General features: G+C 73.7%; 39 protein-coding genes, 1 pseudogene and 1 riboswitch. Of the genes and pseudogenes, 23 read left to right on the top strand and 17 right to left on the bottom strand.

Going from position 1 to position 45,558, the window contains the following annotated elements:
• Nucleotides 1-282: 282 nt before the first annotated feature.
• The 3 genes from ACZ5WK_RS06130 (at nt 283) to ACZ5WK_RS06120 (ending at nt 4,329) form a co-directional block, all read left to right on the top strand.
• Nucleotides 283-1,977 (top strand): ATP-binding cassette domain-containing protein, encoded by a 1,695-nt coding sequence (locus ACZ5WK_RS06130; protein ID WP_465545458.1) that lies wholly within the window; start codon nt 283-285, stop codon nt 1,975-1,977.
• A gap of 176 nt (nt 1,978-2,153) precedes the next feature.
• Entirely contained in the window at nt 2,154-3,989 is a 1,836-nt protein-coding gene (locus tag ACZ5WK_RS06125) for an ATP-binding cassette domain-containing protein (RefSeq protein ID WP_465545456.1), read from the top strand.
• A 160-nt stretch (nt 3,990-4,149) separates the two neighbouring features.
• On the top strand, nt 4,150-4,329 hold the full coding sequence (locus ACZ5WK_RS06120; protein WP_465545454.1) for a hypothetical protein: 180 nt from the start codon (nt 4,150-4,152) through the stop codon (nt 4,327-4,329).
• A 71-nt stretch (nt 4,330-4,400) separates the two neighbouring features.
• Here ACZ5WK_RS06120 and ACZ5WK_RS06115 read toward each other — a convergent pair whose 3' ends face one another.
• Nucleotides 4,401-5,489 (bottom strand): alcohol dehydrogenase catalytic domain-containing protein, encoded by a 1,089-nt coding sequence (locus ACZ5WK_RS06115; protein WP_465545452.1) that lies wholly within the window; start codon nt 5,487-5,489, stop codon nt 4,401-4,403.
• A gap of 170 nt (nt 5,490-5,659) precedes the next feature.
• On the opposite strand from ACZ5WK_RS06115, the gene ACZ5WK_RS06110 reads away from it, so the two are divergent.
• The 5 genes from ACZ5WK_RS06110 (at nt 5,660) to ACZ5WK_RS06090 (ending at nt 11,479) form a co-directional block, all read left to right on the top strand.
• Entirely contained in the window at nt 5,660-7,030 is a 1,371-nt protein-coding gene (locus ACZ5WK_RS06110; RefSeq protein WP_465545450.1) for a M48 family metallopeptidase, read from the top strand.
• Between the two features lie 153 nt (nt 7,031-7,183).
• Entirely contained in the window at nt 7,184-7,837 is a 654-nt protein-coding gene (locus ACZ5WK_RS06105) for a class I SAM-dependent methyltransferase (RefSeq protein WP_465545448.1), read from the top strand.
• Between the two features lie 195 nt (nt 7,838-8,032).
• Nucleotides 8,033-9,328, top strand: coding sequence for a flagellar basal body-associated FliL family protein (locus tag ACZ5WK_RS06100; RefSeq protein WP_465545446.1), 1,296 nt, complete (start codon nt 8,033-8,035; stop codon nt 9,326-9,328).
• A gap of 7 nt (nt 9,329-9,335) precedes the next feature.
• A complete protein-coding gene (locus tag ACZ5WK_RS06095; protein WP_465545444.1) occupies nt 9,336-10,358 on the top strand; it encodes an N-acetylmuramoyl-L-alanine amidase in 1,023 nt (340 codons plus the stop codon).
• A gap of 209 nt (nt 10,359-10,567) precedes the next feature.
• A complete protein-coding gene (locus ACZ5WK_RS06090; RefSeq protein ID WP_465545442.1) occupies nt 10,568-11,479 on the top strand; it encodes a hypothetical protein in 912 nt (303 codons plus the stop codon).
• Nucleotides 11,480-11,671: 192 nt separating this feature from the next.
• Here the strand turns inward: ACZ5WK_RS06090 and ACZ5WK_RS06085 are convergent, their stop codons facing one another.
• The 3 genes from ACZ5WK_RS06085 to ACZ5WK_RS06075 form a co-directional block, all read right to left on the bottom strand.
• Complete coding sequence (locus tag ACZ5WK_RS06085) at nt 11,672-12,754, bottom strand: prenyltransferase (protein WP_465545440.1); 1,083 nt, start codon at nt 12,752-12,754, stop codon at nt 11,672-11,674.
• Nucleotides 12,751-13,500, bottom strand: a complete 750-nt coding sequence (locus ACZ5WK_RS06080; RefSeq protein WP_396319531.1) for a class I SAM-dependent methyltransferase — start codon at nt 13,498-13,500, stop codon at nt 12,751-12,753. Before ACZ5WK_RS06080 ends, ACZ5WK_RS06085 begins: the two co-directional genes overlap by 4 nt.
• A 97-nt stretch (nt 13,501-13,597) precedes the next feature.
• Nucleotides 13,598-14,908, bottom strand: a complete 1,311-nt coding sequence (locus ACZ5WK_RS06075; protein WP_465545438.1) for a glycosyltransferase family 4 protein — start codon at nt 14,906-14,908, stop codon at nt 13,598-13,600.
• Nucleotides 14,909-15,199: 291 nt separating this feature from the next.
• Between ACZ5WK_RS06075 and ACZ5WK_RS06070 the strand changes: the two genes are divergently transcribed.
• The 8 genes from ACZ5WK_RS06070 to ACZ5WK_RS06035 all read left to right on the top strand — a co-directional run bounded on the left by ACZ5WK_RS06070 (nt 15,200) and on the right by ACZ5WK_RS06035 (nt 23,608).
• On the top strand, nt 15,200-15,862 hold the full coding sequence (locus ACZ5WK_RS06070; protein WP_465545436.1) for a TetR family transcriptional regulator: 663 nt from the start codon (nt 15,200-15,202) through the stop codon (nt 15,860-15,862).
• Between the two features lie 161 nt (nt 15,863-16,023).
• Nucleotides 16,024-16,144: riboswitch (cobalamin riboswitch) on the top strand.
• 88 nt (nt 16,145-16,232) lie between these two features.
• Nucleotides 16,233-17,516, top strand: coding sequence for a prenyltransferase/squalene oxidase repeat-containing protein (locus ACZ5WK_RS06065; protein ID WP_465545434.1), 1,284 nt, complete (start codon nt 16,233-16,235; stop codon nt 17,514-17,516).
• A 140-nt stretch (nt 17,517-17,656) separates the two neighbouring features.
• Entirely contained in the window at nt 17,657-18,346 is a 690-nt protein-coding gene (locus ACZ5WK_RS06060) for an SCO2322 family protein (protein WP_465545432.1), read from the top strand.
• A 328-nt stretch (nt 18,347-18,674) separates the two neighbouring features.
• Nucleotides 18,675-19,748 (top strand): CbiQ family ECF transporter T component, encoded by a 1,074-nt coding sequence (locus tag ACZ5WK_RS06055; RefSeq protein WP_465545930.1) that lies wholly within the window; start codon nt 18,675-18,677, stop codon nt 19,746-19,748.
• Nucleotides 19,745-19,876: a hypothetical protein gene (locus ACZ5WK_RS06050; RefSeq protein WP_465545429.1), complete on the top strand. Its 132-nt coding sequence runs from the start codon at nt 19,745-19,747 to the stop codon at nt 19,874-19,876. The genes ACZ5WK_RS06055 and ACZ5WK_RS06050 overlap by 4 nt, the downstream gene beginning before the upstream one ends.
• Entirely contained in the window at nt 19,873-21,588 is a 1,716-nt protein-coding gene (locus ACZ5WK_RS06045) for an ABC transporter ATP-binding protein (RefSeq protein ID WP_465545427.1), read from the top strand. The genes ACZ5WK_RS06050 and ACZ5WK_RS06045 overlap by 4 nt, the downstream gene beginning before the upstream one ends.
• On the top strand, nt 21,585-22,517 hold the full coding sequence (locus tag ACZ5WK_RS06040) for an ECF transporter S component (protein WP_465545425.1): 933 nt from the start codon (nt 21,585-21,587) through the stop codon (nt 22,515-22,517). The genes ACZ5WK_RS06045 and ACZ5WK_RS06040 overlap by 4 nt, the downstream gene beginning before the upstream one ends.
• Before the next feature lie 95 nt (nt 22,518-22,612).
• Nucleotides 22,613-23,608, top strand: coding sequence for an RICIN domain-containing protein (locus tag ACZ5WK_RS06035; protein WP_465545423.1), 996 nt, complete (start codon nt 22,613-22,615; stop codon nt 23,606-23,608).
• Between the two features lie 77 nt (nt 23,609-23,685).
• Here ACZ5WK_RS06035 and ACZ5WK_RS06030 read toward each other — a convergent pair whose 3' ends face one another.
• The 4 genes from ACZ5WK_RS06030 to ACZ5WK_RS06015 all read right to left on the bottom strand — a co-directional run bounded on the left by ACZ5WK_RS06030 (nt 23,686) and on the right by ACZ5WK_RS06015 (nt 28,790).
• A complete protein-coding gene (locus tag ACZ5WK_RS06030) occupies nt 23,686-24,774 on the bottom strand; it encodes a methyltransferase domain-containing protein (protein ID WP_465545421.1) in 1,089 nt (362 codons plus the stop codon).
• Between the two features lie 425 nt (nt 24,775-25,199).
• Nucleotides 25,200-25,334, bottom strand: a complete 135-nt coding sequence (locus tag ACZ5WK_RS06025) for a hypothetical protein (RefSeq protein WP_465545419.1) — start codon at nt 25,332-25,334, stop codon at nt 25,200-25,202.
• Nucleotides 25,335-25,874: 540 nt separating this feature from the next.
• Nucleotides 25,875-27,089, bottom strand: a complete 1,215-nt coding sequence (locus ACZ5WK_RS06020; RefSeq protein ID WP_465545417.1) for a helix-turn-helix domain-containing protein — start codon at nt 27,087-27,089, stop codon at nt 25,875-25,877.
• Between the two features lie 483 nt (nt 27,090-27,572).
• Nucleotides 27,573-28,790 (bottom strand): RNA-guided endonuclease InsQ/TnpB family protein, encoded by a 1,218-nt coding sequence (locus tag ACZ5WK_RS06015; RefSeq protein ID WP_465545415.1) that lies wholly within the window; start codon nt 28,788-28,790, stop codon nt 27,573-27,575.
• A gap of 295 nt (nt 28,791-29,085) precedes the next feature.
• Here ACZ5WK_RS06015 and ACZ5WK_RS06010 point away from each other — a divergent pair.
• Together ACZ5WK_RS06010 and ACZ5WK_RS06005 are read left to right on the top strand one after the other, a co-directional pair.
• Nucleotides 29,086-29,178 (top strand): annotated as a pseudogene (locus tag ACZ5WK_RS06010) (3-oxoacyl-ACP reductase); the annotation flags it as partial.
• A gap of 71 nt (nt 29,179-29,249) precedes the next feature.
• Entirely contained in the window at nt 29,250-29,708 is a 459-nt protein-coding gene (locus tag ACZ5WK_RS06005; RefSeq protein ID WP_465545928.1) for an SDR family oxidoreductase, read from the top strand.
• Between the two features lie 64 nt (nt 29,709-29,772).
• Here the strand turns inward: ACZ5WK_RS06005 and ACZ5WK_RS06000 are convergent, their stop codons facing one another.
• On the bottom strand, nt 29,773-30,105 hold the full coding sequence (locus ACZ5WK_RS06000; RefSeq protein WP_396319543.1) for an antibiotic biosynthesis monooxygenase family protein: 333 nt from the start codon (nt 30,103-30,105) through the stop codon (nt 29,773-29,775).
• Nucleotides 30,106-30,485: 380 nt separating this feature from the next.
• On the opposite strand from ACZ5WK_RS06000, the gene ACZ5WK_RS05995 reads away from it, so the two are divergent.
• Both ACZ5WK_RS05995 and ACZ5WK_RS05990 read left to right on the top strand, forming a co-directional pair.
• A complete protein-coding gene (locus tag ACZ5WK_RS05995; RefSeq protein WP_465545412.1) occupies nt 30,486-31,526 on the top strand; it encodes a hypothetical protein in 1,041 nt (346 codons plus the stop codon).
• 165 nt (nt 31,527-31,691) lie between these two features.
• Nucleotides 31,692-32,195: a hypothetical protein gene (locus tag ACZ5WK_RS05990; RefSeq protein ID WP_465545410.1), complete on the top strand. Its 504-nt coding sequence runs from the start codon at nt 31,692-31,694 to the stop codon at nt 32,193-32,195.
• Between the two features lie 94 nt (nt 32,196-32,289).
• Here the strand turns inward: ACZ5WK_RS05990 and ACZ5WK_RS05985 are convergent, their stop codons facing one another.
• Nucleotides 32,290-32,724 carry a cupin domain-containing protein gene (locus ACZ5WK_RS05985; protein ID WP_465545408.1) on the bottom strand — a complete coding sequence of 145 codons (435 nt, stop codon included), beginning with the start codon at nt 32,722-32,724 and terminating at the stop codon, nt 32,290-32,292.
• 61 nt (nt 32,725-32,785) lie between these two features.
• On the opposite strand from ACZ5WK_RS05985, the gene ACZ5WK_RS05980 reads away from it, so the two are divergent.
• Nucleotides 32,786-33,265: a MarR family winged helix-turn-helix transcriptional regulator gene (locus ACZ5WK_RS05980; RefSeq protein WP_465545406.1), complete on the top strand. Its 480-nt coding sequence runs from the start codon at nt 32,786-32,788 to the stop codon at nt 33,263-33,265.
• Nucleotides 33,266-33,272: 7 nt separating this feature from the next.
• Here ACZ5WK_RS05980 and ACZ5WK_RS05975 read toward each other — a convergent pair whose 3' ends face one another.
• The gene (locus ACZ5WK_RS05975; protein ID WP_465545404.1) at nt 33,273-35,345 is read right to left on the bottom strand and encodes an MDR family MFS transporter; all 2,073 of its coding nucleotides are present in this window, start codon (nt 35,343-35,345) and stop codon (nt 33,273-33,275) included.
• A gap of 418 nt (nt 35,346-35,763) precedes the next feature.
• Between ACZ5WK_RS05975 and ACZ5WK_RS05970 the strand changes: the two genes are divergently transcribed.
• Nucleotides 35,764-36,930, top strand: a complete 1,167-nt coding sequence (locus tag ACZ5WK_RS05970; protein WP_465545402.1) for a peptidoglycan-binding domain-containing protein — start codon at nt 35,764-35,766, stop codon at nt 36,928-36,930.
• Between the two features lie 7 nt (nt 36,931-36,937).
• Here the strand turns inward: ACZ5WK_RS05970 and ACZ5WK_RS05965 are convergent, their stop codons facing one another.
• The 4 genes from ACZ5WK_RS05965 to ACZ5WK_RS05950 form a co-directional block, all read right to left on the bottom strand.
• Nucleotides 36,938-37,525 (bottom strand): TMEM165/GDT1 family protein, encoded by a 588-nt coding sequence (locus ACZ5WK_RS05965; protein WP_465545400.1) that lies wholly within the window; start codon nt 37,523-37,525, stop codon nt 36,938-36,940.
• A gap of 279 nt (nt 37,526-37,804) precedes the next feature.
• Complete coding sequence (locus ACZ5WK_RS05960) at nt 37,805-38,578, bottom strand: ABC transporter permease (RefSeq protein ID WP_465545926.1); 774 nt, start codon at nt 38,576-38,578, stop codon at nt 37,805-37,807.
• Nucleotides 38,579-38,604: 26 nt separating this feature from the next.
• On the bottom strand, nt 38,605-40,224 hold the full coding sequence (locus tag ACZ5WK_RS05955) for a dolichyl-phosphate-mannose--protein mannosyltransferase (protein ID WP_465545398.1): 1,620 nt from the start codon (nt 40,222-40,224) through the stop codon (nt 38,605-38,607).
• A 150-nt stretch (nt 40,225-40,374) separates the two neighbouring features.
• Nucleotides 40,375-41,682 (bottom strand): MFS transporter, encoded by a 1,308-nt coding sequence (locus ACZ5WK_RS05950; RefSeq protein WP_465545396.1) that lies wholly within the window; start codon nt 41,680-41,682, stop codon nt 40,375-40,377.
• 168 nt (nt 41,683-41,850) lie between these two features.
• On the opposite strand from ACZ5WK_RS05950, the gene ACZ5WK_RS05945 reads away from it, so the two are divergent.
• Nucleotides 41,851-42,411, top strand: a complete 561-nt coding sequence (locus tag ACZ5WK_RS05945; protein ID WP_465545394.1) for a MarR family winged helix-turn-helix transcriptional regulator — start codon at nt 41,851-41,853, stop codon at nt 42,409-42,411.
• 124 nt (nt 42,412-42,535) lie between these two features.
• Here the strand turns inward: ACZ5WK_RS05945 and ACZ5WK_RS05940 are convergent, their stop codons facing one another.
• On the bottom strand, nt 42,536-44,344 hold the full coding sequence (locus tag ACZ5WK_RS05940; RefSeq protein ID WP_465545391.1) for a glycosyl hydrolase family 18 protein: 1,809 nt from the start codon (nt 44,342-44,344) through the stop codon (nt 42,536-42,538).
• Nucleotides 44,345-44,672: 328 nt separating this feature from the next.
• Nucleotides 44,673-45,344 carry an FxLYD domain-containing protein gene (locus ACZ5WK_RS05935; protein WP_465545389.1) on the bottom strand — a complete coding sequence of 224 codons (672 nt, stop codon included), beginning with the start codon at nt 45,342-45,344 and terminating at the stop codon, nt 44,673-44,675.
• Between the last annotated feature and the right edge of the window lie 214 nt (nt 45,345-45,558).

Below are 45,558 nucleotides of genomic sequence, written 5' to 3'. Positions count from 1 at the left end.
TCCGGACCTGCCGGATCCGAACGAGAAGGGGGGGGGAGGGGGGTCGGCCACCCGGGGGTGGGGGGACCCGGGGGCGCCGCTCCCGTTTGTCGGGAAGGGGGGGGGCGGCGCCGTCCCGTTCCGTCCTTCGCTTCGTTCCCTTCCTTTCCCGCGCCCCCCTGGGCCTTCTTCCCCCTCGTTTCCCTTGCGCCCGCCTCCTTCCCCCTCGCCTCCCTCGCTCCTTCCTTCTTGACTCGCCCCGCCCTTTTCCGACCCACGGCCCACCCCGACGGGAGCCCGCCCATGCCCCGCCGCCCCACCGGCTGGACCCTCGCGCTGGCCGTCGCCCTGCCCGCCGAGGCCGCCACCACGCTCGCCCTGCCCCCGGCACTCGCCGGCGCCGTCGACGCCGCGATCGACCGGGACGCCGGCGGCTCCGCGTTCGGGCTGCTGGCCCTCGTCCTCGGCACGGCCGCCGCCGCCAACGCGCTCGCCGCCGCGGCCGGTCCCGCCTGCGCGGCCGAGGCCACCGCCGCCCTGCGCGACCGGCTGGTGCGCCACCTGCTCGACCTCGGCCCCGGCGGCCGGCTCCGGCACGGCGGGCCGCCGCCCGGCGACCTGACCGCGCGCCTGGTCGGCTCCGCCGCCGACGCGGGCGGCCGGCTTCCGGCCGTGCTCGGCGCGACCACCGCGCTGCTCACCTCGCTCGGCGCGATCGTCGGCCTCGGGGTGCTCTCGCCCTGGCTGGCGCTCGCCTTCTTCGGCGGCGTGGTGCCCGGGGTGGCGCTGATCCGGCTCTTCCTGCGCGAGGCCGGGCAGGTCTTCCTCCGCTACCAGGAGGTCCAGGCCGACCTCGCCGGCCGGCTCGCCGGCGCGCTCACCGGGCTGCGCAGCATCCACGCGGCCGGTGCGAGGCGGCGCGAGGCGGCGCGCGTGCTGGAGCCGCTCCCCGCTCTCTCGGAGGCCGGGCACGCGCTCTGGTCCGCCCAGCGGCGGACGGCGTGGCAGGCGACGCTGCTGATCGCCGTGGTCGAGGTCGCGGTGCTGGCCACCGCCGGCGCCCTGGTGGCGGCGGGCACGCTGGCGCCCGGCGCGCTCGCGGCGGCAGCCGGCTGGGCGGCGCTCGGGGCGGGGCTCTTCGAGCAGGTCGAGGCGCTGGTCGGGGTGGCGCACGCACGGGCCGGGCAGGCCCGGGTGGACGAACTGCTGGAGCTCGCACCGGCCGTCGGCGGCACGGCCGTCCTGCCGGAGGGCGGCGCGGGTGAACTCGCCTTCCGCGGTGTGGTGGTACGCGACGGCGACCGCGTGCTGCTCGGGCCGCTCGACCTCACCGTGCCCGGCGGGCACACCGTCGCCCTGGTCGGCCGATCCGGCTGCGGCAAGTCCCTGCTGGCCGCTCTGCCCGGCCGGCTGCGCGACCCCGACGAGGGCCGGGTGCTCGTCGACGGCGTCCCCGTCGACGAGTTGACCGCCCCCGAACTGCGCCGCGCCGTCGGCTACGCCTTCGAGCGCCCCGCGCTGACCGGCCGGACCGTCCGCGAGGCGCTGGACGGCGCCGGCCCCGAGGCCGCGGCCGCCGCTCGCGCGGACGGCTTCCTACGCCGTCTGCCCGCCGGCTGGGACACTCCGCTGGACGAGCTCCGGCTCTCCGGCGGCGAGCTGCAACGGCTGGGGCTGGCAAGGCTGCTGGCCCGCCCCGCGCGGGTGGTGGTGCTGGACGACGCCACCTCGGGGCTCGACCTCGCCACCGAGTTCCAGGTCACCGAGGCCCTGGACCGGGCCACTCACGGGCGCACCCGGCTGATGGTCGCCCACCGCGAGGCGGCGGCCGCCCGCGCCGACCTGGTCGCCTGGCTCGACGCCGGCCGGCTCCGCGCCCTCGCCCCGCACACCGATCTCCTCGGCGACCCCGACTATCGCGCCACCCTCTCCGGCACCGCCCTCGAAGCGGCCACCGCCCTCGAAGCGACCACCGCCCTCGAAGCGACCACCGCCTGATGGGCCGGCACAGCGCCGCCGACGGCGTGCCGCGCGCGGGAAGTCAGCCCGGTCGGCTTCCTGCGCGGCCCCCCGAGCCGTTCTCCGACCCCGAGGGTGCCGGCGCGGGCCCCGCCCCCACCGGGCCGGTGCGGGCGGGGCCGGCTCACACCAGAGGTCGGCCCCGCCGACTTCTCGTGCAGCACCGCTCGCCCGGCTGGGTGCTGCTCGGGCGGCAGCTCGCGAGCACGAGGGGGGCGTTGTGGCGACTGCTCGGATGGTCCGGGCTCGAGGCGCTGCCGGCGCTGGTGTCGGGGCTGATGGTGTCGTCCGCCGTGGACCAGGGATTCCTGGCCGGGCGGCCGGCGGTCGGGGTGGCCTGGCTGGCCGGTTTCGGGGCGGTGACCGCCGCCCGCGCGTACGCGGCGCGGGCCGGGTTCCCGCACCTCGCGGCCGTGGTCGAACCGCTGCGGGACGCTCTGGTGGAACGCGTCGTCCGGAGCGCGCTCGCCCGGCCGTACGCCGATCCGGCCGAGGTCGCCCGGCTCACCGAACAGGTCGAATCCGCAAGGCAGTTGACCGCCACCCTGCTGCGGACGCTGCGCGGGGCCGGGGTGACCCTGGCCGCGGCCCTGGTCGGTCTGACCCTGCTCGCGCCCGCCGCCCTGCCGCTCGTCCTCGTCCCCCTGCTCGCCGCCGGCCTGCTGTTCGCCCGGCTGCTGCGCCCGCTGGTGGACCGGCGCCGCGCCGTCGTGCTTGCCGAGGAGCGCCTCGCCGCCGAAGCCGGCCGCGCCCTCCACGGGTTGCGCGACATCCAGGCCACCGGCGCCCGGCAGCGGACGGCCGAGGCACTCGCCGCCGGCGCCGGGGACAGCGCCGCCGCCTCCCGCGCGCTCGGCCGGGCCGCCGCGGCCCGGTCGCTGGTGGTCGCGCTCGGCGGCCGGCTGCCCGTGCTGGCGGTGGTCGCGGCGGCGCCCTGGCTGCTCGGCGGCGGCGGCCTCACGCCCGGCGAACTGCTCGGCGTGGCCACCTATCTGCTCCAGCAACTCGACCCCGCGGTCCGGACCTTGGCCGGTACGGTCGGCGGCTGGCTGCTGAGCCTGGCCGTCGTCCTCGACCGCCTCGCCACCACCTCCGACGAACCGGAGCCGGAACCCGGACCCGAGCCGGAGACCGTACCCGAGCCGGATCGCGACCCTGGTCCGGGCCACGGCCCCGGACCCGGCCCCGGGCCGGAACCCCCCACCCTCCGCCTCACCGCCCTCCGCTACGCCCACGGCCCGGCCGCCGAACCGGTCTTCGCCGGCCTCGACCTGACGACGGCCCCCGGCGAGCACCTGGCCGTGGTCGGCCCGAGCGGAACGGGGAAGTCCACCCTCGCCGCGCTGCTCGCCGGCCTGCTGGTGCCGCTCGACGGCGAGGTCACCGTGGACGGCGTCCGCCCGCACCTCCTCCCCGACGCCGGGCGCGCCCGCCTGGTGGCGCTGCTCCCGCAGGAGGCGTACGTGTTCCCCGGTACGGTCCGCGCCAACCTCTGCTGGCCCGACGCGCCCGCCGAGGCCCACCCCGCCAGGGCCCGCCCCGACGACTCCCGACTCGCGCACGCCACAACCCTCCTGGGCGCCGACGCGCTCGTCGCCCGGCTCGGCGGCCCCGACGCCGTGCTCGCCGATCCGGGCGCGCTCTCGGCCGGCGAACGCCAACTCCTGGCGTTGGTGAGGACGTACCTCTCCCCCGCCCCCGTCGTGGTGCTGGACGAGGCCACCTGCCACCTGGACGCCGCCGCCGAGGACCGGGTCGAGCGGGCCTTCGCGGCCCGGCCCGGGGTGCTCGTCGTGGTGGCACACCGGATCAGTTCGGCGCTCCGGGCCGACCGCGTCCTGCTGCTGGACGGCGGCCGCGGCGTGCTCGCACGGCACGGCGATCTCCAGGTGCTGTCGCCGCTGTACCGCCGGCTGGTGGGCCACTGGTTGGGTTCGGACGGGCCGCGCGGAGCCGTGCCGTTCGCGGACCACCCATCAGGATCTCGATAGGATCTCGCCCGTTCCGGCCGTTATGGTGGCCGGGGCACTGGCCGTGATCACCGGCTCTGGCGCGGCTGCTGCGCCCGATCATGCCGGTCACGCGCCCGACTCGCCCGCGGCGCCCGCCTGGCGCCGAAGCACCTGCACCCTCGCACGGAAGACGATTCTGATGTCCGACACCCTCACCGACACCACCGGACCCGCGGCCAACGGGACCGACGCCGACGGGACCACGGCCGAGGACACCGCGTCGCACGGCCGCCACCGCGGCCGTTCCGCCGCTGACGACCGCCCGGAGGCCGACCCGCACGGGCGGCACCGGCTCGGCACCGGAGCCGACCAGGGCTGAGCCCGCTCCCGCAGTACGTGACAGGGCCCGCCGGGTGCACCGGCGGGCCCTGTCACGTCCGGCGACGGCGGTCAGGCCAGCGTGACGACCGTCCGCAGCGCCTCGCCGCCCCGCATCTGCGCGATGGCCTCGTTGACCTCCGCAAGCCCGACCCGGTGCGTGATCATCCCCTCGAGGTCGATCCGCCCGGCCCGCCAGAGGTCCACCACCAGCGCGATGGTGCGCGGCACGGACGCCCCGCCGTACAGCGACGGCAGCAGCCGCTTCTCGTTGAAGAACAGCTCGCCCATGGTGAACTGCGCGAGGTCGTCCTGCGCCCCGGCGCCGATCACCACCACCGCTCCCCCGCGACGCGCCGCGTCGTACCCGGCCCGGACGGTGGCCGCGCGGCCGACCGCCTCGAAGACGTAGTCGAACCCGCCGCCCGGCATGCCCTTCGCGACGGCCTTCAGCTCCTCGGGGGCGAGCGCGTCGGTGGCACCGAACGCCAGCGCGCGCTCCCGCCGCGAGGTGACCGGGTCGACCACGACGATCCGGCCCGCGCCGCAGACCCGGGCCCCCTGCACGGCCGCGACGCCCACCCCGCCGGCGCCGATCACCGCGACGGAGGCGCCCGGCTCGACCTGCGCGGTGTGGACGGCGGCACCGATGCCGGTGGTCACACCGCAGCCGATCAGGGCGGCCAGCTCGTACGGCAGGTCGGCCGGGACCTTGATCACGGCGTCACGCTCGACCACCACCTCCTCCGCGAACGAGCCGGTGCCGTAGAAGCCGGAGGCCTCGACCGGGACGCCGTCCTCGTCGAACCGGAACCCCGGGGCGCCGAGCCGGCGCAGGCTGGAGACACAGAGGTGTCCGCGCCCGCGCTCGCAGTGGGCGCAGCGGCCGCAGGGCGCCATCCAGCAGAGCACCACCCTGTCGCCGGCCTCGATGCCGGTCACGCTCTCGCCGACCTCCACCACGTCACCGGCGCCCTCGTGGCCGGGGACGAACGGCGCGGGCTGCGGCAGGACGCCGCTCATCGCCGAGAGGTCGGAGTGGCAGAGGCTCGCCGCCCGCAGGCGGACTCTCACCTTGCCGGGGCCGAAGCCGACCGCCACCACGTCGTCGCGGACGTCGAGCGTGTCCTGGCCGGTCTTGTGCAGGATGGCTGCGCGCATGGGGCTGCTCCCGGGTTCCCCTCGGATCGGTGGTCGGGCCGATTCTGGCACGGCGCGCCCGCCCGGAGTAGAACACGTTCCACTCGGCGGCCCCCCGGGCAGCGCCGGCGGCCCCCGGACAGCGGAAGACGGGTGCCGGACACGGACCACCAGTGGCATGATCATCCGCCGTGTCCTCACCCGCCGCTACGGCCGCCCCCACCCCGCCTGCCGACGCTCCCCCCGGCGCCACGCCCCACACCTGCCCCCAGTGCGCCGCGCCGCTGGACGCCGACCCGCGCTTCGCCGTCTGGTGCCCCCGCTGCGAATGGAACCTCGTACCGGAGCACGACGCCGCGACCGCTCCGACCGCCCCTGCCACCGGGCACGAGCGGGCGGTGGCCGCCCGGACCGAGCAGCTCTACCAGGACCTCGCCGCAGGCCGCACCGCCTCCGCCGGACGACGCGACTGGCTCGCCGCGGCGGCCGTCGCTTCACTCGTCCACCTCGTCACCACCGCACTCTTCGGCTGGGCACTCTGGCTGCTCGTCACCGGGAACACCCCGCTCCGGTGCCTGGGTGCGGCCGCCCTCGCGGTCGTCGTCCTCCTGCGCCCGCGGATCGGCCGGGTGCCGCGCGGCGAGACCGTGCTGCCCCGGAGCCAGGCGCCCGCCCTCTACGGCCTGGCGGACCGGGTCGCGGCCGAACTCGGAGCACGGCCGGTCGGGGTGATCCGCCTCGACGGCTCGTTCAACGCCGGCCTCGCCGTGGTCGGGCTGCGCCGGCACTCGGTGCTCACCCTGGGCCTGCCGCTCTGGGAGGCGCTCGACGAACAACAGCGGATCGCCCTGCTCGGCCACGAACTCGCCCACCAGGTCAACGGCGACCACCGGCGCGGCCTCTGGCTCAACGCCGCCATCGGCGCGCTCGCGCACTGGTACGACCTCGCCCGGCCGCGCAGGCACGCGCAGTGGGCGGGATTCCGGCTCCTGTTCCACGTCGCCGACCTCATCAGCAACGCGGTGCTGTACTCCCTCGCCTGGCTGCTGCTGCGGACCCTGCTCCTCCTCGACCGGCTCACCGCCCGGGCCGGCCACCAGGCCGAGTACCACGCGGACACGCTCGCCGCGCAGGCCGCGTCCACCGAGGCCGCCCGCGGGATGCTGGAAGCACTGCTGCTCGACGGGGCCGCCGGCACGCTGGTCTCCCGGCTGCGCGCCGGCCACCAGAGCCGCCCCCGGACGACCCGCCGTGGCGCGGCCGACGCCCGGCCGGCCTCGCAGGCCTCGCAGGCTTCGCCGGCCGACACCCTCTGGGACCAGCTCCGCGACCACCTCGCGGGCGTCCCGCCGCTCGAACGCGAGCGCCTGCTCCGCCGCTCCGCCCGGGACCGGGCCGCCGTGGACTCCACCCACCCCCCGACCCACCTCCGCCTCGCCCTCCTCGCCCAGCGCCCGCCCCTCCCAGCCGCCGTCACCACCTCCCCCGCCGAGTCCGCCGCCATCGCCGCCGAACTCGCCCCCCACCGCCTCCGCATCGCCCGCTCCCTCCTCGCCCCCTGAGCGGACCGGGCGGACCGGACACGGAAAGCCGGCCGGGCCGCCCCGCTTCCGGCTCCGGCGCAGGTCGGGGTGGGCGGGACGGTGGGGCGTACCGTCGAGTAGGGTCCGACGGCGAGTACGGAGTACCGACCACCCCCGGCAAGGAGCTGCAGCATGTCCGACCTCCTGGAGAACACGCGACCCGGGGCCGAGGTGCTGGCGGCCTTCGAGGGTGCGACCGGGTTCATGCCGGTGGACGAGGGGCTGGCGCTGTACGCGGCGGCGGTGACGGCCGCGCGGCGGACGGGGCTGCCGGTGCTGGAGATCGGCACGTACTGCGGGCGCTCGGCGATCCTGCTGGCGGCGGCGGCCAGGGAGGCGGGGACGGTGGCGCTGACCGTCGACCACCACCGTGGGTCCGAGGAGCAGCAGCCCGGCTGGGAGTACCACGACCCGACGCTGGTGGACGCGGAGGTCGGCCGGATGGACACGCTCCCGCGCTTTCGCCGCACGCTGCACGCGGCCGGGCTGGAGGAGCACGTGGTGGCGCTGGTCGGCCGTTCGCCGCAGATCGCCGCGCTCTGGGGCGGGCGGCTCGGCCTGGTCTTCATCGACGGCGGCCACACCGACGAGCACGCCACGGGCGACTACGAGGGCTGGGTGCCGCATCTGGCGCCCGAGGGCCTGCTGGTGGTGCACGACGTCTTCCCCGATCCGGCGGACGGCGGCCAGGCCCCGTACCGGGTGTACCTGCGGGCGCTCGCCGAGGGGTTCGAGGAGATCTCGGTGACCGGTTCGCTGCGGGTGCTGCGCCGGACCGCCGCCTGATCCGTCCGCGCCGAGATCCGCGGACCCGCCCCAGGGCGATCACGGATGCTCTAACGTCGTGCCGGGGCTGTCGGGCGGGGGTTCGAACGGTACGGTGTCCGCGCGGCGCCGACGGATGCCGCGGGCGACGAAACAGCGACAAAACGGCACAGCACCAGGCAGAGCATCCGGGCAGACGGTGGGGGCTAGAGCGCAATGACGGACCAGCAGAACACCGCTCCGGCGGTCTGGGACCCCACCGCGCGCGGCGGCGCCGGCGGCTGGGTCCGCGGCCCGCAGCAGCAGCCTGCCCCCGGCGCCGCCCAGAACCCCGTAGTGCCCCCGCCCGCGGCCGCCCCGCCCGCCGGGGCGCCGCAGCCGCCCGGGCCGGGCGCCGTCGGCGACCAGGGCCCGCCGCTGGGCGCGCGCCCGTACCTGTCGGCCGCCCCCGGCTACGACGCCCCGACCGCGCCCGCCTTCCCGGCGGCAGCCCCGCAGCCGGCGGGCCCGCCTCCGGCCGCACCGCCCTCGGCACCGCCCGCCGGCGGCTTCCCGGGCCACGCGACCCCGCAGCACCAGGGCCCGGCCCGCCCCGACGGCTACGGCTACCCGGCGGCCCCGCCGCAGCCCCCGTACCCGCAGCGGCCGGACTCCCAGCAGCCGTACCCGCCCCAGCAGTACGCCCAGCAGCAGCCGTACGGGCAGCCCGACCAGCGCACCGACTACGCCCCCGGCTACCCCGCCGACTACGCCACCGGCTACGACGACCTGGACGACGAGGACCGCCCCGGCAGCAAGCGTGCGCCGCTGCTGATCACCTTCGCCCTCCTCCTGGTGCTGGCGATCGGCGGCGGCATCCTCTGGGCGGTGAAGGGCACCGGCGACTCGGCCGACAAGGCCGCCCCCGCCTCGTCCGCCACCGGCGCACCCACGGACGCGACGGCCTCCGGCAACCCGCAGCCCACCCCGGTGCCCAGCGGTTCGGCCGACGCGCCGAGTCCGACCGCCTCCGACACCGCGTCCGCAAGCCCTACGGCCGGCGCGGCCGGCCCCAACGCGCAGGCCCAGGCCAAGACGCTGGACGAACTGCTGACCCAGGGCGAGAGCGCAAAGGCGCCGATCGGCAGCGCGGTCGCCAAGGTGTCCAGCTGCCCGTCCAAGGCCGACATCGACAGCGCGGCGCAGGTCTTCGACACCGGCGCCAAGCAGCGCGACCAGCTGCTCACCAAGCTCGCCGCCCTGGCCGTCACCGACCTGCCCGGCGGTGCGGACGCGGTGGCGTCGCTGAAGTCGGCCTGGCAGCTGTCCGCCGACATCGACCGCGCGTACGCGAGCTGGGCGCGCACGGTGTCCACGCAGGGCTGCTCCGGTTCGGCGCCGAACACCGCCGACAAGAAGCACGCGGACGAGCTCAACCCGCAGGCCACCCAGGCGAAGAAGGACTTCGTGACGAAGTGGAAGACCATCGCGGACCTGTACGGCCTGACCGCGCGCACCCAGGACAGGATCTGAACCACCCGTGACCCGCACCACCGACGGCAGTACGCACGACGAACCGCCCCGCCGTTCCCGCCTGTTGCGCACCACCACGGTGGCCGGCGCGCTGGTGCCGCTCTGTCTGGCCGGCTGGCTGGGCTGGCAGGCCGTCGCCGACCACGGCCGGGCCGACGATGCCGCACCGTCGGCCCACACGGCCGGGGCGGCCGCTCCGCCGGCGCCGTCGACCTCTCCGGAGCCGTCCACTTCGGAGCCGTCCACTCCGACGACCGCCAAGAGCTCCCCGGCCACCCCCGCCGGAGGGGAACCGACGAGCTCACCGTCGGTCTCCCCCGGGACCACGCCCACCACCGCGTCCGCTCCCGTGTCCACCGCCCTCGCCGGCCGGACCGTAGTGCTCGACCCCGGCCACAACCCCGGCAACTTCGCCCACACCACCGAGATCAACCGCCTGGTCGACATCGGCAACGCCCGCAAGGAGTGCGACACCACCGGCACCTCCACCAACGCCGGCTACACCGAGGCCGAGTACACCCTGGACGTGTCCCGCCGGGCCCGCGCGATCCTGACCGCCCGCGGCGCCACGGTGGTGCTGGTCCAGGACGGCGACCGGCCCTGGGGCCCGTGCATCGACGAGCGCGCCCGCGCGGGCGCCCAGGCGCACGCCGACGCGGCGGTCTCGGTGCACGGCGACGGCGGTCCGGCCGGCGGCAGCGGGTTCCACGTGATCATGCCCGCCAAGGTGGTCGCGGGGAAGGCGGACAACTCCGCGATCGTCGCGCCCTCGCACCGGCTCGGCCTGCTGCTGCGCGACGGCTTCCACGCGGCGACCGGCGAGCCGTACGCCGACTACACGGCGAGTCAGGGGCTGGACACCCGCTCCGACCTCGGCGGGCTGAACCTCTCGACGGTGCCCAAGGTGTTCATCGAGTGCGGTAACATGCGCAACTCGACCGACGCCAGGCGGATGACGGACCCTCAGTGGCGCCAGCAGGCGGCCCAGGGGATCGCCGACGCGCTGACGACGTTTCTGACCACCCGGTAGGCGTCCGCGGCCGAGAGGGCCGTCTCGACCACCAGGTGGACGGCAGGAGTCGGACCCGCACAGTTTGCAACGACTTCGCCCCATTCCCGAGCCCGCTGTGCACCCGCGAGGCGGTTGGCCCTAGGCTTCTGGTCCGTTCGGAGTTTTCCGGACCGGTCAAGCCGACCGTGCAAACCGCCGTCCACGACACACCAACGAGGGGAACGTTAGTGAATCTGCGCGCTCTCACCAGGGGAGACGCCGCCGTCGCAGGTGCGGCCGTCCTGCTCTTCATCGCCTCCTTCCTGCCGTACTGGACCGTGGACTGCAGTGGCAGGTACTGCGGTGACACGTCGCAGAACGCCTGGGACAGCGTCCTGTTCCCCGTCCTGCCCTCCGTCTTCCTGCTCGGCATCCTCGCCGCCGTGCTGATCCTGGTGCAGCGTTTCCAGGGTGCCGCGGCCGCCGACCGCCAGGTGCTCGGCCTGCGGCTGGACCAGTGGGGCATCGCCTTCGCCGTCGCCGCGCTCTGGACCTCGATCTGGTCCCTGGGCGGCGGCCCGAAGGGCCTGGACCACGGCTTCGGCGCCTGGCTCGCCGTCATCTCCCTGATCGTGCTCGCCGGTGCCGCCGCGGCCGCCCCGCTGGTGCCCGCGCTGAAGGCGCCGCTGGTGACCGACAAGCCGGCCGCCCCGCAGGGCTACCCGGGTGGCTACCCGGCCCCGCACGCCGGTCAGCCCGGCCAGCCCGGCCAGTACGGCTACCCGGCCCCCGGTCAGGACCCGCTCCAGGCGCAGCCGCCGGCCTTCGGTGGTCAGCCCGGCGGTTACGGCTACCCGGCCCCGCAGGCCGGCCAGCCGCAGGACGGTGCCGCCCAGCAGGCCGCTGCCCAGCAGGCTCCGGCCGCCCAGGCGCAGCCCGCCCCGGCGGCCCCGGCCGCCGACTTCGCGCCGTTCTGGTTCGCCGTCCCGGCGCCGCGTCAGCTGGCCCCGAAGGACAACCCGGCCGGTGGCCCGGTCGGCGAGCTGGTCCCGGGCACGTGGTACCTGGCGGTCGAGCAGCGCGGCGCCGCGCTGGTCGCCCAGCTCCAGGACGGCACCCAGGGCGTGCTGGCCGACACCTCGGGCATCCAGCGCGGCTGACGCCCGAGCAGCAACATCGAAGGGGCGGGACCGGAGGAATCCGGTCCCGCCCCTTCAGCGTTGCGGCGCCGAGCCGTCGAGGCCCTGAGCCGCTCAGACGCTGAGCCGCTCAGAAGCTCAGCCGTCGAGGCCTCAGCCGTCGAGGCACTGGGACGCCGAGTCCTCGGCGGCTCCGTGCCTCGCGGGGCCGCCTCAGCAGCAGTCCTGTACCACCAGTCCGGCGGGCAGCTGGTCGCCGCCGAAGACCGCCACCGTGGCCGGGTCGCCGCCGAGCGCGGCGACGGCCAGCAGCAGCGCTCCCGCCGTCCAGGTGGTGCGCTCCTCCGGCCAGATGGCGTCGTCCTCGAAGACGTAGCCGGTCCAGTACGAGCCGTCGGTGTGCCGCAGGTGCTTCTGGATCCAGCGCAGGATGTCCACCGCGCGGTCGGACTCGCCGACCGCCCAGAGCGCGAGGGCCAGTTCGGCGCTCTCGCCGCCGGTCACCCAGGGCCGGTCACTGACGCAGCGCACGCCGAGGCCCGGCACGACGAAGCGGTCCCAGTCCCGTTCGATCCGCTCCAGTGCGGCCGGGCCGCGCAGCGCGGTGCCGAGCACGGGGTAGTACCAGTCCATCGAGTAGCGGTCCTTGTCGAGGAACCGCTCGGGGTGGTGGGCGATGGCGTGCCGCAGCCGGCCGGCCGCCAGCTCCCAGTCGGGCTGCGGCTCCTCCAGGTAGTCGGCGATGGCCAGGCCGCAGCGGAGCGCGTGCAGGATGGAGGACGAGCCGGTGAGCAGCGCCTCGTCGGGCGCCGAGCCGTTCTCGTCGACCCGCCAGGAGATCGGCCCGTCGGGCAGCCGCAGGCCGACGATGAAGTCCAGGGCGCGCCTGACGACGGGCCAGATCCAGTCCAGGAACGCGTCGTCACCGGTGCTGAGGTGGTGGTGCCAGACGCCGACCGCGACGTACGCGCAGAAGTTGGTCTCCTTGGCGGAGTTGGAGACCTGGCCGTCCGTGCCGCCGCCCTGCCCGTAGCTGTAGGCCGCGTACCAGGAGCCGTCGGGGTTCTGGTTGGCGGCCAGCCAGCGGTAGGCGGCCTCGGCGGCGGCGTGCTCGCCGGCGGTGTCCAGGGCCATCGCGGCCTCGGTGTGGTCCCACGGGTCGAGGTGGTGGCCGGTGAACCAGGGTATGGCGCCGTCGCTCTGCTGCTCGGCGAGGATGCTGCGGACGGTGCGGGCGGCCTGCTCGGCGTCGAGCACCCCGTCCAGCAGCAGCACCTCGGGGACGGCGGCGGTCACTCGCCGGCCCTGGCGGTCTCGGCGCGGTTGGGCTTGGAGGCGTAGGCGACGAAGCTCTTGCCGATGACCGGGTTGAGCGCCTTCTCGGCGGCCTTGGTGAGGGTGCTGATCACCGGGGTGCCGATGATGTCCCAGACCAGCAGCTGGTGGTAGGCCTTCACCGGCAGCGCCTTGTCGTTGTCCACGCCGACCGCGCACTTGATCCACCAGTACGGCGAGTGCAGCGCGTGGGCGTGGTGGGTGCCGTACGGCTCCAGGCCGGCGTCCTTGAGCTTGCCGAGGAGTTCGTCGCCGCGGTAGATGCGGATGTGGCCGCCCTCGACCTCGTGGTACTCGTCGGAGAGCGCCCAGCAGATCTTCTCGGGCAGCCAGCGCGGGACGGTGACGGCGAGCAGGCCGCCGGGCTTGAGGACGCGGAACATCTCGTTGAGCACGCCCTTGTCGTCCGGGATGTGCTCCATCACCTCGGAGATGATGATCTTGTCGAAGTACTCGTCCTCGAACGGCAGGGCCAGCGCGTTGCCCTCCATGGCGACGGCCGACGCGCCCTCGGGCGCCTCACCGGCCTGCTCCATGGCCGCGAACCACTTCGTGACCTCGGCGATCTCCTCGGTGTTCTGGTCGAGGGCGATCACGTTGGCCCCGCGCCGGTAGCACTCGAACGCGTGCCGCCCCCCGCCGCAGCCCAGGTCGAGCACCCGGTCGCCGGGGGCGAGCGGGAAGCGCGAGAAATCAACGGTCAGCACTGCGGGGCTCCCATTCCTTTGGTACCAAACGCTTCCGACGCCACGTCAGACCGGGCGGGGGACAGAATGACTTGAAGAGAGGGTGACGTGGCGGCCGTCAGGCCACGTACCGCCAGCCCGGACCGGAGCGGGCGCGCTGCCCGACCCCGGTGGCGATCGCTGCCCGGTAGCCCTCGGCGGTCAGTTCGGCGGCCCGCTGCCAGGTGAACCGCTCGAGCACCCGCTCGCGCCCGGCCTCGCCGAGCGCCTCGCGCAGTTCCGGATCGTCCAGCAGCCGGCCGAGCGCCGCCGCCAGCGCGTCCGCGTTGCCCGGCGGGACGGCCAGGCAGGTCTCGCCGTCCGGCCCGGCCACCTCGGGGATCGCCCCTCCGGTGGTGGCGACCAGCGGCGTGCCGGTGGCCATCGCCTCGGCGGCGGGCAGCGAGAAGCCCTCGTACAGCGACGGCACGCAGGCCACCTCGGCCGAGCGGTAGAGGTCGACCAGCTCCTGGTCCGTCAGGCCGCTGCGGAACTCGATGTACCGTTCCAGGCCGAAGCGGCGCACCGCCTCGGTGACCGGCCCCTGCTCCTTCTGCGGCTTGCCGACCACGACCAGGTGCGCGTCCCGCTCGGTGCGGACCTTGGCCAGCGCCTCCACCAGGTACACCAGTCCCTTGAGCGGGACGTCCGCGCTGGAGGTGGTGACGATCCGGCCGGGCATCCGCCGCACCGTCTCCGACGGCGACCAGAGCCGGGTGTCGGCGCCGATCGGCACCACCGAGACCGCGCCGGGCGCGGCACCCAGGTGCTCGACGATCTCCCGCTTCGAGCTGCCGGAGACGGTGATGATGTGCTCCAGCCGGGCGGCCACCCGGCGCTGCATCCGGGTGAAGGCGTACCAGCGGCGCAGCGACAGCCGCCGGAGTCTGGTGGGGGCCGCGTCCAGCTCCAGCTGCCGGTCCACGGTGATCGGGTGATGGATCGTGGTGACCAGCGGGAACCCGTGCCGCCCGAGGCCGAGCAGGCCGTAACCGAGGGTCTGGTTGTCGTGCACGACGTCGTAGCGGCCCTTGTGCAGGGCGAGGTACCGACGGGCGCGCAGCGAGAAGGTCAGCGGCTCGGGGAAGCCGCCGGTGCGCATCGTGGCGACCTCCAGCACGTCCACCGGGCCGCGGTACTCGGCGAGGTCCGGTGTGCGGAAGGGGTCGTCGGCCCGGTAGAGGTCCAGGCTGGGCAGCTCGACCAGCCGGACCGAGCCGGGGCCCTCGACCTCGTCCAGTACGGGGTACGGCTGGGCGCCGATCACGTCCACGTGGTGGCCCAGCCTGGCCAGTTCACGGGAGAGGTGCCGTACGTAGACGCCCTGGCCGCCGCAGAACGGGTCGCCGCGGTACGACAGGAGGGCAATCCGCAGCGGTCGCGCGGTCATCCTCGGCCCCCATCTCTGCTACTAGGTGTGCTGCCGGTCGGTAAAGTAGATCAGGTTTCAGTGTGAGGTGGAGTTCGCCACTGACCATGTGAACAATGAGAGACCTCGAAGATACCGGCCCGTAGCTTCTCGTCAGGAGCCAGGGCTGGTGATTCACGCCACGCCGGATCACCCGCCCGACCTGCCGGACCAGCTCCGCCGGACCGGCCGGACGTACCTGCTCCGGAACCGTTCCGGACATGCTCCGGCACTTCAGGAGCACCCCGCCACTCTCGCGCACCGGGAGCACCCTTGCCGTCGCCCGCCGCACCACACCCTGCGCCACCCGCCGCGGCGCACCCCGCGCCGCGCTCCGCACCGACCCCCGCACCGCACCCCGACGGCCCGCCGCTGACCGCCCGGCAGGCCGAACGGCGGCGGCGGATCCTGCGCTCCGCGACCGCGCTGGCGGCCCGCGGCGGGTACGACGCGGTGCAGATGCGGGAGGTCGCGGAGGGCGGGCAGGTCGCGCTCGGCACCCTGTACCGGTACTTCCCGTCGAAGGTACATCTGCTGGTCGCGGTCATGCTGGAGCAGTTGCAGAGCCTCCAGGAGCACGTCCGGCGGCACCCTCCGGCCGAGCTCGAACCGGCCCCGCGGGTCGCCGAGACACTCACCCGCGCGTTCCACGCGCTCCAGCGCGAACCACTGCTGGCGGAGGCGATGGTCCGGGCGCTCTCCTTCGCGGACCGCTCGGTCAGCACCGAGGTGGACCTCGTGAGCACCGCCACCGGACAGCTGATCCTGGACGCGATCGGCCAGTCCGGTCCGCCCACCGAGAGCCAGCGTGCCGCCGTCCGGGTGATCGAGCACACCTGGCACTCGGCGCTGGTGTCCTGGCTCTCCGGCCGCTCCTCGATCGCCGAGGTCCGCGCCGACCTGCACACCGCCGCCCGGCTGCTCACCCTGCCGTGACGCCGGTCGGCCGCCGGCCGGCCGCCGCCCCACCGCTGCCGTGCGGCCGTTCGCCGGTGCTCGCCCCCGATCGGTGGCGGTGCCCGCCGCCCAAGTGGAACCTGTTCTCGCCCGGGCGGTTCGGCAGCCCCCGCGCGGCCGCTAAAGTCGAGCCGCAGGACAATTCCATCCCGCTTCTCCTCCGGGGAAAGCCGGTGCGAATCCGGCACTGACCCCGCAACCGTGAGCCCGGCGCTGGACGGCCGGGCGAGTCGGAATGCCCGGGGAGGGGCGAGCGGCCACACCGGGCACACCCGCGCCCGGCACCCGTCGAGGTCTACGGATCGGCCCACCCGGGCCACCACCGCTCACCGAAAGGCTCACCTCCACCATGCTCACCGCCGCCCGCCTGGGCGCCGCCGCCCTGACCGCCGCGCTGCTCACCGGCGCCGCCGCCGTGCCGGCCCTCGCCGACAGCCCCTCACCCAGCGCCGCGGCCGCCCCCGAGGGCCTGTACGGCAAGGGCGACCCGACGTTCGACGGGGTGTGGCGGCAGTCGCTCGCCCTCACCGCACTGGCGGGCGCCAAGGTGACGCCCGCCGACTCCGCCGTCTCCTGGCTCACCGGCCAGCAGTGCGCGGACGGCGGCTGGCAGTCCTTCCGTGCGGACACCACGGCCGCCTGCGCCGCCGCGACCGGGGACAGCAACGCGACCGCCGTCGCCGTCCAGGCGCTGGTCGCACTCGGCGGGCACCAGGACGCCGTCGACAAGGGCGTCCAGTGGCTCAAGGCCAACCAGAACGCGGACGGCAGCTGGGCCTACAACCCCGGCAGCCCCGGCGACGCCGACTCCACCGGCCTCGCCGTCAACGCCCTGCTCGCCGCCAAGGTGGACCCGGCCGGCGTCGCCAAGGCCGGCAAGAGCGCCTTCGACGGGCTCGCGCTCTTCCAGCTCGGCTGCGCCGCCCCCGCCGACCAGCGCGGCGCCTTCGCCTACCAGCCCAAGCCGGACGGTGCGCTCGAACCGAACGCCCTCGCCACCGGCCAGGCCTCGCTGGCCGCCGTCGGCGGGAAGCTGCCGGTCACCAACACCAACCGGACCGACGCCGCGCCCAAGGCGCTCACCTGCGCGGACGGCTCCACCGGCGCGGCCGGCTCGGCGCCGACGGCCGTGCCGCGCGCCGACTCCGGCGAGGCCGCGGGCGCCTACCTCACCGCTCAGCTCGCCGCCGGCGGGCAGCACCTCACCCTCACCACCCCCGGCGCCGCCCCGACCCCCGACTACACCGCCACCGCCTGGGCCGCGCTCGGCCTGATCCAGGGCGGCCACCCGCAGCAGGCCGCCGGCGCGGTGGACTGGCTGGCCAAGGAGGGCACCACCTGGACCAAGGGCGGCACCGACGCCTCCGCCACCGCCACCCTGCTGCTCGTCGCCCAGGCCGCCCAGCGGGACCCGGCCTCGTTCGGCGGCGACCTCGTCGCCCAGCTGACCGCCCTCGGCCCGGCGCCCAAGGCGACCGCCCCGGCCTCGGCCTCCGCCACGGCCTCCGCGCCGGCGAAGGGGAAGAAGGACGGCAGCGTCAGCCAGTGGTGGCCGATCGGCATCGGCCTGCTCATCGGCATCGGCGGCGGCGTGGTCCTGAGCATTCAGCGCAAGCGCGGCCCGAAGCCGTGACCAGCCCGACCACGCCGGCACCGGTGAGCCCGGCAGCAGCCGCCGCTGCACCGGGCCACCCGGCAGCAGCAGCCGCCCCGGCAGCAGCTGCTCCGGCAGGAGCCACCGCGGCACCCGCTGCCCCCGGCCGCTGCCGGCGGGTGGCGCCCGCTCTCGTCCGGTTCGTCGCCGGGGTGGTGGCCGGGGTGCTGATCCTGCTGGTGATCGGGGCCGCGCCGGCGCAGGCCGCCGGGTACCGGTACTGGTCGTTCTGGAAGTGGTCCGACGGCGGGTGGGCCTACCAGCAGCAGGGGCCCTCCGTGTACGTTCCGCCGGACGGTGGCGTGGACGGATGGCGCTTCGCCGTCAGCCCCGACGGCGGCCGGGACGCCGCCCGCCCCGGCACCGCCCCGGACTTCGCCACCGTCTGCGGCGGCACGCCCGCGCAGCAGGGGCGGAAACGCGTTGGCGTCGTCCTGGACTTCGGCACTGCCGCCGACGCCGGCGGCGAGACCCCGCCCGGGCCCCGTACCGCCTGCGCCGTCGTACCCGGCAACGCCAGCTCGGCCGAGGTACTGGCCACCGTCGCCCCGCCGCTGCGGTACGACACCAGCGGGCTGCTCTGCGCCATCGCCGGCTACCCGAAGGCCGGCTGTGCCGACCAGCTCGGCGCAGCCGGCCGGCCCTCCGATCAGCCCTCCGACCGTTCCTCCGCCGACGCCACTGCTGCCGCCGCGCGCAACGACGGCTTGCCCGGCACCGGCGGCCCGAACCTCGGCGTGATCGCCGGTGCCGCGCTCGTCGCCGTCCTGGCCGCGGGCGCCGTCTGGCAAGCGCGTCGCCGCCGCTGAACGGGCGCCCGAATATGTCGACCGGTCCACATAGACCGACCGGCCTATCTATATCGACCGGTCTACTTATGACGACCGGTCTACAGAAAACGACCGCCCGTACGACCAAGCGGGGTAGGAAGTCGGCCGGTCCGACTTCCTACTCCGGGGCCACCCCCGAGTCAGCCCAGGCCCCACCCCGGCCCCACCCCCGCCGCCCAACGCCCGCTGCCCGCCCCGGCACCACGCCGCCCCAACCCGCCCACCCCCGACCTGGACCCCCTCCCCCGTGAGCACACCCCGCGCCGCCGGCCCGCCCCGCGCCCCCCGCGCCACTCGCCGCCCGCCCATCGGCCCCCGCCAGCTGCACCCCGGGGCCTGGTGGCTGTGGGCGCTCGGTCTGGGCGCGGCGGCCACTCGGACCACCAACCCGATCCTCCTGCTGCTCCTCGTCGCCGTGGCCGGTTACGTGGTGGCCGCCCGGCGCGGCGATGCGCCGTGGTCGCGTTCCTACGGCGCGTTCCTCCGGCTGGGGCTGCTGGTGCTGGGCATCCGCCTGGTGTTCGCCGTGCTGCTCGGTTCGCCGGTCCCCGGCACGCATGTGCTCTTCACCCTCCCCGAAGTGCCGCTGCCCGCCTGGGCGCAGGGCGTGCGGATCGGCGGCCGGGTCACCGTCGAGGGCCTGCTCGCCGCGTTCTACGACGGACTCCGGCTGGCCACCCTGTTGGTCTGCGTCGGCGCCGCGAACGCCCTCGCCAGCCCGGCCCGTCTGCTGCGCGCGCTACCGGGTGCGCTCTACGAGGCGGGCGTGGCCGTCGTGGTGGCGATGACCTTCGCGCCGAACCTGGTCGCCGACGTCCAGCGGCTGCGTGCCGCGCGCCGGTTGCGCGGGCGTACCGACCGGGGCATCGCCGCCGTGCTGAGCGTCGGGATTCCCGTTCTGGAGGGCGCGTTGGAGCGTTCGGTGGCGCTCGCCGCCGCCATGGACACCCGCGGCTTCGGCCGTACCGCCGACGTCCCGCCGCGCCTCGCCCGCACCACCGCCGTGCTCACTCTGGCCGGCCTGCTCGGCGTCTGCCTCGCCGCGTACGGACTGCTGACCGCCGGGGGCGCGGGCTGGGCCCTGCCCGTGCTGCTGCTCGGTCTGGCCGCCGCGTTCGCCGGGCTGCTGCTCGGCGGCCGGCGTTCCACCAGGAGTCGCTACCGGCCGGATCCGTGGGCGCTGCCCGAGTGGCTGACCGCCGGATCGGGCGCCGCCGTGGCCGGGTTGACGATCTGGCTCTCCGCCCACGACCCGGCCGCCTTCGCCCCCACCGTCGTCCCGCCGACCGCCCCCACCCTGCCGCTGGCCGCCGTCGTCGCCGTCCTCGTCGGCCTGGTCCCGGCGTTCGCCGCCCCGCAGCCGCCCCGGAGGGCCTCGTGACCGCCTCGCCCCAGGCCTCCGCCCAGGCCCGCACCTCGGCCCGCACCCCGGCCCGCACCCTGGCCGAGGCCGCCGCACAGCCACCCGCCGCACCCGCCACCCCGCAGCCGCCCCGGAGGGCCTCGTGATCACCTTCGAGCAGGTCTCCGTCCAGTACGCCGACGCCGGGTCCCCGGCCCTGAGCGGCGTCGACCTGACGATCCCCGAGGGCGAACTCTGCCTGCTGGTCGGCCCGTCGGGCTCCGGGAAGTCCACCCTGCTGGGCACCGTCAGCGGCCTCGTCCCGCACTTCACCGGCGGTGTGCTGCACGGCCGCGTCACCGTCGGCGGGCGCGACACCCGCGAGCACCGGCCGCGCGAACTCGCCGACCTGGTCGGCACGGTGGGCCAGGACCCGCTGGCGCACTTCGTCACCGACACGGTCGAGGACGAACTCGCCTACGGCATGGAGTCGTTGGGCCTGGCTCCGGACGTGATGCGGCGCCGGGTCGAGGAGACGCTCGACCTGCTCGGCCTCGCCGACCTCCGAGACCGCGCCCTGGGCTCCCTCTCCGGCGGCCAGCAGCAGCGCGTCGCGATCGGTTCGGTGCTCACCGTCCACCCCCGCGTGCTGATCCTCGACGAGCCCACCTCCGCGCTCGACCCGGGCGCAGCCGAGGAGGTGCTGGCCGTGCTGCAGCGACTGGTCCACGACCTCGGCACCACCGTGCTGATGGCCGAGCACCGGCTGGAGCGGGTCGTCCAGTACGCCGACCAGGTCCTGCTGCTCAACCCCGGCGCGCCGCCCGTCCTCGGCGAGCCGGCCGAGGTGATGGCGCACTCACCCGTCCACCCGCCCGTGGTCGGCCTCGGCCGGCTCGCCGGATGGGACCCGCTGCCGCTCTCCGTCCGCGACGCCCGCCGCAAGGCCGCCGCCCTGCGCACCCGGCTCGACGGCCTGCACCCGACGGCCGCCCCCTCCCCGACGGCCGCCCCCTCCCCGACGGCCGCCCCCTCGAAGCCCCCCGCCACACCCACCACCACACCCACCGCCGTCGCCGACCGCCTCGCCGTCAAGCGCGGCCCCGTCCCCGCCCTGCGCGGAGTGGACCTCACCCTCCGCCCCGGCGAGATCACGGCGCTCATGGGCCGCAACGGCGCCGGCAAGTCCACCCTGCTCGGCACCCTGGTCGGCCTGCACGCGCCCGCCTCCGGCAGCGCCCGGGTCGGCGGGCTCACCCCGCACCGCACACGGCCCGCCGACCTGATCCGCCAGGTCGGCCTCGTCCCGCAGGACCCGCGCGACCTGCTCTACGGGGAGAGCGTCACCGCCGAGTGCGCCGCCGCCGACAGCGACGCGGGCGCCGCCCCCGGCACCTGCCGCGCCCTGGTGGAGCGACTGCTGCCCGGCATCGCCGACGCCGCCCACCCGCGCGACCTCTCCGAAGGCCAGCGGCTCTCCCTGGCCCTGGCCGTCGTCCTCACCGCCCGGCCCCCGCTCCTGCTGCTGGACGAACCGACCCGTGGCCTCGACTACGCCGCCAAGGCCCGTCTGGTCGAGATCCTGCGCACGCTCGCCGCCGAGGGCCACGCCGTCCTGCTCGCCACCCACGACGTGGAGCTGGCCGCCGAACTCGCCCACCGCACGGTGATCCTGGCCGAGGGCGAGATCGTCGCGGACGGTCCGACGGCCGAAGTGGTGGTCTCCTCGCCCGCGTTCGCCCCGCAGGTCGCCAAGATCCTCGCCCCCTCCCCCTGGCTCACCGTCCACCAGGTCGAGCGGGCCCTCCGCGCCGGCACCCGCCCCGCCGGCAGCGCCGAACCCGACGCCGGCACCGGCCCCGACGGGAGCGCCGGATGAACCGCCCCGCCGCCCCTCGCCCCGCCGCCGCCCCCCGCCCCCTCACCCGCTCTGCCGTCCTCACCCGCCCCGTCCCCCTCGGCCGCCGCTCGATCGCGACCCTGCTCCTCACCTCCCTGGTCGGCGTGGCCGCCTTCGGCTGGCCGCTGCTCGCCGCCACCGACTCCGCGCTGGTCGGCCACTCCACCGACGCCCCGTGGCTGTTCGCCCTGCTCCTGCCGCTGCTGCTCGCCGTCGTGATCGCCCAGATCTCCGAGGGCCGCACGGCCGGCGGCGGCGCGCCCGGCCTGGACGCCAAGTCGGTCGCCCTGCTCGGCGTGCTGGCTGCCGCGGGCGCGGCCCTGCGCCCGCTCGGCGCGGGGACGGCCGGGCTGGAGCCGATGTTCTTCCTGATGGTGCTGGCCGGACGGGTGCTCGGCCCGGGCTTCGGCTTCGTGCTCGGCTCACTCTCGATGTTCGCGTCTGCTCTGCTGACCGGCGGGGTCGGACCCTGGCTGCCGTTCCAGATGCTCTCCATGGGCTGGGTCTGCCTCGGCGCCGGCCTGCTGCCCGGTGCCGCCACCCTCCGCGGCCGCCGCGAACTCGCCCTGCTGGCCGGTTACGGGGCGCTGTCCTCCGTGCTCTACGGCACGATCATGAACCTCCAGGGCTGGCCCTACATCGCCGGTCTGGCGAGTTCGATCTCCTTCGTCCCCGGTGACCCGGTCGGCGCCAACCTGGTGCGTTTCGCCGCCTACTGCCTCACCACCTCCCTCGGCTGGGACCTCCCCCGCGCCACCCTCACCGTCGTCCTCTGCCTCACGCTCGGCACCCCCGTCCTGCGTGCCCTGCGCCGGGCCACCCGCCGAGCCGCCTTTGCCGCACCCGTGGAGTTCCGCCCGCCGCCAGGTGGCGGCGTCCCCGAGCGGGAACACACCTCTTCCAGGTGAATCCCGCGACGCGGGCGTGACCCACAGCCCCGAAGGGCCGGTTCGTCCACGAATATCTCGACCGCACCTGCCGTCCAGGAAATGGAGTCGAGTTCGTGAGTTCCCTCAACCGGGGCGTCGCCCGTGCGGCGACCGTGGCCCTGACGTCCCTGGCGCTCGCCGGCGCCTTCGCGTCACCCGCCGCCGCCGTGACCTTCATCGGCCGGGACGCCCCGACCACCGTGACGATCGCCCCGGGCCAGACCGCCGCGGTGCCGTGGACGTACCAGAACACCGGCGGGCCCGGCCTCCTTCCCCCCTCCGGCATGTCGGCCGTGTTCACCGCGCCGGGCAACACCACCTTCGCCCCGCAGTCCACCGTCCCCACCCAGTACAGCGGCGACGGCTCTTCCTGGACCGGCAACAATGCGGGCCTGCGCAACTGCACGCTCAGCAACGCCGGCCGAACGCTCACCTGCGAGGGTTACGGACTCAACGGCGGCCGCAGCGGCTGGCCGTCCAACGGGTACTTCCGCTTCTCCCCGCAGGTCACCGTGGACGCCTCGGCACCGGCCAACACCACGCTCCCGCGCGGCAACGGCAGCTTCCGCTACCGGGACCCGAACAACGGCACCGACTACACGATCACCGACGGCACCCTGAACGTCGCCACCCCGCCGCGCGTGCCGAAGGGCATGTGCCTGGACATCGGCAACACCCGGTTCAACGCCGACAACGCCCGGATCTGGCAGTGCCTCGACCACACCAACCAGCGGTTCGTCCTCGACGAGGGCCGGGTCAAGGTCGCCGACACCGTCGGCACCAACCCGGAGATGTGCCTCGACGCCGACAACACCGGCTTCAACGGCGACAACGTCCGCATCTGGGCCTGCGAGTACTCCGACGCGGCCACCGCCAACCAGTCCTGGCTGCTGCGCCGGGGCTCGTTCGTCCTGGAGTCGACCCTCGGCACCGCCCAGGAGATGTGCCTGGACGTCGGCGGAACGCGCAACAACAACGACAACGCCTTCATCTACCAGTGCGGGGCCGGCAACCCCAACCAGCAGTTCGTCGTAGAGGAGGGCTACATCAAGGTGAAGGACACCCTGTGAGGTGATCCGACGCGGGGCCCGCCCGCCCTTTCGCCGTAGCGCGGCAAGGGCGGGCGGAACACGACCAACCCCACGGGTCAGCCGATCAGTTGGTCCGGCTCGTCCAACCACGGGCGGTGCTCACCGGCGGCGGTGACCGTCAGGCCGAAACGGGTGAGAGCGGGCTGCCCCTGGCGCACCCACCAGGCGAGCGCGGCCGTGATCTCGTCCCAGAGGTTGCGGGGCCCCGACTGGGACACCGCGTGCCCGCCGTCCCAGTCGGCGAAACGGCAGTGTGCGTAGGAGACGCCGTCCCAGGCCTCAAGGCGGCCGGTGCCGAAGCGGTCGTAGTCGGCCGCCACGTCCTGCCGCAGCAGGCCGGGCAGCCGCAGACCGACGGCGAACGCCGCGTCCGTCTGCTCGGCCACCTCTGCGGGATCGAGGCCGGAGGGGCCGTGGCGAACGTCCTCGATGTCGAACGCGTCCGTCTCCGGCCGCTGGTCGCGCACCCACATGAACGCCACGTCCTCCATGAACGGCCCGCTCGCCGAAAGGCCGTCCTCGGCCACGGTCAGCTTCAGCAGGCCGCCGTTGCAGAACGGCGTGCCGTAGGGCACCAGGACCACGCCGCCCGGCGCCGTCTGCTCGATCAAGGCGACGGGTACGCGCTGCACCGCCGCCGTGACGTGGACGCGGTCGTACGGCGCGCGCTGCGGGTGGCCGAGCGTGCCGTCGTCGGCAATCACCATGGCGCGCAGGCTGTTGGCCCGGAGGCGCCGGCGGGCCTCGGCCGCGATATCGGTGTCGACCTCGACGGTGATGACGTTCTCGGCGCCGAGCCGGTGAGCGAGCAGCCCGGCCGTCCAGCCCGTCCCGGCACCGACTTCGAGCACCCGCATACCCTCAGAGACGTCGAGGTGGCGGAGCATCCGGGCGACCACCGTGGGCATCGAGCTGGAGGAGGACGGGGTGGTGGAGCCCTCGTACAGCTGGGTGACGAGCGGCAGATCGGAGGCCACCAGGTCGTACCAGCGGACGGGGTCGGTCGTCCGGTCGATCCATTCGCCCTCGCGGAAGAACGAGTTCGGCATGAACAGCCGGCGCGGCACGGCTCGGAAGGCCGGCTCCCAGTCGGCCGACAGGGCGCCGGACTCGCGCAGTGAGTTGGTGAGTTCGTTCCAGTTCATGACGTCCTCAGGGCTTCGCCGGCTTGGGCAGGTTGGTGGGCGGCGCGTCGCGCCTGCCGTCGTGCGGAGCGGTGTCCGGCTTGCCCGAGTGCCCACCCCCCTTACCGCCACCGGCCTTGCCGGGGCTGTCGCCGCCTGATCCTCCGCCGTGCTTTCCCATGGCTGTCCTCTCTCGTGAGTCGATCGATGGATGCGCCGGGGGGTGGGTCGTAAGCCGCACCCGGCGGCCGGCCTACCGGTCCGGGGGCCTCGGGGTGGGGTGTCGCTCGGGCTGCTGCGGCGGCGGAGTCGTCATACTTGTGTCTCCTCACACTGAGGTTCTCCCCAACGCTCGTTGGCGGTGAGGACGTTCGGTGATGTGGACCCGCTCGGGCCGCTTGTTCGCTGCCAGGATCCGGCGGCCGGGGCGGGAGCTGGAGTAGCGCCTACGCGCCACCCGCGCGGCAGAACGTCAGCAGCATCGCGGCGACCACCACGACGCCTGCGACGGAGACGGCAAACGCAGCGGCAAGCCGACGGGTGTCGCGGATGCCTCCGCTGTCCAGCCCGTCGTCCGTCATTGGTGCGCACTCCCGTGGTGGCGGCGCATCAGCACCCGCGCGTCCACGGCCCCGGAGTGGTCGAAGGCAGCCCGAGCGGAAGCCTTTCGCGCGTCCAACTCCGCACACAGCAGGCACCCTTCGACCATGGCAGGTTCGCCTGCGGTGATCGCCTGGCGCAGAATTCGTGCTCGGTGCCGCTGCGGGGCACCGAGCACGGACAGCCACGGGTCCACCGGCTCCAGCTCGCCGGCACTCACGACGCCTCCACAGAGACGCAGTTAACGCACTCGCAGTGCGCGAGGACGGCGTCCCGGTTCAGGGTCTCGGCGGCGGCCGCGTATCCCGCATTGCGTCTGGCGGCCCGATAGTCGTCCAAGGGGCTCCAGCCCCGAGACTGCTTCTGGGATCCCCCGCGCTTCGGAACCGGCTGCACGTCGTCGCCGGTCGCCCGCCTTGCCATAGTCGCTCCCTTACAGCGAAAGCCCGTAACGTCACACGACGCTACGGGCCGATCACGGAGCGGCGGGGCAGGGTCTCTGCCCCTTGTTCTGTTTGCTCCTACGCCGCCATGCCGATGGAGTCGGCGAGGCGCCTGCCTGCGGGCTGAACCGACGGCGAGCCATCGATCAACTGCCGCACCATCGCGCGCGTCTCCTCGTTCCACCGCGCCGTTTCGGGAGCCACCGCCACGGCATCGGCCAACAGTTCCGCAACGGTCTCCGCTTCTCCGCGGAGGGCGTGCGCTCGTGCAACCTCAATCAAATGACGGCCACGACGTGGAACAGCCTTGACCTCTGCCGCCGGAATTCGCCGTGCCCACCTCAGTGCTGTACCTGTCTGCCGCAGCTCGACAGCAACCGTGACGGAATGAAGTGCCACGGCCGAGCGGGACCCGGAGGTCGCCGGACTCCAAAAGCCCTCGGGAAGAGTCTCCGAGACAGCTGATGCCCGATCGACCCACCCCCACGCGTCGCCTGCTTCGCCGGCGACGGCGTGGGTGATAGCAGCATGAAACGCCATGTCCGCCCAGGCAGCCGCGAGCTCCGGGGACTCGGTCCGGATCGGGTCGAGCAGCCGGAGTACATCCTCCGTCAGCGACTGAGCACTGTCCCACTGACCCGACTTGCGGAACGCCTCAACCAGGAACCAACAGGCCTGCGCCATCGCAGCAGGGTCCCCCGACGCCCGGGCGGTCGCGAGCGCCCGCTCCGCGACCCTCCACACGAGGTTTCCGTCACCCTGGAACGCCGCGTACATCTGCGTGAGGTTCAGCGCGCTCGCATAAAGCACCCCGGCGCGACGCCTATCCCCGCACTCCGGATGGGACGCAGCCGCAGAGGCCGCCACGACGAGAGGCGGCAGCAACTCCGCCAGTGCCGTCCGGTGATCTCCTCTGCTCATCCTGGTCTGCCAGGCGTTGGACAACTGGACAGCAACGTGGTCCAGGTTGGGAGCAGGTCCACCGGCAAGCCCCAAGGGCGCACCGTCAACCGCCCTCCGGACCGACGACAGCGCCGAATGCTCTATACCGGAGTACAACGCCCTGGGCACGCTGACGTCGCCGGTCAGCAGGGAGAGGTCATCAATCCCCAGGTGCTGCGCGATCCGCACCAGCATCGGGAGCCGTGGAGGCAGCAGTGCGCCGTTCTCCAGCTGCTTGAGCCAGCTTGCGGACCGGCCCAGCAGACCGGCCAGCACCGGACGCGACTTCCCGGCACGCTCTCGGTAGTACTGAATGCGCCGACCTACGGGCAAGGCAGGATCAAGGGCCATGCGCCCAGGGTAGATCCGGTGATGCCTCCAAGTCTCGGCATACCGCGCACAGGCCTGGCGCGGTTCGAACAGATCCCCCGGGGGTTCGGGCGTGACTACAGTGGTGCCATGCTGGGACAGCTCGAACAAACCAGCCTCGCGAATCTCTTCCGCCCGACCAGTGCTGACTCGGAAGGAGATCTGGCCAGATTCGCGGCACGCACCCAACAGTGGCCGGCTTCCTCCAGCTCGCGCAGCGCCCGGGCCACCACCGCCCGCCCCTCAACGCTCCTCGCCGCCAAGGTCTGTACGTCCTCGCGGGCTCCGTCGGGGAGACTGAGGAAGTAGCTCAGCAACCCGGGCGGCCCACGACAGCGAGTGCTTCTGCACGACGTGGCCGTTGTCCAGGATCGTCTACCCGGGCGCATGCGTGGGGATACGTTGACCTCCTCCCCCTCATAAAGGACTCCATTGGGAAAGAGTCATGAAGAAGGGGGATTCCCCTCAGCCTCGCAGCTGAGCCGCTGCGCGTGTGCGCTGCGGTGGGACTACTTCCTGCTTCACCGACGACCGCCCGCCCGGAGTGCTCCGTTGAGGTCTTACACCGTCTCCACAGGCTGCAACCGCCAGTCCGGCGGCCAGGATATTGCGGGCCGCGTTCACGTCCCGGTCGTGGTGTGCGCCGCAGGCGCAGTGCCATGCCCGGACGTTGAGCGGCATGGTCGCTGCGATGGTGCCGCAAGCCGAGCACAGTTTGGAGCTGGGGAACCACCGATCGATGGTCACCAGGTCACGGCCGTACCAAGCGCATTTGTACTCCAGCATGGTCCGCAGCTCACTCCAGCTCGCGTCACTGATGGCGCGGGCCAGGCGGTGGTTCTTGAGCATGTTGCGGACCGCGAGGTCCTCGATCGCGACCGTTTGGTTCTCGCGGACGAGTCGGGTGGTGAGCTTGTGAAGGAAGTCCCGGCGTCGGTCGGCGATCCGCGCGTGCGCGCGGGCGACCTTCCTGCGGGCCTTCTCCCGGTTGTTCGAGCCCTTGGCCTTGCGGGACAGCTCCCGCTGGGCCTTGACCAGACGCTCCCGGTCCCTGCGCTCATGCCGGGGGTTGGCGATCTTCTCTCCGGTGGAGAGCGTTACCAGCGACACGACGCCGACGTCGATCCCCACAGCCGCGTCGGCACGGGGTAGGGGAGTGACGCGCGGGTCGTCGCACAGCATCGATACGAACCAGCGCCCGGCACTGTCCTGCGACACCGTGACCGTGGTCGGCACCGCGCCCTCCGGCAGCGGGCGCGACCATACGATCGCCAGAGGTTCCGTCATCTTGGCCAACGTGAGCTCACCGCTCCGGAGCCGGAACGCGGAACTGGTGTACTCGGCCGAGCGCCGGGATTTCTTCTTCGACTTGAACGTCGGATACTTCGCCCGCTTCCCGAAGAAGTTGGTGAACGCCCCCTGCAAGTGCCGCAACGCCTGCTGCAACGGAACCGATGACACCTCCGCGAGGTAGGCCAGCTCCCCGGTTTTCTTCCACCCCGTCAGCATCGCGCTGGTGCCGTTGTAATTGACCCGTTCACCCCGCCGCCATGCCGCAGTCCGGGCCTCCAGCGCCAGGTTGTAGACCTTCCTCACACACCCGAACGTGCGTGACAGCTCAGCTGCCTGCACATCCGTCGGATAGAAGCGGTACTTGAACGCCCGCTTCACATGAGTGGCCATGGCTCACAAGCTACCTCACCGATCTGCGGAGATTTCAGGGCATTTGATGGCATTCTATGGCGTACGACGAAACGGTGATCTGTGGAAACGGCACCCGAAGATGGGGCGCGCAAGTGCTAAGCGGCGGATCCGTCCCCGGCCGCCGCGAGGTCCTGTACGCCGCGGCGGCGTGATCCGATCCACGCGGTGGCGCCACCGTGCGGAACGCCAAAAAAGCTTCCCGCGGCGGCGACGGTTTCCCGCTCGCGGCTGGTCCTGATGGCGACCGAACCCGACCAGCACCGTGGAGCCCCCCATGTCAGATCCAATCCGGACCGCCGTCGTCACCGGTGCGAGCCGTGGCTTCGGGCGCGCGATCGCCGCCGTGCTCGTCACTCACGGGGTCCGCGTCGTCGGTATTGCCCGCGACGAGCAGGCACCGCTCGCCGTACGCGAAGAGCTCGGCGAGGGCTTCAGCCAATCGCCGCCGACGCCACCGACAAGGCCCTCGCCGCAGAGGTCATCCGCACCCACCGCCCCGGCCTGCTCGTCCTCAACGCCGGGGCCACGCCGCACATGGCACCCGTACAGAAGCAGACCTGGGAGACCTTCAGCCGCAACTGGGAGGTCGACACCCGGCACGTCTTCACCTGGACCGGAGCCGCTCTGCGGGAGCCGCTGGCCCCGGGCAGCCTGGTCCTGTCGATGTCCAGCGGAGCCGCGCTCGGCGGCTCACCGATCAGCGGCGGGTACGCCAGGGCCAAGGCCGCCATCCGCTACCTGCGCCAGTACGGCGCCGAGGAGTCCGAGCAGGCCGGGCTGGGCATCCGGTTCGTCACCGTACTTCCGAACATGACCCCGGTCGGCGGGGTGGGCGACGTCGCGGTCACGGGCTACGCCGCGCGCGTGGGCGCCACCCGCGCCCCCAAAACCCGCTGATCCCGACGAACCGCGCGCCCCGGGGCCTTGAGAGCCCGGGGCGCGCCGCTCACAAGCACGACCCTCAGGCCTTCGGCCCCGTCGACTGGACGACCTCGAAGGACCACAGCGTGGAGCCCGAGGCGGCCGGCCGCTTCGGGGCCTCGCCCTCCGCGGCGGGCGGGCCCTGGCGGTGGGCGGCCTGCATGGGGCCCTCCATCCAGGCCTTGAAGTCGTCCTCGCTGCGCCAGCGGGTGTAGACGAGGTACTGATCGGTCCCCTCGACCGGGCGGAGCAGCTCGAACCACTCGAAGCCGTCCGAGTTCTCGACCGTCCCGGCCCGCGAGGCGAACCGCTTCTCCAGCACCTCGCGCTGCTCGACCGGAACAGTCAGCACGTTGATCTTCACCACGGACATGCCGCACCTCCTCGTCCGCCGGGGCCCGCGTCGGGCTCCGGCCCTCGTCTGTGTCAGCTGCAGTCTCCTACACCTGACGCCTCGGCCGGGTGCGGGGCCGCGCGGCCTCCGCGGGCGAGCCGCGCCCCCGGAACACCGTGGGACGTCTCCATTCGGACGCTGTCGGCCGTCCCAAACCGCAGGTCCCGGCGGTGAGACGAAATGCGGTGCGTCCCACCGGAGTCCGGGGCGCGATCACCGTCCGGCGGCTCCCCTACGCTGGGCAAACGCCCGGCGCCGGGCCGGGTCGCCGCCTCCCGTGAGGTGCGCCGCGACCGCCCTCCTCCCAGGACCGCGCCCGGGCCGACCAGACCCAGACCGGACCCGAGGAGCGATCCGCCATGCCGTTGCGCCGCAGTGAGAGGACAGGCCGCAGCCGTACTCCCCGCGAAGCGCACCCCGCCGGCCTCGGGGCGGGGCTGCTGGCCCTACTCGCACTGGTGAGCGGCTGCGCCACGGCAACGGCCACGTCCGCGGTGCCACCGATCGCCGCACCGCCCACCGCTCCGGTGGCGCCGCCCACGGCGGGCACGGGCATCGCCGAACTCCACCTGCCCATCGAGCAGTACATGCTGACGGCGGTCCAGTCGGTGCAGTTCGACTGGGTGCGCAAGGCCGCCACCGGCTCCTGCATGAAGCGGTACGGGCTGGACTACCCGGTGCCGGCCAAGCCAGGGCCGGACGGCCCGGGTGTGAACGCCTTCACGCTGATGAACCGCCGTTACGGCATCACCGATGCTGACAGCGCGGCCCGGTGGGGTTACCACCTGCCGCAGGCCGCGTCCGAGCAGGCCACCCCGGCGCCGCCGGTCTCGCTGTCCGCACTGCCCGCCGCCGCCCAGACCGTGCTGCTCGGCGTCGACCCGGCCCGCGGCTCCCGGGTGACCTCGTACCAGGGAAAGCTCCTGCCGGAGGGTGGCTGCTTCGCCGAGCTCGACCGCGTCCTGCCGGGGGCCGTCGGCGGCCCGCAGGGGCCCGGAAGCAGCCTGCAGGGCGTGGTGACCGACATCAAGTCGGGCAGTTTCACCGGGTCGAGGACCGCGCCCGAGGTCGTCGCGGCCACCACCGCCTGGGTGGACTGCATGAAGGGCCGCGGCTTCGACATCCCGGATCCGCTGACGGCGCCGGCGACCGTCACGACGATGAAGGACCCGGCACCGGGCAGCGCGGAGATCGCCCAGGCCGTGGCCGACGTCGACTGCAAGGGCCGGACCAACCTGACCGGGATCTGGTTCGCCTCCGAGTCCACTCTGCAGAATGCGGCGATCGCCAAGCACGCGAAGGACTTGGCCGGCGTGAAGGCGACCCTCGACTCCGAGGTGGGCTCGCTCGGGCGGCTGCTCGACCACGACTGGTCCTCCCCCGCGCCCGCCACCCCCTGAGCTCCCCTGAGCTCCCCTGACCTCCCCGCCACTACAGCCACCCCGAACCACCCCACGGACGGGGCCGTGCCGGGGCCGCCACGACCGGCGGCCCCGGCAGCCGGGCCGCGGACCGGATCCGCCGGCCCGGCAACCCTCCACCGAGCGAAGGAGCACAACCACCACATGAAGCTGAAGTCGACCGGCCGTCGTCTGGCCACCGGCGCGGCGGCCCTCGCCATCGCGGGTACCACCATGCTCACCGGCGCGGCCCAGGCCAACGCCGACAGCGTCACCTGGATCAACGGGTGGAGCACCTGGAGCAACCCGGTCCGCTGCAAGGACAGCAACGGCGCCTACGTCACCCTGTGCATCTACTACTCGCCGAGCGCCGAGGGCGCCATGACGATGGAGTACACCGTCCAGAGCGGCGAGATCAACGAGACCTTCTGGAAGCAGGACCAGTACGGCTCGGCGGGCTACGGCCAGAAGGTGCGCAACAACGCCGCCTCCGTCGAGAACGCCACCAACTCGACCATCGGCGTCTGGGTGTACCCGTGGTTCTACGGTGACGCCAACTACGTCCCCGGCGGCCGCGGCGGCAGCCTGACCGCGAACCTGCGCAACAACGAGGCCTCCTGGGGCATCGTGGACCAGCTGGACCGCGGCGGCCAGGTCCGCCTCGACTGACACCCCCTGGTGCTGACACCCGGCACCAGCACCCTGCACCAGCACCCGACACTCCCGTACCGCGCTCACCGCGGTGCGGGAGTGTCCTGCTGCATCAGGCGATCCACGGCGGGACGACCCGCTGGTCGTCCCGCGGGGCCAGACCGCAGGCGCCCTCCGGGGTGACGGCGTCCGGGTTGTAGGCCACGGACGGGGTGGGCGAGGCCACCACGGCGGTGAATCCGGACGAGGTCCGCAGCTGACGGGCGACGTCCGCCGGCAGGACGACGGTGTCGCCCGCCGCGACCGCGACCTCCTCCCCGGCGAGGTCGATCACGACGTCCCCGGTCAGGAACGTCCAGACCTGCTCGGTGTCCATGGCGTGCAGCGGCCCCTGGCGCCCCGGCAGCATGTCGACGTGCCACATGGCCAGCGCGGCGCCGCCCTGGGTGGGCGAGGCGAATGTGGTCATGACGCCGTTGGGTGTCTCGGTGCGACGGGCTTCGGCCTGGCGGATGACGGAGCCGATGACGGGACGGATGGCAGACATGTGTGGCAACCCCCTAGAATGGACAACTGCGTTGTCTATATGGTCAATGAGGTTGTCTATCGTGTCAAGCGATTCCCCGCCGCCCCCCGGCTTCGAGCTGCCGCTGCGGCTCCTCCTCGCCTTCCGCGTGATCATCGACGAACTGCACGAGCGCATCGCCCTCGAAGGGCACCCCGACCTCCGGCCGATGCACGGCTTCGTCTTCCAGGCGATCGGCCCCGACGGCACCACCGCCGTCGAACTCGGCCGCCGGCTCGGCGTCTCCAAGCAGGCCGCCGGCAAGACCGTCGAGCAGCTCGAACAGCTCGGCTACGTCGAGCGCGGCAGCGACCCGGCCGACGCCCGCCGCAAGGTGGTCCGGCTCACCGCGCGCGGCGTCGACTGCCTCGTCCGCTCCGCCCGGATCTTCGACGAACTGCGAGCGCAGTGGTCCGCCACGCTCGGCGAGGAGCGACTGCGCGCCCTGGAGACGGACCTGCGCGCGCTCGCCCCCGGCGACCCGTTCCGCCTCGATACCCCGCGCTGGTTCGGCTCCCCCTGAGGGGCGTTCAGGACGAACGCCCCTCCCCCGGGTACGGGCGCTCCGGGCCGACCCGGTCCGGCCGGTCGCGCAGGTCGGCGCAGAGCCCGGACGACAGCCGGGTCAGCAGGTCGGCGAGGTCCGTGTACTGCTTCTCGTCCCAGTCGCCGAGGAGCTCGGCGAGCTGCTCCCGCCGCGCGGCCACCAGCCGCAGCGCCACCACCTCGCCCGGTTCGGTGAGCCGCAGCGGGAGGCCGGCGGTGCGCGAGGCGAGCCCCCGGCGCTCGACCTCGCCAACGGCCTCCTCGACCACCGCGGTCGGGACGGTCCGGCGCTCGGCCAGCCCGGTGGGCTCGACCGAGCCGTGGTGGTACATCTGCAGCAGCAGCCAGCTGGAGGCCGGCTTGAGGTCGAGCCCGGCCGACTCCGTGATCCTCCGGAACAGGTCGTGCCGGGCCTCCCGGCCGCTCAGCACCGAGAGGGCGCGGGCGATCTCGTCCAGCGAGGAGCGCTCGACCGGGTTGAGGCCGATCGACTCGCCGAGGTCGGGCGTGGTCACCGTCGCGCGGAGCTTCTGCTCGCGCAGGAAGAGCGAGAGCACGAAGGCGACCAGGGCGACCGGCACCGCGTACAGGAAGACCCGGGTGATCGACTCGGCGTACGCGTGGTGGATCCCGGCCTGCACGTCGGCGGGGAGCACGGTGATGACGCGCGGGTCGGAGCTGACCGCCCCGGGGTTGAAGCCGGGCGGCAGCGGCACTCCGGCGAGGGCGTCCCGCAGCCGGTCGTTCAGCCCGGACGCGAAGAGCGTGCCGAAGATGGAGACGCCGAAGGACGCGCCGATGGAGCGGAAGAACGTGGCTCCGGCGGTGGCGACGCCGAGGTCCTGGTAGCCGACGGAGTTCTGCACGATCAGCACCAGCACCTGCATCACCAGGCCCAGGCCCAGGCCGAAGACGAGGAAGTAGCAGCTCATCTCGAAGGTGCTGGTGTTTTCGTCCAGCCGGGAGAGCAGCAGCAGGCCCACGGTGGTGACGGCCGTTCCGGCGATCGGGAAGATCCGGTAGCGGCCGGTGCGGGCGACGATCTGGCCGGAGCCGATCGAGGTGAGCAGCATGCCGAGCACCATCGGCAGCATGTGGATGCCGGACATGGTCGGCGACACCTGCATGACCACCTGGAGGAAGGTCGGCAGGTAGGTGAGCGCGCCGAACATGGCGAAGCCGACCACGAAGGAGATGACGGCGACCAGGCTGAACGTCTGCGAACGGAACAGCCGCAGCGGCAGCACCGGTTCGTCGGCGGCCCGTTCGGCCGCGACGAAGGCGACCAGCAGGACGAGGCCCAGCACGCCGAGGCCGACGATCTGCCAGGAGTTCCACGCCCACGTCGTGCCGCCGAGGGAGGTCATCAGCACCAGGCAGGTGGCCACCGAGGCGATCAGCACGGTGCCCAGGTAGTCGATCCGGTGCCGCCGCTTGACCTCCGCCCCGTGCAGCACGGCGGCGATCACCACCAGGGCGACCACGCCGATCGGCAGGTTGATGTAGAAGACCCAGCGCCAGCTGAGGTTGTCCACGAAGAGGCCGCCGAGCAACGGGCCCAGCACGCTGGTGACGCCGAAGACGGCGCCGAAGAGGCCCTGGTACTTGCCGCGGTCCCGGGGGGAGACGAGGTCGCCGACGATGGCCTGCGACAGCACCATCAGCCCGCCGCCGCCGAGGCCCTGGAGGGCGCGGAAGGCGATCAGCTCGCCCATGTTCTGGGAGATGCCGCAGAGCACCGAACCCAGGAGGAAGATCACGATCGAGGCCTGGAAGAACCGCTTCCGGCCGTACATGTCGCCGAGCTTGCCCCAGAGCGGGGTGGCCGCGGTGGAGGCGAGCATGTACGCGGTGACCACCCAGGAGAGGTGCTCCAGGCCGCCGAGGTCGCTGACGATGGTGGGCAGTGCGGTGGAGACGATGGTCTGGTCGAGCGCGGCGAGCAGCATCGCCAGCAGCAGGGCGCCGATCGGGACCCAGAGGTTGGGGACGGTGACCTCCGGCGGGCCCGGCTCGCCCGCCGGGCTCCGGTCGGACGCGGCGATCGGATCCGTCATGGGGTCTCCGTAGGGGGTCGCGGGCCCGGGGCGGGGCGCGGGCCCGGGGTGGCGGGCCCCGGCCGGCCGGGGTCCATGCGGACGATCACTCCCGGTTCACCATGCTGTCAGAATCGCCCTGGTTTGCGCCGTCCAGTTGAGCCGAACGTAAGAACGGCGGCCATCCGGGTGACGGGCCGGGCTCGCCGACCGTTCTTCAACTCCCAACCACCACCAACCGGCACAACACCCCCAGAGCGGGCCGGACGCCCCTGTCCCCCCTCGGAGACGTCCTGCATAATCAGGCGCGTTCGCCCCCGGGAGCACACGTCCGGGCACGTGCCTCGGGGAGCACGTCCGAGCAGCCGTCCGGGAGCACCCGCCCGGGAACGCGTCGGGGGCACACGAGAACTGATCCGAGACCGAGGAGGACCGGCCGATGCCGGACCAGCACTGCCCGACGTGCGGCACCGCACGCTCCGCCGGGTGCGGGTGCCTCCCGGACCCGGGCCTGACCGAGACCGCCGTCCTGCCGCACCTCGAAGGCCCGCCGCTGGTGCGGCCGTACGTGCCGCAGGCCGTCGGACAGGTCGCGGACACCCCGTCGGGCGGCGTTCCGGTGGGCGGCATCGTGGCGGGCGGCGTCTCGGCGGACCCGTTCGCCACCACCGTGCTGCCGCCGGTCCAGCCTCCGACAGGCCCGCCCGCCGCACCCGCGACGACCGTCCTGCCGCCCGTCCCGCCGGCCGGCCCGGACGCCGACGCCTACGCGACCACCGTGCTGCCCCCCGTCATGCCGGCGCCCCGGCAGGGCGGTTACCGGCAGGACGGGTACCACCAGGACGAGTACCAGCAGCCCCCTGCCGACGGCGGCGAGATCGGCCTCTTCCCGTTCGAGCACTCCGCCCCCGCCGGGCCCGCGACCAGCACCGGCGGCCGGGCCGCCCGCCGAGCGGCGGAGCAGGCGGAGGGGAGCCCGACGGTCCGGCGCAGGGCGCTGCTGATCGCGGCCGGCGCCGGACTGCTGGCGCTCACCGTCGGCCTGGCGTACGCGGTGACGCCCTCCGCCGAGCCGGGCCACCAGGCGCAGCCGGCGCCCTCGACGACCCTGGCGCCCGCGCCGGTCGACCCCACCACCCCGCCGGTTCCGAGCCCGAGCGCACCGCCGCCGTCGGCCGGCGACACGCCGAGCCCGACCGCGACCAGGACCGCCAAGCCGAGCCCGACCAGGACGGCAACCCCGACTGCCACGGCCGCGACGCCGCCGGCGGCGCCCGCTCCCCCGGCGCCGACCACCCCGCCGCCCGCGCCGAGCCCGACCCCCACCCCGACGCCGACCCCCACGGCGACGACGCCGACCCCCACCCCGACCCCGACGATCCGGGTGCTCCAGCTGAACATGACCGGCCCGGACGTCAAGGACATGCAGCAGCGCCTGTGGGTCGCCGAATGTGGAATAGTCGACAAGTCGATCATCACCGGCACCTTCGACTACTGGACCCAGACCGTGCTGAGCGACTACCAGCGCTACAACCGGATCAAGGGCGAGAACAACGTCTACGGGCCCAAGACCCGGGCCGCCCTGGAGGCCGACCCGGGCTGCTGACCGGGTGTCAGCCGGTGACCGCCTGGAAGATGCTGACGCCGGCCATCAGGACCATCACGCCGGCCGCCACCCGGATGATCACCTTCATCGGCACGTGCTTCAGCAGCTTCTGGCCGCCCACGATGGCGATCCCGGCGACGGCGCAGAGCGCCAGCCAGGCACCGAGGCCGACGGCGAGCGGGTCGGCGTACTTGGCGGCCAGGTTGGCGGTCATGATCTGGGTGAGATCGCCGAACTCGGCGATCGCGACGACCACGAAGCTGGCCCCGGCGACCTTCCAGAAGCTGTTGGCGGACGGCTCCTTGGCGGCGTGGCCGTCCTCGTCGTCGCCCCCGCCGTGGAAGAGCAGCATGGCGGCCCCGGCCAGGAACAGCACGCCGGTGACCCCCTCCACCCAGCGGTGCGGCAGCAGCGAGAGCAGGTGGCCGGCGACCAGGGCGATGCCGACCTGGAGGGCGAAGGCCGCGGCGATGCCGGCGAAGACGTGGCTCGCGCGGTACTTGGCGCCGAGCATCAGGCTGGCCAGGGCGGTCTTGTCCGGCAGCTCGGCCAGGAAGACGATGCCGAAGGTGATGGCGAGAACGGCCAGGCTCATGCGCCCGCCCCGCTTCGCCCGGCAGGGGCGTGCGCCCGTACGCGCCTTCTGGTGATTCGCTTGCTCATCGGGGGTTCGGTTTCCCTCGGTCGGGCTGCCCGGCCTCGGCAGCTCCGCTGGGGGACGCTTCGGCCCGACAGCACTGGACAGATTCACAGCACTGCGGCCGAAGGTCTCGCCGGCACGCCGAGAACGACGCGTGCCCCGGGCGCCGGGCCCGCGAGGGGCCAGTATGTCGACGGTCCGGTGGAGGGCTACTCCCCTTCAACGCCCACCAGCCTACCGGACGCCCCCGTGCACGGGCTCCGCCCCCACCAGCGCGCGGGCGACCAGCTCCAGCACCACCACGATCGCGACCGACTCCACCGCCAGCAGCGCGACCAGCACGAACAGCTGCACCGCACCCGCCTGCGCCGGGGTGGCACCGCCGAGCAGCATGCCGACGAAGGCGCCGGGCAGTGTGACCAGGCCCACCGTCCGGGTCTGGTCGAGGGCCGGGACGAGCGAGGTGGCGGCGGCGGTGCGGCAGATCTCCAGCCGGGCGTCCCGCGCCTCGAAGCCCAGCGCGAGCGCCGCCTCCACCTCACCGTGGCGCTGGCGCAGCTCGTCCAGGGCGCGGCGGCCGGCCAGCGAGGTGGCGGTGAGCGCACCGCCGATCAGGATGCCGGCGACCGGGATGACCGAGAGGCCCTTCGGAGGCAGCAGTCCGACGCCCAGCAGCAGCGCGAGCACCGGGAGCACCCCGGCGCCGATCGGCGCGGCCGCCCACCTCCACTCCGGCCCGGGGGTCATCCGCCGGCCGGCCGTCCGCACCGCGACCGCGAACATCAGCAGCACGAACAGCGCCGACCACCAGAGCGAGCCGACCACCCAGGTGATCACCAGCGCGACGGCGGCCAGCTGCACCACCGCGCGCAGGCCGGCCCGGAGCACCGCGTGCCCGTGGCCGAGCAGGCCCCACCCCGCCACGGCCACGGCGGCGGCCAGAAGGACGGCGGTGACCACCCCGAGCACCGGGGTGACCGGCAGCAGCTGGCCGCTGCCCGCCGCCAGCACCGCCTCCGCCGGGGTCACGGGGGTCAGATCCAGCTGGTGAACCACATCCGGTCCTGCCAGGACGTCATCGGGATCACCTCCGCCGTGTAGAGCGGGTAGAAGAAGGCGAAGCAGCCGACGATGGCCAGCACGATCAGCCCGGCCCCGGCCGCGCCGATCCGGCGCCGTTCGGGCGAACAGCCCTGCGGCCCGAGCACCGCGCCGAGCATCTGGGCGACGGCCAGGCAGAGGAACGGCACCAGCACGACCATGTAGAACGAGAAGACCGTCCGCTCCTGGTACTGGAACCACGGCAGGTAGACCCCGGCGACGCCGCAGAGCACCGCGCCGGAGCGCCAGTCCCGGCGGAAGAACCAGCGCCAGAGCAGGTAGGCCAGGGCGAAGCAGGCCGTCCACCAGAGCAGCGGGGTGCCGAGGCCGAGGATCTGCGCGGCGCAGCCGCCGGACGCGGTGCAGCCGTGCTGTCCGTTCGGCACCTGTTCCCAGTACATGGAGACCGGACGGCCCTGGACCAGCCAGCTGAACGGGTTGGACTGGTAGGTGTGCGGGGTGCTCAGCCCGGTATTGAAGTCGTACATCTGCGAGTGGTAGTGCCAGAGGCTGCGCAGCGGTGCGGGCACCCAGCTCATCGGGACCTGCGGCAGCGGGACGCCGAGGACGCTGTCCGGGGAGAGGCCGGCCCGGCTGTCGGCCCAGTGCCGGTCGTACCCGCCGCCGGACTTGCCGCCGGCGGCGAGCCAGCCGGCCCAGGCGCCGACGTACACCACCAGGGCGGAGCCGACCATGGCGAGCAGGGCGGGCAGGGCGTCCCGGCGCAGCATCGAGCGCCAGGGGCGGCGGGCGCCGGCCCAGCGGCGGCCGGACTGGTCCCAGAGGACGGTGAGCAGGCCGAAGGCGGCGAGCACCGGGGCGCCGTTCCACTTGACCGCGCAGGCGGCGCCGAGGAACACCCCGGCGGCGATCCGCCAGGGGCGCCGGCCGAGCCGGACGGTGTCGCCGCCGTAGGTGTCGCGGACGGCGGCCAGCCGCGCGCGGGTGCGGTCGCGGTCGACCAGCAGGCTGCCGAAGGCGGCGAGGACGAAGAACATCTGGACGCCGTCGAGCAGGCCGACCCGGCTCATCACCAGCTGGAGGCCGTCGACGGACATCAGGAGGGCGGCGGTGCAGCCGATCAGGGTGGAGCCGAAGAGCCGACGGCCGATCCGGGCCAGCATCAGCACGGTGACGGTGCCGAGCAGCGCGGTCATGAACCGCCAGCCGAAGGGGTGCAGCCCGAAGGCCGCCTCGCCGATCGAGATCACCCACTTGCCGAGCGGCGGGTGGGCGATGAACTCGGGGGAGGCGGTGAGCGGGATGTGCTGCGGGACGGCCAGGATGTCGGCGTTGGCGCTGTCCGGCCACGTCCCCTCGTAGCCCTGGTGGAGCAGCGACCAGGCGTCCTTGGGGTAGTACGTCTCGTCGAAGACGAAGGCGTTGGGGTAGCCGAGGTTCCAGAACCGGAGGATCCCGGCGAAGAGCGCCACGCCGATCGGCCCGAGCCAGCCGGCCCGGTCGGCCGCCCAGCGCAGCAGCCCCCGCAGCGCCGGTGCGGGGGCTGCGGGGGCTGGTGGTGCGGGTGGGTGCGTGAGCGCCGCTTGCGTCATAGCCTCGCCGATTCGCCTGTCTCGCCTGTGCCGGCCGGGGCCGGGCGGTCAACAGCCACTGACACTATGTGCCGGTGGTCACGAATCCAAGCACGACGGGCGCCGTCCAGGTGACCCGGACGGCGCAGTCGCGACGCTGCTCAGGGCGGGTCACGCCGCGGTCTGCAGCTCCCGGACGGGCAGGGCGGTGCGGACCACGACCGGGGCCGCGTTGTCCTGGGCGGCGGTGAGGTACGGCCGCAGCTTCAGTGCCAGGGCGACGATCAGCAGGGTCGAGCCGGCCATCGCCGCGAGGTAGAACGGCCAGGTGCCGGAGCCGACCAGCAGCACGCCCACGGCCGGGCCGACCGCGATCGCGACCTGCTTCACCAGGGCGTACCCGGAGTTGTAGGTGCCGAGCAGCCGGGCCGGGGCGAGATCGGCGACGATCGGGCCCATGGTGGGGGCGAGCAGCGACTCGCCGACCCCGAAGAGGGCGTAGATCGAGACGATCGCGACCGTGGCGGCCATGGTCTCGGTCCGGATCAGGCCGGCGACCATGGCCATCGCCCAGGCGCCCAGCCAGACCACGCCTGCCGCGGCCATCGCGGTGGTGCGCCGGCGGCGGGCGGTGATCCGCACCATGAACATCTGCAGCACCACGATGGTCAGCGCGTTGGCGCCGATGGCGATGCCCAGGGTGGAGGGCGCGGTACCGACGGTGTCGGTGGCGAAGGCCGCGACGCCGGACTCGAACTGGCCGTAGCAGGTGAAGAAGATCAGCCCGGCGAGCACGCAGAGCCGCAGCATCGCCTTGTCGGCGACCAGTGCACGCAGGCCCTGCGGGCCGCCCTTCTGGTCCTGGACGAGGACGGGGGCCGCATGCGGGATGCGGGCGGTGCCGGTGACGAGGGCCAGACCCAGGAAGGTCGCCGCCTCGATGGTGAACAGCCGGGTCAGGCTGGCCGGGTCGGCGACGTCCACGATCTGGCCGCCGACCAGCGCGCCGATGCCCATCCCCAGGTTGATCAGGGTGAACTGCAGCGCGAAGGCGTGCGAGCGGGTCGCAGGGGTCGAGCAGCGGACGATCATCGTGGCGAGCGCCGGCTGGCAGGTGGTGACTCCCGCGCCGAACAGGAACGAGGAGACCAGCAGGGCCGGTGTGCCGGCGGCGTGGCCGAAGGCGAACGCTCCGGTGGCGGCGAGCGCGGCGCCGGCCAGCAGCACCGGGCGCGGGCCGTACTTGTCGATGCCGCGGCCGGTGAACGGGAGCACGGCGAGCGCGGCCAGCGCGAAGACGGTGAACACCATCCCGGCGGCCAGCGAGCCCAGCCCCCGCACCTGGTCCACGTACACGAACATGTACGGCATCGTGAACCCGCTGCCGAACGCACTGAGCGCGTTGCCGATCTGGACGCGGCGCAGCGGGCCGCCCGCCCCATGACGCTGCTGCCTCTGCTGCTTCACCGTGCCGGTCACCGTGCACACCCCTTCGAGGTCGCTCCCGGCTCACCGAGCCGAGTTTCGCTGGATACTCTTAAGTCCGGAAGATTTAAGAGCTAAAGTCTGACGATATAAAGTCTTAGCACCGGAAGAGTCAGGAGTCAAAGGCTTAAGGGGTGCACCCCGCATGCGACACTGGTCCGCATGACTGCAGAGAAGCCCGCGCCGGCCACCGCCCGAGAGCTGGGCATCGCCGAGCAGGTGGCCGTCTACCAGCGGGAATTCCCCGACGTGGACCCCCAGGTGGAAACCATCGTGCAGACCCTCTCCCGGGTCGCCCGGCGGATGAGCGTCGCCTACGACCGGCAGCTGACTGTGCTCGGAATCACCTCCGCCGAGTGGGAGGTGCTCAAGGCCCTGGTGGTCGCCGGGAGCCCCTACCAGCTGGGCCCGGGAGAGCTGGCCAAGCGGCTCGGGCTCACCCCGGCCGCGATGACCCACCGGATCGACCGGATGGTCGCCGAGGACCTCGTCACCCGGGAGCGCGACGAGGCCAACCGGGTCCGGGTGATCATCGAGCTGACCGAGAACGGCCGCGACAAGTGGCTGGAGTCGATGCGGATGGCCGCCGTCTTCGAGGAGGTGCTGCTCCAGGACCTCGTCGGCGAGGAGCGCAGCGTGCTCTCCGGCATGCTGGCCCGGATGCTGCGGCGGATCGAGGAGACCCAGCCCGACGCCCTCGGGCGCACCGACGACCTGGCCTGAGCGCCGGGAGACCGCGAACGGTCCGGCCCGCCGGGGGAGCTCCCCCGGCGGGCCGGACCGTCTGTGTCGCGGGTGGTGGTGCGCGGGTCCGTCAGGCCGTCATGCGCTCGGGCGTTCGGATGGTTCAGCAGGGGCCGTTGTCGGTCCAGACGCCCCACTGGCCGGTGGTGGTGGGGTCCTCGCCCTTGGTCCACCACTTGCTGGTGTAGTAGTGGCCCTTCCAGGAGACCTTGGTCGGGGTGGCGTAGGTGGCGGCCGGGTCCCAGGCCGGGGCGCCGGAGCAGCCGGCCGGGGTGGTCGGGGTGGCGGTCGGGGTCGCGGTGGCGGTCGGGGTGGCCGTCGCGGTGGCGGTCGGCGTGGGGGTCACCGTCGGGGTCGCGGTCGGGGTGGGCGTCGGCGCGGCCGGGCAGCCGGCGGCGGAGCCGTTGGTGGCCTCGACCATCTTGTCGAACAGCGCGGTCCTGGTGCCCAGGTCGTACAGCGAGAAGGCGAAGGAACCGCCGAGACCGTTGCAGTGGGCGTAGTCGACCTTGGCCTGGATCGAGCGGGCATCCTCACCGGTCCAGAAGGTGGTGCCGTCGTAGAAGTACGTGGTCTTCGCCGTGTCGTCCCAGAAGGTCTTGGCCGGGTTGTCGACGAAGCCCGCGAGCTCCTTGTACATCTGGATGCCGGGCACGTTGCCGGACATCGCCGCGCCGGCGGCCGGGCCGGTGGCGGGCTGGAAGAGGCCGTTCCTGCCGTTGTTCTGAACGCCGGTCCAGCCGCGGTAGTAGAACGGGATCCCCACGTTGATCTTCTTGGCGGGGAAGCCGCCGGGGATGCCGTAGTCGGTGTCGCCGGCGGTGTACGCCTTGATCGCGGCGTCGACCGAGTACTTGCCGTGGCCCGGCGCGGCCGGGGTCATCGGGTCGTCCGGGCCGGAGTAGAGCGGGGCCTGGTGGTTGGTCGGGCCCTTGGCGTCCCAGGCACCGTGCATGTCGTAGGTCATGATGTCCAGGAACGTGAGGTACTGGCCGATCTTGTCGGTCTCCACGTTCCGGATCTTGTCCTGGCCGGCGCCGACCGCCGCCGCGGTGGCGTAGGTCCTGCCGTCGGCCTTGCCCTGGGCGTCGAGCTGCTCGCGCAGCTCCTTCAGCAGCAGGGTGAAGTTCTGCTTGTCGTTCGGGCTGGAGATGTTGCCGGTGTGGCCGCCGCCGCCCGGGTACTCCCAGTCGATGTCGATGCCGTCGAAGATGCCGGCCGCCGAGCCCGGGCCGCCGTAGCCGGCGTCCGCCGGGAGGTTGCCCTTGATGAACATGTCGATGCAGGACGAGACCAGGTGCTTGCGCGAGGCGTCCGTGGCGGCCGCCGCCGAGAAGTACTTGGAGTAGGTCCAACCGCCCAGCGAGATCAGGATCTTGAGGTTGGGGTTCTTCGCCTTCAGCTTCTTCAGCTGATTGAAGTTGCCCGCGATCGGCTGGCCCCAGGCGTCGCCGACACCGTCGACCGCCACGTCCGGGCCGTAGCTCTTCTGGTAGTCGGCGAACGCGTCGCCCGCGCCGTCACCGGCGTTCGGGTTGTTGTCGTCCTGGCTGGCGGCCTTGGTGGCCTCGAAACAGCCGAGGTCGCTCGGGTGGATGTTGGCGAACGAGTAGATCAGGTAGTCCAGCTTCCCGGCCACGCCGGTGTCCTGGATCGTCTTCGGGTAGTACGCGTTCGCGTAGACCGACCACTGGTCGAAGTAGGCGACCTTGATGCCACCGCTGGTGGCCGGCGCGCCGGTGGAGTTGGTGACGGCCGCGTTGGCCGAGGCACCGCCGGAGAGGGCGAGGCCCGCGCCGAGCAGCAGGGAGGCGGTCGTGCCGGCCGCGATGGCGGCCAGGCTCTTCGGGCGCCGGCGGCGGCCGCCCTCCTGAGCCGGGGTCCCGGCCCTTTCGATACGTGAACGGAGCATGGGTGCGTGACTCCTGGTTGTGGGGGATTCCGCCGCCCCGGCAGGTCCGTACGGGGTGGGGCCGCACGACCAGGGCATGACAGAACTGAGGAAGGGAATCGAGCGGGAACATGCCTGACGGACACCGGGATATGCCGAACCGGCGCCCGCGGGCTCGACCGCTGACGCCGGTTCAGGGGCTCCCTGCACCTGGGATTAAAATGGACTAGACCAACTCACCCGTCAAGGGGTGATGTTGAGCCTTGAGCCGCCCTTAAGGTTCACCCGCTCCCGCCCGGCCCCCGCTGACCTGCGGCTCCGTACGGGGTTCGCAGATCGGCGACGGACGTCAGTAACGGACGGCGTTGGCCACCTCCGCCTTGACCGTGCCGCTGAGATCCCGGTTGCTCTTCGCGGTGGCCTGGGCACTCTGCCCGGCCGCGACGTCCTCGACGGTCACCACCGTCGCGTCCAGCACGTTGCCGGAGCCGTCGGTGAAGTTGACCTGGATCACGTACCGGTCGGACTGCTGCCCGTGGTTGGTGACGGTGAGCGGCACCTCGGCCTTGCCGTCCGAGTCGATCTTCACCTCGCCCGTGGTGACATCACCCTTGGCGTCCAGCCCGCCCTTGACCCCCGCGATCGCCGAGGAGGCCGCCGCCTCCGCCGAGGAGGCCGCCGACGCGGCCGCCGAGGAGAGCCCGCCCGCGGCCGAGGCCACCGCCGAGGCGGCGGCGGAGGCGGCAGCGGACGCAGCCGCCGAGATGCCGGACTCCACCGCGCCGGCGGCCGAGGAGGCGACGCTGCTCGCCTTGCTGCCCGAGGAGCAGCCGGCCAGGGCCGCCGCGCCGAGCACGGCCGCCGCCAGCACGCCGGCCGACGCACGACGGGGGCGGCGGACCACGGGGGCGTCCGGGTCCAGGGCGGTGGGCCGGTGGGGGGCTGTCGTCCGGCGATCCGGCCGGTGCTGCGGCTGACGGTCCGGCCGGCGATCCGGCTGACGGTCCGGCTGGCGATCCATCGGGGTCCTCGATTCTGCCCGGCGCCGGGGTGCCCGGCACACCTCCCGCACCACCCTCCGAGGTGGTGGCCCCACCCGCCAGCAGAGCTGGTTCGTCCGGGTGAGGAGCGGCGTTCCCCGACCGGACCGGTGCGGGGGGGGGGGGGGGGGGGGGGGGTTCGGGGGGGGGGGGGGGGGGGGGGGGGGGGGGGGGGGGGGGGGGGGGGGGGGGGGG

It is taken from the genome of Kitasatospora sp. NPDC032757 (genome assembly GCF_055579305.1).
Note: the sequence above shows the minus strand (reverse complement) of the source record. Positions and strands in the feature narration are given on the sequence as shown.

What these genes read in the sequence shown, in the direction of transcription:
- ACZ5WK_RS06065 (WP_465545434.1), top strand. Translation starts at nt 16,233, where the DNA reads ATGCTCACCGCCGCCCGCCTGGGCGCCGCCGCCCTGACCGCCGCGCTG.
- ACZ5WK_RS06120 (WP_465545454.1), top strand. Translation starts at nt 4,150, where the DNA reads ATGTCCGACACCCTCACCGACACCACCGGACCCGCGGCCAACGGGACC.
- ACZ5WK_RS06130 (WP_465545458.1), top strand. Translation starts at nt 283, where the DNA reads ATGCCCCGCCGCCCCACCGGCTGGACCCTCGCGCTGGCCGTCGCCCTG.
- ACZ5WK_RS05955 (WP_465545398.1), bottom strand. Translation starts at nt 40,224, where the DNA reads ATGACGCAAGCGGCGCTCACGCACCCACCCGCACCACCAGCCCCCGCA.
- ACZ5WK_RS06030 (WP_465545421.1), bottom strand. Translation starts at nt 24,774, where the DNA reads ATGAACTGGAACGAACTCACCAACTCACTGCGCGAGTCCGGCGCCCTG.
- ACZ5WK_RS05975 (WP_465545404.1), bottom strand. Translation starts at nt 35,345, where the DNA reads ATGACGGATCCGATCGCCGCGTCCGACCGGAGCCCGGCGGGCGAGCCG.
- ACZ5WK_RS06000 (WP_396319543.1), bottom strand. Translation starts at nt 30,105, where the DNA reads ATGTCCGTGGTGAAGATCAACGTGCTGACTGTTCCGGTCGAGCAGCGC.
- ACZ5WK_RS05945 (WP_465545394.1), top strand. Translation starts at nt 41,851, where the DNA reads ATGACTGCAGAGAAGCCCGCGCCGGCCACCGCCCGAGAGCTGGGCATC.
- ACZ5WK_RS06100 (WP_465545446.1), top strand. Translation starts at nt 8,033, where the DNA reads ATGACGGACCAGCAGAACACCGCTCCGGCGGTCTGGGACCCCACCGCG.
- ACZ5WK_RS06040 (WP_465545425.1), top strand. Translation starts at nt 21,585, where the DNA reads ATGAACCGCCCCGCCGCCCCTCGCCCCGCCGCCGCCCCCCGCCCCCTC.
- ACZ5WK_RS06020 (WP_465545417.1), bottom strand. Translation starts at nt 27,089, where the DNA reads ATGGCCCTTGATCCTGCCTTGCCCGTAGGTCGGCGCATTCAGTACTAC.
- ACZ5WK_RS05970 (WP_465545402.1), top strand. Translation starts at nt 35,764, where the DNA reads ATGCCGGACCAGCACTGCCCGACGTGCGGCACCGCACGCTCCGCCGGG.
- ACZ5WK_RS05965 (WP_465545400.1), bottom strand. Translation starts at nt 37,525, where the DNA reads ATGAGCCTGGCCGTTCTCGCCATCACCTTCGGCATCGTCTTCCTGGCC.
- ACZ5WK_RS05940 (WP_465545391.1), bottom strand. Translation starts at nt 44,344, where the DNA reads ATGCTCCGTTCACGTATCGAAAGGGCCGGGACCCCGGCTCAGGAGGGC.
- ACZ5WK_RS06105 (WP_465545448.1), top strand. Translation starts at nt 7,184, where the DNA reads ATGTCCGACCTCCTGGAGAACACGCGACCCGGGGCCGAGGTGCTGGCG.
- ACZ5WK_RS05995 (WP_465545412.1), top strand. Translation starts at nt 30,486, where the DNA reads ATGCCGTTGCGCCGCAGTGAGAGGACAGGCCGCAGCCGTACTCCCCGC.
- ACZ5WK_RS05935 (WP_465545389.1), bottom strand. Translation starts at nt 45,344, where the DNA reads ATGGATCGCCAGCCGGACCGTCAGCCGGATCGCCGGCCGGACCGTCAG.
- ACZ5WK_RS06025 (WP_465545419.1), bottom strand. Translation starts at nt 25,334, where the DNA reads ATGACGGACGACGGGCTGGACAGCGGAGGCATCCGCGACACCCGTCGG.
- ACZ5WK_RS05990 (WP_465545410.1), top strand. Translation starts at nt 31,692, where the DNA reads ATGAAGCTGAAGTCGACCGGCCGTCGTCTGGCCACCGGCGCGGCGGCC.
- ACZ5WK_RS06015 (WP_465545415.1), bottom strand. Translation starts at nt 28,790, where the DNA reads ATGGCCACTCATGTGAAGCGGGCGTTCAAGTACCGCTTCTATCCGACG.
- ACZ5WK_RS05985 (WP_465545408.1), bottom strand. Translation starts at nt 32,724, where the DNA reads ATGTCTGCCATCCGTCCCGTCATCGGCTCCGTCATCCGCCAGGCCGAA.
- ACZ5WK_RS06075 (WP_465545438.1), bottom strand. Translation starts at nt 14,908, where the DNA reads ATGACCGCGCGACCGCTGCGGATTGCCCTCCTGTCGTACCGCGGCGAC.
- ACZ5WK_RS06115 (WP_465545452.1), bottom strand. Translation starts at nt 5,489, where the DNA reads ATGCGCGCAGCCATCCTGCACAAGACCGGCCAGGACACGCTCGACGTC.